The organism is Chlamydia muridarum str. Nigg (assembly GCF_000006685.1).
GTDB lineage: Bacteria > Chlamydiota > Chlamydiia > Chlamydiales > Chlamydiaceae > Chlamydia > Chlamydia muridarum.
Genome location: NC_002620.2, coordinates 749,730 through 807,400 on the forward strand (window position 1 = coordinate 749,730; position 57,671 = coordinate 807,400).

The following is a 57,671-nucleotide window of genomic DNA, read 5'->3' on the forward strand; positions in this document are numbered from 1 at the left end:
TTGTAGAGCATCCGATCAGCAGCGAAGGAATCGTGGAAGATTTCGGCAATTTTCGAATAGAAGCTCGCCAACTTGACCATCTTGTTGATACCTTAGGCTGGCGAATTACCGAGCCTGACACCACTAAATTTATCTCTGAAAAAATTAAAGCAGCTGGCCTAAAAGGGCCAATTATGCAAGAACTCATTAACAAAGGGATAATAAAAGTTAATAACAATATCATCCGTTTAGAAGACGTCAGCTACACGCGTAAGGGAGACAGCATTGCGGTCGTTGCAGACTCCCTTCCTTGCCAAGCTATTGTGGATTTAGCAAAAAATGCTCGTATCTTGTTATGCGAAAGCACCTATTTGGAAGAACACGCCCATCTCGCTAAAAATCATTATCATATGACTGCAAAACAAGCTGCAGAACAAGCAAAACGTGCAGAGGCTCAACAACTAATTCTAACCCATTTCTCTGCGCGGTATAATACAACTGAGCAGTTCGTCCAAGAAGCGGGAGAAATCTTCCCTAATGTATTTGCAGCGGAAGAATTTTGCAGCTACGAGTTTCCTAAAAACGCGAATTAACGCATATACTACAGAAACAACCCAAAAGCTTTCCTAGCTTGTGTGAATATAGTAGGTCTGGAATGATCGCATCCTTTTATGCATTTTTAGATTATCTAAAAAACATGAAAGCAGCTTCTCCTCATACACTAAGAAATTATAGCATAGATCTTAGCTCTCTAAAATGTTTTTTAGAAAAAAAAGGGGAGCTAACCCCAACCCCTCCACTATCTCTTCAGGAAGATTCCCGCTCCTCTAGCCAACTTTCTTTTTCCCTATTTACCAAAGAAAACATCCGTCTTTATCTCTTAGAACAAATCCAAACTACTCATTCAAAGCGCACCGTGCGTCGTCGATTATCTGCGATTAAAAGCTTTGCGAAATTTTGTGTAAAAAACCAATGGATACCAGAGAATCCTGCAGAAATGATTCGCGGCCCTCGCCTCCCTAAAGAACTCCCTTCTCCACTCACCTATGAGCAAGTTCTGGCCCTAATGTCTGCTCCAGATTTAGATAAAGTTACTGGATTTCGAGACCGTTGCTTACTCGAACTTTTTTATAGTTCTGGCCTAAGAATTAGCGAGATTACAGCTCTAAATCGTTCTGATATTGATTTTCAATCCAACCTTTTACGCATCTGCGGGAAAGGCAAAAAGGAACGCATAGTCCCTATGACGAAAGTAGCAGTCCAATGGTTACAAGCCTATCTAGATCACCCAGACAGAGCTGCTGTTGAACAAGATCATCAAGCTTGTTTTTTAAATCGATTTGGGAAGCGCCTATCTACTCGCTCTATAGACCGAAAATTTCAACAATATCTTCTCAAAACAGGCCTATCCGGAACGATTACCCCTCATACCATCCGCCACACCATTGCAACGCATTGGTTGGAACGAGGAATGGATTTAAAAACCATTCAACTATTATTAGGCCATACTTCATTAGAAACTACAACTATTTATACCCATGTTTCTATGAAGTTGAAAAAACAAATCCATGATGAGGCCCATCCTCATAACTTAGAGGATTAATTATACAGGCAAACTTCTTGTACTCTAAGAAGTTCTTTGTTATCCTCTCAGCCATGAGTATTGTTCTTGATAAAATCGGCAAAACATTAGGGACACGAGTCTTATTCGATGATGTCTCTGTAGTATTTAACCCAGGAAATCGTTACGGGTTGACAGGCCCCAACGGAGCTGGAAAATCCACCCTATTGAAGATTATTACTGGAGTAATAGAACCTTCTCGGGGAACTATCTCTCTTCCTAAAAAAATTGGGATTCTGCGTCAAAATATTGATAGCTTCAGTGATGTCGTCGTATTGGATTGCGTTATCATGGGGAATTCCCGTTTGTGGGAAGCTATGCAACGTCGCGATGCTCTTTATGCAGAGGAGTTCACGGATGCTGTAGGGATGGAGCTCGGAGAAATTGAGGAAATTATCGGTGAAGAGGATGGCTATCGCGCAGAGTCTGAAGCCGAAGAATTGCTTTTAGGTATTGGTATTCCAGAGGAGTTCTTTTCTCAAAAAATGGCTACCATTCCGTTGGATTTGCAATTCCGCGTCCTCTTGTGTCAAGCTTTGTTTGGACATCCTGAAGCACTGCTTTTGGATGAGCCTACTAACCACTTAGATCTACACTCTATCAATTGGCTTGGGAACTTCCTTAAAGACTATAATGGCACGGTCATTGTAGTCAGCCACGACCGGCATTTTTTGAATACGATCACAACACATATCGCCGATATCGATTACGATACGATTATTATCTACCCAGGCAATTACGATGCCATGGTTGAAATGAAGACTGCTTCTCGAGAGCAAGAAAAGGCAGACATCAAGTCTAAAGAGAAAAAAATTGCTCAATTAAGAGAGTTTGTAGCTAAATTCGGCGCCGGATCACGAGCAAGCCAAGTGCAGTCTCGCTTAAGAGAAATCAAGAAATTACAACCTCAAGAGCTGAAAAAATCTAACATTCAGAGACCTTATATTCGGTTCCCTGTATCAGACAAAGCTTCTGGAAAAGTAGTTTTTTCTATAGAAGGTATCAGCAAAACTTATGATGCTGATCCTTTATTCAACCCCTTCTCTTTAGAGATTTATCAGGGCGATAAGATCGGTGTGATCGGGAATAATGGTCTGGGGAAAACTACGTTAATGAAGTTATTAGCGGGAGTGGAGCAGCCTTCAGCTGGCCAAATCAAGCTAGGTCACAACGTAGCCTTTTCATACTTCCCTCAGAATCACGCTGATGTCTTGAGGGACTGTGGAGAAGAAACTCTTTTTGAATGGTTGCGTAGACGTAAAACAGGAATTACAGATCAAGAAATTCGAAGTGTTTTAGGGAAGATGCTTTTTGGAGGAGATGATGCCTTCAAACAAGTCAAAGCTTTATCTGGAGGAGAAACAGCCCGATTGCTTATGGCGGGAATGATGCTGGAAAATCATAACATGCTTGTTCTTGATGAAGCCAATAACCATTTAGATCTGGAGTCTGTTTCTGCTTTAGCTTGGGCTATTAATGATTACCCTGGAACGGCTATTTTTGTTTCTCACGATAGAACATTGATAGAAGAGTGTGCAACAAAACTACTGATCTTTGATAAAGGAGTGATTTCTTTCTTTGATGGGCCAATGTCTGAGTATTTGGCAAGCAAGAAGAAATAAGTCTCTATTAAAACAAGAAATAGAGGGATCACATGGGAACTCAGTTAGTCTTGGGGTCTTCTTCTAAAATAAGGAAAGCTGTTTTAGAAGCTTTTCGCATTCCGTTTATTTGTGTCTCTTCAGACTTTGATGAACGCAGCATTACGTATTCTGGAGATCCCTTTGAGTATACGAGAGAGTTAGCTTGGAACAAAGCAAACGCTGTCCGTTCTCAAGGATTTTCTGATTCCCTAATTATCACTGCGGATACCGTTGTTGTTTACGAAGGAGAGGTTTTCAACAAACCTGAATCTGAAGAACATGCGGTAGAAATGTTGCGAACCTTGAGCGGTACTTCTCATTCTGTTATCACCTCTCTTGTTCTCATGCAAAATGAAAAGGTTGCATCCGCATCGGAGACAACTCAGGTTTCCTTTATTGATATCCCTCCCCAACACCTTAAAACTTATGTGCAAGCCTTTTCTTCATTAAAACGATGCGGAGGATATTGTGTGCAAGATGGAGGTGGGTTAATCATCAAACAAATAGAAGGTTGTGTATATAATATACAGGGATTGCCTATAAAGACGCTGAACCAGTTGCTCATGGAGTTTAACATCAGCTTATGGGATTATCTCGCCTAATTTTATTTGGCTTACTTTCTTTACCGCTCTCAGCAAGCTGCGACTTCCCCCCCAGTGTTTCCCAGAAGATATTATTCTTGTGTCAAAAATCTATTCCTCAAGCTCTGGAGTCCTATCTTGAGGCATCTACAACCTATCAACAACATAACTTTTCTATATTGCGCTTAATAGCTAAGTCATACTTACAACAAAGTCTCTTTTCTGAAGATGCTTACGTACGCAAAAGCGCAATTATTGGAGCGGGGCTTTCTGGCTCATCTGAGACTCTAGATCTACTGTCTGAATCCATAGAAACACAGGATCTTTATGAGCAGCTACTTATTTTAAATGCTGCAGGCAATCAATTAGGCAAAACTTCCGATCGTCTTTTATTCAAAGGATTAACAGCACCTCATCCTATTATTCGCTTGGAAGCTGCTTACCGTCTGGCCTGTATGAAAAACAGTAAAGTAAGTGACTACCTCTATTCTTTTATCCACCAGCTTCCAGAAGAAATCCAAAACTTAGCAGCAACGATTTTTTTGCAGCTCGAAACGGAAGAAGCAGATGCTTATGTTCATAGACTCCTGTCTTCTCCTAATAGTCTAACAAGAAACTATATGGCTTATCTAATTGGAGAATATCAACAGAGGAGATTTCTTCCAACGCTCCGCTCGTTGCTTACCAGCGCAGCTCCTTTAGACCAAGAAGGATCTTTGTATGCTATAGGAAAATTAGAAGATGCCAGCAGCTATCCTAAAATCAAAGCATTAAGCTCCAAATCTAACCCTGAAGTGGCTCTTGCTGCTGCTCAGACATTATTATTCTTGGGTAAAGAAGATGAGGCTCTTCCTATCCTAACTACTTTTTGCCAGCAAGAGCTTCCTCGAGCTATTTATACCTCTCGTTTCCTTTCATTAGAAAAAGGAGAAGAGCTTCTTTTACCCATCTTTTGTAAAGCTATTAAAGAAGAAATTAAACTGAATGCTGCTTTGGCTCTTGTCCACTTGGGAAGCGTTAATCACCTAGTGCTTAGTTATTTAACAGAATTTTTAGAAAATAAAATTCTCCACCGCATATTTTTACCCACCCATTCGATAGGAAAAGCCACGCAGTTTTGGAAAGAGTGTACGGCACTCCCTCTTCTAAGCCCAGAAGAAAAAGCAAGAGCTTTGGCAATGTATCGCGCAGCAGAAGATACGATCCTCTCTAGTTTATTAAAATTACCTAACAATGCCTATCTGCCTTATTTGGAACGTATTCTAACTTCACAAAAAACCCCTCTAGCAGCTAAAGCTATTGCTTTTTTATCAGTAACAGCTCATCCTCAGGCACTTTCTTTAGTCTCGAAAGCAGCACTAACTCCAGGAGACCCTATCATTCGCGCTTATGCGAATTTAGCTTTATATACAATGACGCAAGATCCTGAAAAGAAAGCCTTATTATATCAATATGCCGAACAGTTAATAGGAGACACGATTTTGTTTACAGATGAGGAGAATCCCCTGCCTTCTCCCCATTCTTCCTACCTGCGATATCAAGTGTCCCCAGAAACTCGTTCTCAACTCATGCTAACTATTTTAGAAACCCTAGTTTCTTCTAAAACTGATGAAGACATCCGAGTTTTTCTTTCGCTAATGAAAAAAACCCATTACAAAAATATCCCCATCTTATCTGGATTATTAATGAGAATAGTGGAGTGATCTGTAGTGAAACGATTTTTCCTACTTTGTGTCGGAGTGATTCTCGCTCATACTTCCCCCTCGGAAGGGCTTTCTCATCAACAAGCTATCCAGAAAAAAATTTCTTATCTGAGCCATTTTAAAGGCATCACAGGAATTATGGATGTTGAGGATGGCGTATTGCATATCCACGACGATCTCCGCCTTCAAGCTAATAAAGCTTATGTTGAAAACCGTACCGACTGCGGAATCAAAATTGTTGCGCACGGGAACGTCATGGTGAATTATCGCGGGAAAATTTTAATCTGCGATTATTTAGAATATTACGAAGACACAGATTCCTGTTTATTAACCAATGGCCGATGCTCTCTATACCCGTGGTTTATTGGTGGATCCACAATGACCATCTCTCCGTCATCCATTATTATTCATAAAGGGTATATTTCGACTTCTGAAGGTCCACAAAAACATATTTGTCTATCAGGAGATTATTTAGAATATTCTTCTGAAAGCGTGTTATCTATGGGCCCCACGCGTTTGTCCATTTGCAATACTCCCATATTGTTTATTCCTCAATTTTCCATTATGCCCATGGAAATCCCTAAACCTCCTATTACTTTTCGAGGAGGAAGTGGAGGCTTTCTTGGATCCTATTTAGGCATTAGCTATTCCCCTATCTCTAAAAAACATCTCTCTACGACTTTGTTCCTGGATAGCTTTTTTAAACATGGAATTGGCCTAGGATATAACATACGTTTTTCCTCTCAGGAAAATCCCGGTAATGCAGTGAATATCAAAAGCTACTATGCACATAGGTTAGCTATTGATTCATCGGGAGCAAGAGACCGTTATCGATTGCACGGAGATTTTGCTTTTTCCAAAAAGAAAACTCGTCTTTCTGGAGAGTTCCACTTAAGTGATAGCTGGGAAACCGTTGCAGATATCTTCCCGAATAACTTTTCTTTAAAAAATACTGGCCCTACAGAAATCCATCTAGGATGGCATGATGACAACTTTTTTGGAAAAGTCACTTCCTCCGTCAAGGTAAACTCCTTTCAAAATGTTAAGCAGGAGCTACCTCAAGTCATTCTTCACCATCGGCCAGTGAACATTGGTCGCTCCCGTATCTTTTTAGAAAATCGTATAGAAGCAGGCTTTTTAGATTTTCATTTCAGTGACAATATTTTAGGGTCGAACTTTTCATCTTGGAGGTTGTCATCCTCTCATAAAATCTTCCGTAGCCTAGCCCTCCCTATAGGGACATTAACCCCTACATTGTCAGGAACGGCTATTTACTACAGCAGCATGCTCTCTCAAAATGCAGGGCATTTGCAAGCATCAGGATCTTTATCTCTTGATTATCGTGTGCCTTTACAAAAAGAGTATCGGCATGCTCGTCATATTGTGGAGCCTTTTTGTTCCTTCTTAAAAACAACACACCCTTTGTTGTCTCCTGACGAAACCCATATTTTCTCCATCAAAGATGCCTTCCACTCAATGAACCTTCTTCAAATTGGCTTTGAATCTAAGGTTTTGAATAAGCATTCGACTCCGATAGCTCCTTCTCACCTAAAACTATGGACAACTTGTATCTTTGATGAGCCCTATGCTAAAACCACTTTCCCTAAAACGGCTTGTTGGGTCTCTCTGCCTTTAACCCTTCAAAATACCCTATCCATAGATGCTGAATGGATTTGGAAAAAAAGACGCTGGGACCATCTGAATATTATTTGGGACTGGATTCTGAATGATAACATCGGGCTAACTTTAGAGTTTTTACACAGAAGCAAATACGGTTTCATTAAATGTGCCAAAGATAACTATGTACTTGATGTGAGCCGGCCTTTAAAAACTTTACTCGCCTCACCTCTTTCTGATCGAAGAAATTTAATTACCGGTAAATTTTTTGTTCGGCCCCACCCCCACTGGAATTATAACCTAAATCTCCGTTACGGATGGCATCGCCCGAACTCCCCATCTTACTTAGAATACCAAATGATTTTAGGACATAAAATCTTTGAACACTGGCAGCTGTTCTCTGTTTATGAAAAACGAGAAGCGGATAAACGGTGCTTCTTCTATCTAAAATTAGATAAACGCAAACACAAGCACTGCCATCCTTTTGGATAACAAAAAACCCAACTAGTTAACCTAGTTGGGTTTTTTAACGTAACCTTCTACTGCTTAGAAAACTTATTCCTCAACATCTTGAACAAAGTCTTCAACATGCTGCTGAGGAAGAGGATCTTGCTCTCCTCCTTTACCCAAATAGCTTGTCGCAAACGATAAGATTAAGCATCCTAAACAAAAGGCTCCAGCTAACCAACCCGTGACCTTTTTCAAAATTTCTGGGGTGGATACTCCAAATACAGAATCTCCAGAATCAACACCGAAAGAAGATCCTAATCCCATACTCTTACTCTCTTGAACAAGAACGAGTCCGCATAGAATTAAACATAGCAAAAGGAATAAGAATAAAAAAATGTAAAACAGAGCAACCACTCTCTATCCTCCTAAAAAATTACTGGAGCGTATACGCAAAAACTAGCGACCTCGAACACGCTCTTCTTATGCTGTAGCGTGGCATAAGTATAAGCAAAGAGAAAAAAACTTTAAAGTCGCCAGCTTAGAAGGTGCTTACAGCAAGAAACACCAAAAACTATAAGCCTCGCAAAATACTATATTTTCGGCGAATTTTCTCTAGGTTATTCTTAAACTGTTTCGTCTTGTCTTTATCAGACATTCTATCGATATAGAGGACTCCATGCAGGTGATCGGTTTCATGCATGACGATTCTCGCCAAAAAACCCTCTAGAGTCATAGAAAATGGTTGGCCATCCAAATTTTTTGCTGTTACCGTAATTTTATCGGGCCTAGCCACTTCTCCTCTCAATCCTGGAATAGACAAACACCCTTCATTTCCATAAACTAACTGCTCAGATTTTTGAGTAATCACAGGATTAATGAATACTTTTGGGAAATCACAGAAAATGAGCTCTCCATCGTCCAGCTCTTTTTCTACGCCCATAATGAATAAAGCAACACTATGTCCTACCTGAGGAGCTGCGAGTCCCACTCCTTTATAAAAAGTCATAGTCTCACTCATATCTAGTACAAGTTGTCGTAGCTCATCCGTGATTTCATCTATAGGAGCCGCAACTTTACGCAAAATCGGGCTATCATAATACTCAAGATCTCTAATCATAATCCCAAAGCTTCCCACACAAAAACTTAAAAAGATAGGCCGTTTGTAAACCTATGATCTAAAAACAATTAAACAGCATCTTCCAACATTATCCTTTAGCCTGTTCAAAGTTCATGTGAAAAACATTGGCTAACGAAAACACCACAAAAAGAATGCTATAAGCATCCAAGACACCTAGAGCGAATATTGTGATCGAAAGGAAGATATTTGGAAAGAGAAGCCTTATTTTCTGTAGAGATGAGCAAAACTACTAAAAATCTTTTAACAAACGAAAAATTTTTAAATATTCCTCTAGAGAAATAGTCTCTGGTCTAGTTTTCTCAGAAAACCCTAGATGCTCCAACACTTGAAAGACCTTATCTTTTGGATACAGATTTTTCAAAGAGTTTGCTAGTAGTTTTCGTCTTTGTCCAAATGCTGCCCGAGTTAACGCAAAAAACTCGTCTATCTCAGAACCACTTAAAGGAAAATCCTCATGCACACGCATATGAACGACAGCCGAACTCACACTCGGCTTAGGATAGAAACAGTTTGGGCTCACTTTAAAGGCATATTGCACATCAGCGAAAAATCGCAAAAAAACCGTCAACGAACTGTAATCCTTGTCCCCAGGATTGGCGGTAATCCGACGAGCCACTTCATCTTGAATCATTACAGTGACCGTCTTCCAACGATTAGGGCATTCTAAAAAGAACTTTGTTAATAAAGGAGTGGTAATATGGTATGGAAGGTTCGCTACTATACGTCCTTTCCCTTTCCACCCCTTATCGTCTAAAGAGGCTAGAGGATACTTACAAGCATCCGTAATCTCAATATCGATAGGCAGTTGAGATAAAGACTCTTCAAACATGGGATCTTTTTCCAGAGCAATGACATTTGCTCCTTGAGAGACCAGAACTTCGGATAACGCTCCAAATCCAGGACCTATTTCAAGAACCCAATCCCCAGGCTGAACATCCGCAGTTGCCAGAATTTTTCGTAAAATGTTCCCGTCCACTAAAAAATTTTGGGAAAGAGCCTTCTTGGCCCGCCCGTTGACCGATTTGAGAAAAGAAGTTAACTGCTCTATAGAACTCCGTGCCACCCTTTCCGCCTTTTTTATAATAAAGAAAATAGCTGGGGAGCATCTTCTGAAAGAAGTTGTGTTATGATAGAAGGATCGAACCCATAGCGAGCGCGCAATTTATTTTTATAGTTAGCCTCTTCTTCCTCCGCCAACTCCATCATGAGGCGTTGTTTTATTTGAGCTTCCATTTTCTCAAGAGGTTCTAAAGTTTTCGTAGAGCAATCAAACAAAACGAAAAGTTTCAGCCCAGAAGCATGTTCTAAAGCTTTTCCACAACGCTCTTCAGGGAAATTGATTTCTTCTAAAGCTTTTTTATGTGCGGCAGACAGTTGTGCATCTTCTCGAATAAATTCATCCGAGCAAATCAACTGTCCTCCTTGAGAAAGAACCATAGCAGCTAATCGTTCTTTATCCCAGGAATCTCCCTCATTTAAACGCTCCTGCACCTTCCCTGCAATTTTATTTGCAAGCAACTCTGAGCCAGCTTTAATCGTTAATACTCGATATGTCCACTGCGAAACCTGAGAAGCATCTTCCACAAGTTTTTGATAACGGTCTCGTACCATACCTGGCGTCACCTTCAACATAACTCGAGAACGCACCATCATCCCTTCTATACGCTGAGCAACTAAGACCCGATGCACAACATTAAAAATATCCCCGGGAGTCATATCAAAAAATTTCGCAAAAGGAGACAAATCGCGACCAAACATCGCTTCTATCTCCTGATTAACTGAGGTAGGATCGATAAAAATTTTCTTCTCCTTAGCATCTGCAGCCATGAGGAATTCATTAATAACACTTTCCAGAACTACTGGCCACATAGCAGAATAATACTGAGATCTTGCAGACACAGAATCTACCAACTGTGGGCAAGTCGAGTAAAAAAGAATATTTAACTTATGAATCACATCTAAAGTTGTGACTACAGTGTCTTCGTCTATCTTGAATAATACCCGATTATGAATAGCCACTCCGGAGGGATTTTGCTCAAGAGAAGAAGACGGGAAAGATCCTTCATAACCAAAAGCAATTCCCGAAAAAATCGTAATTCCTAGATAGCAAGCTACAGCAATACGTTTCACGACTCGCATCCTTGATTTGCAGTTTTTAGGTAGAAAGACCTTATAGGAACTCTGGGGGTTGTTTCCTCCTCTCCCTGTTAAATCAACAGCTCGCGTTTAAAGAGACGCTAGCAATCTCAAAAACAAACCCCCATCTAACGAACCTACCCTTGTCCTGGGCAAAAGCTATAGGGGAAAGAGGCCCAACCGTCAGAACACTTTTAACAAAAAAGCGTTATATCCTCAACTCAAAGGACACAAAAAGATATCTTTTATGAAGAAATCAAAGCTAACAAGCAAAAAAACTCGAATTAACTTTGCTTAGAAAGAAACTCGTAAAAATGTTCTAAGGAAGAAAATAAGCGCCCGCAATCCTTATCTAGTAGATAGATTTTTGTGACTGGATTTTCTCCTGAAGGGATTAATCCTCTTTCCCCTTCTGGAAGGCATGCTGTCAAAATTTCCCGATCTTTAGCCGTTAACCAGACAAAAGATGTATGCGGAAGAAAAATGCCTTTAAAACAATCCAATACTTGCTCCCTATCACGCTCATTCCCCAAAGAAATAAAAATCTTTCTATGATGTTTAGAAAAATACTCTTGAGCAGCAAGCAAACTTCCTAACGAAGAGAATTTATGTTTAGACCACTTCCCTTGAACGCATTGTAGAATATCTTCTGCAAATGTAAGGTAATGCCGTTTACCTGAAATGATATGTAATTTTAATAAACACTGACAAAGCAACGCATTGCTGGATACGGTATCTCCGTCCATAAAACAAGCTTTCTTTATCAATAGAGAAGCATCTCTTCCATCCGTAGAATAAAATCCCCCTGTTTCGGATCGAAAAGACACCAGTACTTCCTTCATTAACTCTTCGGCAAATACTAGCCACTTTGCTCCTGATCCTATTTCAAAAAGAGCCAAAGCCCCCATAATAACCGCGGCATAATCTTCTAATCCTGCAGAATACTTAGCTTCACCCTGTCGCCATCGACGTAATAATCGACCATTTTTGCATAAATTTTTTGCGATAAAATCCCCGCATTTCTCAGCTACTGAAAAACACTCAGGATCTCCTAAGATAAGCCCTGTTTTTATTAAGGAAAAAATTCCCCAACCATTGTGAAATGTTAAAGACTGATCATCTTTAAAAGACTTAATTTTCTCAGACCGATAGATCCGTAATTTTTCTCGTAACCCCTCTAATTTTTCCTGAAGTTCTTCCGGAGAACATCGATAACGCTCCGCTATTTCTTTTCTATTCATATAAGGAGAAATATGGAGGATATTTCTTCCATTATAAATCCCCTCTCTAGATATGTCGTAGTACTCACAAAACATCTCCGCTTGATCTCCCAGCAAAGAGCGAATCTCTTCTCCAGACCATGTGTACTGACTATCGATATCAGCTTTTGACCACTGCTGACCGTACTCGGAGAGATAAAATGCTCCGGTTGTAGGATCTAAAAGCTCTTTGATTAGATAGGTTAACACCCGTTTAGCTGTGATGATAAACTCCGGATTTCTCATATATACACCGGCTTCAGCATAAACAAGCATCATGAGAGCATTATCAAACACCCTTTTTTCAAAACAGGGAATCAACCACCGATCATCAATCGTGTAACAGAAAAACCCTCCAGCTAAATGATCAAAAATTCCTCCATTTGCTATGGATTGTAAAGATCTATTTACAAAGAAAATAGCTCTTCCATCTTGATATTCTGCGCCTACTCTTAGAAGAAATAGGCTAAGCAAACCTGGCAACGTTTTTGGGAACGACTTAACGCCTCCAAATTGGGCATCCACATCTCTGTAAATAGCTTCCGTTACCTGCTTCAAAATCCCCTCTTTTAGAGACTCTTTTTTACAAGAACACCCCTCTAGAAAGGAAGCCACTTCCATTACTTTTTCTGCTTGTTGAACAAATACCTCTCGATCCTCTCGATCCTCCCACATAACATGAAGTTTTTCTAACATTTGAATAAAAGAAATAGCTCCTGTTTTCCCTGAAAAGCCGGAATATCCCAAGCTAAAAAAAGGTAAAAGGTTGGGTGTTAGGAATACATGTAGCGGCCAAGTCGGAGAATCCTGAACTTCCCCGGATACTGACAGCAGCTGAGATAATTCGAAATAAAGATTTGCTAAATGAGGAAGTTCCTCTTTATCTACCTTAATACAAATAAAATACTCATTTAGAATGGCTGCAACTTCTGGATTTTCGTAATTTTCTTTAAGCATGACTTGGCACCATTTAGAATGCGTGCAGCCTATAGACAAAAAGATCGGCTTATCTTCCGCTGATGCTTTCTGAAAAGCTTCTGCAGACCAGGGATACCAATCCACTGGGGTGTGGGCATAGAGAAGGAGGTAAGGAGATTTTTCAGAAATGAGTTTATTCGTAAAAGGGCGGTCCGCAGTCATGATAAAAATAAAAAAAACAAAAGGTATATTTTTAATTTTAAAATCAAAAATTATACTTTCCTAAAAAAATTTGTTTTTATCTAACAAATCCCAATGAAGACTAGTTACAAATCCCTAAGTTCCCTTTTCCTCCGCTCTAAAAGGATCCTTGATCTAAACTGCCGTAAGCGTTACCATACCACCCTTGTTGCCAGATCTTTTTATGGAAGAGTGGCAGAGTGGTCGAATGCATCTGATTCGAAATCAGAAGTCCCTCAACGGGGACCGGGGGTTCAAATCCCTTCTCTTCCGATTTTCTAATTATCTTATGTTGTAATTCTTATTTTTAATTAAGCGAAGTAAATTAGCTTTTTTGGTAGAATAGAACGGTTTAGAGGAAAGAAATTCCTCTATTTCTCTCTTTCGCAAGAATTAAAAATTTAGAATTATGCCTGTAATACAGAAGCCCTTAGTTTCGGAGCAAGCCCCCGTTTCTTACTCACAGTCTTCTGAGCAGAAAATACAAAATAGCAAGTCGAGAATCACTTGTTCCAAGGTCTCTGCTATTTTGGCTCTTTCTCTTTTAGCCATCGGCATTATCGCTACAGTAGCTCTCTTTACTTCTACAGGATGCCTTGCTTACGTTTTAGTGGCTGGTATACTGGCTCTTCATGTTATCATTACCCTCTCTTTATGTCTTTGGATCACCTCATCTGCTTCAACACAACAGTCTTTGCAAAATAAAGAGCCTGGGAAAGAACTAATATAAACACTTAAACAACAAAGAGATTCTTTATGGTCAATTCGGTCTCTACATCAACCTCTCCAACAACACAATCCCCCAGTTCAGATTCTTCTGTTCACAGCTCCTCCCCTAACAATGTACATCCCAAGACAAAACAACGAGTAGTTACAGCTATCCAGTGTTCTCTCCTCATAATCCGAATAGCGTCTATTGTATTGTTAGGATTAGGCATAGCTCTCTTAGCTCCAAGTCCCTTATTAGGATCGGGGCTTCTGGTTGCTGCCCTTGCTTTAGCAATAACTTCTTTAGTGTGTGCTATCGCACTCTCTACCTACCAAACACTCACTATCCGTAAATTACAAAAAGAAGTCTCTTCGTTAGAGAAACGTTCTGACATTATTTTTGTAGAGCCATGCGTAGATGAAGGGTTCTTTATCAGCGAAAATCCTTTCGAGGGATTGGAAAATACGGTCGATATAAATGCCTTGTCCCCACGAGACCTATCTCCTGAAGATCGCGATTATATACAAGAATTAGTCTCTCGAATCGAAACTGAAAACTAGCCGAATGCAAAAAAAGCCTTCTAACATTTTAGGAAGGCTTCTCCTAGAAGAGGAAATACCCTTTCTTAACACAGCCTATCTTCCAATAAAGAATTTTCGTACCGATCTCCCCTGAACAACAAGAGCAATCTTAACAATCTTGCCCACTAAGAATGGTAACACGCCCATTTTGAAAGCCCCAGCCAGATCAAGAGAAGCCGAAACTCCAACACTTTTTAAGAAGCAAGCAAGCCATAATGCTCCTAGACAAAGGCTAACTCCTCCCCCAACAAACAAAATCAATGCCACAACTAGTGACTTGGCTTTTGTTCCTCCGCATTTACCGTATAGCCAAGAAATCAGTGCCACCGCGGGGACAAAGGAAAATAGGTACCCGGCGGTGGGGCCGCAGAATACAGCTACTCCACATGCAGGGTTGCAAAACACTGGGAGAAATAACCCTTCTAACAAATAGGCTCCTACAGTAGCCACAGCCATACGAGGAGTCATAGCAAGCCCCAAACAAAAAATCCCTAACGTCTGAAAAGTAACAGGAACTGGAGTGAAGGGTAAATTTATACTAATCTTAGCTAAACAAGCTAAGAACAAAGATCCAGTGATAACCTTTACGAAAGGATTACTTATAAGAGTTTCAGAATACCCCTTAGCGATGCTCTTAGCAACCATTACTCCCTCCAAATTCACTGAATGGATACCATATATCCGGCTCTTAAATTAACCACAGGCACCTTTACCACACCATAATAGAGAGCACGGTACTGAAAGTCTTTTAACCAACAGCCTCTGTGGAAATTAATCTAAAAAACCATTGTTCAATGCTACAAGAAATACTATTTTGCATACAAAGAAAAGATTTCCTTTAGGTTTAGTCCCTAAACCTATTTCTGTTCTAGCTTCACGAACTCACGGATGTACAATTTCTTTTTCCAAGCCCATTCTTTTTCTGCCATTTCTCGCTCCCAAGATAAACGCTCTTTTCTTAAAGCGAGCTCTCTTTCTCGCAATTCTAAATCTTTTTTTTCTAAACTTTCTTCCTTTTCTTTACGTTGAAAAGATTCTTTACATTGCTGCAAAGCATCGAGAACATCCTTTATCATGCTTTCACTAATAGGGATTGTCCCCGCTCCATGCTCTTCCATGCTATCTATAATGACTGCGTCTGAAATAAGCTGTTCGCCATCTGATAAAGCCTCACGAATAGGAATTGACTGGTCAGAAGTTTGAGCCTTGTTGTTCACCAAGAACTTTCTTAATAATTCACAAAGTTCAAAAGGATCTGATATCCCTTCTAGAAAAAGAGCATCCCTTATGCCTATATCTTCACATATTTCTTTTAAAATCTCGGTAATACGGAGATTTTTATTTCGCTCGAATTCCAACTGATTATCATCCGATTCCACTCCCGAAATAAATGTCATCCTTCCATTGGATCCTCTATAAAGACCTTCTCCCATACCATCCACTGTAGACAGTAAGCAAACGAAACCCACAAAACCAAAAAAGAATGTTTTTTTCATAAAAATAGAAATCGCTCCGTATTGAAAATAGAAAACCCCTCATTACCCCCTACAGGAGGGAAGCAACAAGAGGCATGGTTAAGGTAGGTTCATTTCAATCCCACTCCGCTTGTGATAAAGCACATTATTTAGGGATTACCTTAAATCACTGCACACATACCGATAGCAGTTCTGCCTGCAAAATAGCTCTACAAGCTAGGATATCCGCAAGCTGATCTCTTTCTTGAAAATCTCGTATAGATAGCGGTGGGCGCACCAATTCACATTCGATCATTTTCTGCGCAGCCATTAAAGCCTTAATCCCTAAAGGATTCACAGACAACTCAAGCCAAGAACACGTCTTCTTCCACGCATCTATAGATCGACATTGAGCCACATAATCTCGGGCTAACTCTGGCCAAACGTTAGATAACACAGAAACTAATCCAGAAGCTCCAGACAAACGCATTTCTGGCCACATCCCATCATCACCACAAAATACTCGTACTCCTGATTCTGCAAAAAGCGTGCAAGCTTGTGTTGATCCACCAGAATCCTTAACCCCCATGCATAAAGGATGCGAAGCCAAGGATTTGACTACCTCTGGATGCAAAGCCACTCCAGTACGAGAAGGATTATTATAAAGAATGATCGGCTTCTTACTCACACTCAAAATTTTCTCAAACCAAACCTTCTGTCCATAAAGTCCCGGCTTAGTGTAAAGAGGAGTTGGAACAAAAAAACCATCTATAGGCCATCGTTGAGCAAATTCAATCCAAGAAATCGCTTCTTGAATAGACGTAGCCGTGACTCCTAAGAACAGAGGGACATTCAATTTCAAGGTAGAAACAAATGAAAGAGCTGCAAATTTTTCTTCATACGCTAAAGATAAACTCTCTCCCGTGCTCCCAAATAAAAAGACTCCATTACCAGCATGCTCTTGCGAACGGACCACGCTCTCTAAAGCAGCGAAATCAATAGATAAATCCGCTTTAAAAGGCGTAATACAAGCCGTCACGACGCTCATAAACCACTCCTGTTTAATCCCAATACGTAATCGTGAAGTAACTTCGTTACCACGACTCCAGACTCTTCATTAATAATTAAGTTAATAACTGTATCTGTTTGGCTCCAATACAATACCGGAGTCCCTTGCAAAGCATCAAAAACTCCTGTCATACTCCAAGAAGTCAACTTAGCTCCAACTAATGCAACCAAAGACACAGGACCTTCACAACTCACCGCACCAAATTCTCTAAGAGCTTCTGTCATTGACTGGTTATTTTCTTCCCAATCCACGGTGAAATATACTCCAGAATTTTGAGCCATAACAACTCCAGGAATCGATCCTAGGCCTCGCACACATCTCAAAACATTCTCTAATCTCATCAAAGGAGAATGGTATTCCACAAACCAAAGAGCCTGATTTGCCTTTAACGAAAGAGCTTTTATCTCAGGCCCTTCTACACCCTCATTCAATGAGGCACAAATCCAGGTTCCCTCTTTAGTTAAATCAAACGTTGAAGTCACAAAAATAGGGACTTTTGCTCGAATACAAGGCTTTAACATATCCTGGTGCAACACTTTAGACCCAGAACTTGCTAACTCCTGCATCTCCTCAAATGTTAAAAAATCTATGAGTTGCGTATCTTTTAGAATCTTAGGATCTGCGGTATGTACACCACGAACATCTGTGTAAATACGCAGCTCCCTCGCTTCACATAGTTCTCCTACCAAAGAGGCAGAAAAATCGCTGCCCCCTCTCCCAAGAACTGTAGTTGCCCCAGAAGCTGTTGCTCCCAAGAATCCCTGCATAAGATAAATCGTATTCTCTTTTAATACCAACTCTCCCCACATAGTTTGCATCAAAGCTAAATCTGGTTCCGCTCGCAAAAATTGTGAGTCAGTCAATATCACCTGACGAGCTTCTAGCTGCTCAAGCTGCAGACTATTTGCACGGCAATAACTACAAATTAGGGAAGCAGATAAATCTTCTCCTATAGCTAGAATCTTTGCTTGGTCTTCTTGCTGAAGATGTCCAGCGCCCTCAAATTGCTTTAAAGGCCCTAAAAAAGGTTCGATAGCAACGTCTATCCCCAACTCTTTAGCAATAGATTCATGTTTCTCCCGAATCATGGCCGTGAATTGAGATTTCTGTCCTACAGGTGCCCGACAAAACTCTTCCAATAAATCTGTAACACCAGCCACTGCACTGACAACTACGAAAGAGGGCTTTTCCTTTCGGATAATCTCGCAAACACGTTGGATGCTGGAGGATGTTCCTACACTCGTTCCTCCGAACTTGCAAACAAGAGGCGCTTTTTTCTCTTTAAACATGTGCCAGCCCCTCTTGATAGAAAAGATTCACCCTATCCTGGAGAAAATTCATATTCGATATTAAGGCTCCTGCAGCGCCTCGAACCAAATTATGAAGAAGAACGCACATTTTAATTGTTTTCGCACTTCCACCATGAGAGATAGGACCTATATGTAAGCGCATATCATCGTGAAGGAGATCTTTTTGCACCTGAGGATGCCAAGGAGAATCATAAAGGACATACGTATCAGAATATTTTTCGTAACAACAAAAGATCTTTTCCAAAGAAACTTCTTGGGCAAACATTACATGCATCGAGATGACATGCCCATACATAACGGGAACACGATGAACAGATGCCGTTATGGAAAATTCTGCAGGAGAACTGGGGCTGCCTAAAATTTTTAAAGTCTCCTGATGTATTTTTTCTTCCTCTCCTAGGATATGCGGAATCGTATTCCCAATTAAATCCAAAGAAGAAACTCCTGGATATCCAGCCCCACTAGCAGACTGTAAAGTAACAACATGCACATGTTCGATATCAAATGGAAGCAGTGGCCTAAGAGCTAAAGCAATACCCGAGACACAGCAGTTAGAATTGGTAACGATTTTCCCTAAAAAAGGCTGATCATCTAGAAGGGATATGTGATCACTATTGACCTCAGGAATTAAAATAGGCACCGATTCATGCATTCGATAAGCGCCAGAGTTGGAAAACACGATTTTCCCTGAGGACAGACAAGCGGTTTCTGCAGAAAAAGCAACGGATGTAGGAAGACAAGACACAACAATATCGGATTCAATCTCTTCAATAGAACGAATTGTAAGATCTTGAACAGATTCTGGCATGGCCATTAAAGGCTCTTGCCATAAACACGCAGACTCATAACGCAATGAGTGCTTCTTAGGAGAAGCACTCAATTCGGCAATCTCCCACTGCTTATGCCTTTGTAACAAAGCGATTAGCTTTTGTCCGACAAGGCCTGTAGCACCCAAAATTGCAATGCGCATCGTCACCTTTAGCTCTTAATCAAAAACAACTTCCTGAAATAGACTTTCATACAAAACATCAGAAGTGTAATACCCTGCAGGCAACCTTTCTTCCATAATTTTCCTTAAAATGATCAGCACTCCATCAGAAAAAGTCTGCCGAGAGAAGGCCTCATGACGAATAACAAAACGCTCGTTTTTCCCCACAAAAGATACTTCGTGTTCTCCAAAAATGTTGCCGACACGAGAACCGAACATCTCGATACAAGGTTCCTGCTCATCCCCAAAATGGTCTTTTTTTGCAGAGCAGATAGCCTCTGCTAACGAAAGTGCTGTACCAGAAATGGCATCTACCTTCGTGCGATGATGAGTCTCTAAGATACGTACATCATAAGAAGCATCGAATAACTTAGCCGCACAAGCAGTTAGTCTTCTCTGCACATAGGCGCCCAAACTCATGTTTGGGCTAAAAATGACAGGAACATATTCCGATAACAAAGACAATTTGTCCCTAATAACGCTATTATCGGAAAATCCTGTGGTTCCAATAATTACAGGCTTAGGCGTTACCAATAAAATATCCATAAGCGTTTCTGTAACTTCAGGAGCTGAAAAGTCTATAAGAATATCATTTTCTAAAACGACTTCTTTCAACAAAGTCTGCGATCTTCTTGAAAATCCCTTCCCCAAAAGACAACGAGGGTGAGAACGCAACGCTTCTGTTAACAGCCCCCCCATCCTCCCAGTATTTCCAATAAGACCCACGCTTTTTTTCATAATACTGTCAGCAACTCTAATCTACGTTCTCTGCTAACTAAAGGATCTTCCTTCAATAGCCAATCTTTAAACGAAACGGCCGGAGTATAATATAAGTTAGGAAATAGCTCCAAGATGAAAAGGAACATGAATCAGCTAACTTCATTAGTTAGCTAATAAACATATAGAAATCTTTTCGTGATTTAGATGAATAAAAAAATAGCCCTTATGCTTCTAAGAAAGCATCTCCGTCAATTTCAAAGGAATCTGCCACAAGATCGACTATGATATCTTCTGCGTCAAAATCACATTCTTCTGACCCTTGAACAATGATACTTTGTCTATGTTGAACATGATTGTAGAGTTTAACTAGCTGTTGATGTAACCAATGAATCAATTTCTGAAGATACATCGTAATACTAATTCCTAAAAGCACTCCTCCTATCGCCAAAACTCCTCCAGCTATAGGAGCTAATCCCGGTACTAGAGTCAATGCCAAAATAGCTAACCCAGACAAAAGGATCATCGTAGCAACGATAATAGACTGAAACTTTTCCTCTTTATTCGCCTGATTCACATGCTCGCGAATAGCTTTTTCGGTTTGTACAATTACGGATCTCCCAGCTCGTTCCCATGTCTCATCTTTTTCTTCTTTTGAAAGTAAAATGGTACGACCTTCTTGCTCAAACATTTCATTCATCATACGAGCCTTCAGCCTAGCTTCCCTTCTTCGAGCCAAACTAATTTGCAATCTAGCCCTTAATTGATGCACGGCATGAATAACTCCAGAAGCAACCATAGGAACGGCTGATGACGATATAGCTCCTCCTATGGAAGAGAGCAATAGAACCTGTACAACAGGGAACCCGCCAAAGCCTGCTAATACAGTGCATGTAATTCCTGCCACCAATAATAATCCTGACAAGGCAAGTATTCTTTTCTGTTTTTTTGTTAGAGACAGTGCTTGATTGATCTCTTTATCGGATAAACGTTCAACAGAGGCGGAAGTGAAGGCACTTTCAGAAATATCCACTTCCACCTTTCCTTCTACCTTACGGCTAAAGTCCGCCTGAGCGATGTTTTTTAATTTAGTCTCTGCAAGCAAATCTTGTTCTTGTTGCGCTCTAGCAAAGACTCTCCATTGACCAAGAGTCGTATGCAACATATTAGAGATAACTAAAGAAATGCCTAAGCTAATCAAAGGAGGGGCAAAAACTATAAGAGCTGCGGCTGCGCCCCCTGTTGCCACAAGAGTCCCAACAACAGCTAAAGAAATGCCTAAGCAAGCAAATCCAGCCCCTAATAAGACTAAACATCTCGCGATCTTCCGAATTTTTGCCCCTTCAACAAGCATTTCTTCTGGAGTAAGGTCAACTCCTGATGCAGCCTTTTTGGATTGAAAAAACCGCACATAGAGATAGTGCGCAAACCCTGCGAACAAAGCTCCACTCCCTCTACTATAAGAAATATCCCCAAACTTTCCTATAGTACTTCCATATCCCCCTGGAATATAAGAAGATCCAAATTTCAATACAAGGCCTGCACCTGCTAATCCAGCTCCGAGTAAAGCAGCACTTTTTGCTCGCTGCTTAACAGACATTCGAGGAGCAACTAAATCCTTTATTCCGTTAATAAGACTGCGAAGTGTAGTAACACCTCCCACAGAAATTCCAGCAAAGGCAATTGCTAAAACTATAGCTTGAGGAGCTCCCGGAGCGAGTATCGTTAAAGCAACAGCTACAATAGCTAACGCAACGCCTAACACCACAATACCAGCGATTAGCCCTGCAGAATGTTTTAGTGCTTGCCCTGATTTCGAAACACCTTCTTCAGGAATCGAAACCATTGGTATATAGGTGCTTGATCCCTGATTTTGTATTAAAGAAAGGTCTCCAATAGCATTTACATCAATAGGCTCACTATTTCCGGGAACCCTAGAAACCATAAAAAACAAAATCTTTTTAATTAAGATTAATTATAACAACAAAATAAAATCCCTTTCACAATAAAAAGTAGCACATCTCATTTTTATCATATCAAACAAGTATATCATGAAAAAAAGTCTTCTAAAGATTACATTAGCTCCTCATCTTTAATCTTTTTCAACGTGTGGTCCCTTTGAACCAAGCCTTTCTGATTTCCCCTTCGGCTCCTTATGGAGAATTTTCCATCCCTCCTTCAAAATCTCACTCTCTACGAGCCATCCTTTTTGCCTCGCTATCTAAAGGGACCTCCATCATAAACAATAGTCTTTCCTCTCCCGACACCGACACTATGCTCTCAGCATGCAAAAAATTTGGAGCTCGTATTACGAGAGTTGGAGAAACTCTGCATATACAAGGGAATCCTCCTCCTTATTCCCAATACTCCTCTCACCATTTCCATATGGGAAACTCTGGCATAGCTCTACGATTCCTAACGGCTCTTTCTTCTTTATCCCCATCCCCTATCCTCATTACAGGAGCCCACACACTCAAAAGACGCCCTATCGAACCTCTTCTTTCTAGCTTAGAACAACTTGGATCGGAAATTCGTCAAAAGAAATCTTCTTCCATTCCTTTTGTTATTCGAGGCCCTATATCCTCAGGACATGTTACTATCTCTGGACAAGATTCCCAATATGCATCTGCCTTAGCCATTACCGCAGCAGTAGCGCCCCATCCTCTTTCCTTTTCCATTGAAAATCTGAAAGAACGTCCCTGGTTTGACCTAACCCTAGACTGGCTCCATTCTTTAAACATCTCCTTTTCCAGAGAACAAGATTCTTTATTCTTCCCCGGAGCACAATCCATAAAAAGCTTTTCCTACTCTGTTCCAGGAGATTACAGTTCCGCTGCTTTTCTAGCTGCTCTGGGGTTGCTATCCTCATCCTCAAACCCAACAGTGCTATATAATCTTCCCTCCAAAGACCCTCAGGGAGACAAACAACTCTTCTCTCTTTTAAAAAGCTTAGGAGCAGACATTGTTATTGAAAAAGACCACATTGAAATCCGCCCATCTTCCTTCTCTGGAGGAGTCATTGATATGGATCCTTTTATAGATGCTCTTCCTATACTAGCTGTTCTCTGCTGCTTTGCCAAAAACCCATCGCATTTGTATAATGCGCTAGGAGCAAGAGACAAAGAAAGCAATCGCATTGAAGCTATTGCCCATGAGTTGCGGAAGATGGGTGGCTCAGTTCATCCTACTCAAGATGGTCTGTATATAGAGCCTTCTCGATTGCATGGAGCAGTTGTTCATTCTCACAATGATCATCGCATTGCCATGGCTCTTGCTGTAGCAGGAGTTCATGCCTCTTCCGGACAAACCCTCCTTTGTAACACACAATGTGTAAATAAGAGTTTTCCTCATTTCGTGATTGCTGCACAGACACTACATGCCAACATTCGACACCACCAAGCAGATTTTTCTTTGCGGTCTTCCCTCTGTAGGTAAAACCTCTTTTGGGAGACTTTTAGCTCAGTTTTTATCGCTTCCCTTTTTTGACACGGATCATCTTCTTTCTGCTCGTTTTCATGGGGATTCCCCTAAAGCCATTTACCAACGTTTCGGAGAAGAAGGGTTTTGCCAAGAAGAACTCCTCACTTTAATTAACCTTCCTGTTATCCCTAGTGTAGTTGCATTGGGAGGGAAGACCCTTCTCGATAAACAAATCTATGAACATATTACCCAACGGGAAAACATTCTTTTAGTCTTACTCGACCTCCCCTTTGCTACCTTATATCAACGCTTACAAAAAAAACCGCTTCCAGAAAGCCTTAAAAATACCCCTTCATTAGAAAATGCTTTGTTCCAGCGCTTAGAAAAACTTCGCCTGCTCACCCCCCATATTTTCTCTTTACAAGCAGCTACCTCTCTTCATGAGATAGGAGAAGTTTGTCAAAGTTTTTGCTTGCAATTCTTGACTGCACAAGAGATTCCTTATGCATAATCAATATGGATCCCTATTTTCTATTACTACCTGGGGAGAATCTCACGGTCCCTCTATCGGAGTCGTTATTGATGGTTGTCCCGCTGGACTTCCTTTAGCACCAGAAGATTTTCTTCCCGCTATGAAAAGAAGAAGACCTGGACAACTCCACACCTCTCCTCGCCAAGAAACAGACTCGGTGACCATTTTATCTGGTGTCTACCAACAAAAAACAACGGGAACCCCCATTTCTCTTCTTATTCAAAACGAGGATGCATCCAGTACTTCTTACGAGCAACTAAATGACTGCTACCGCCCAGGACATGCACAATTTGCTTACGAAGGTAAATACGGTTTTGCAGATAACCGCGGAGGAGGACGATCCTCCGCTAGAGAAACAGCTGCTCGAGTAGCAGCAGGCGTGGTTGCTAAAAAAATTCTCTCATCTCAGGGAATCAAAACACTCGCCTTCCTTTCTGGATTCGGTCCCTTAGAAAATAAAACCTACCCAAAACTCACCGATCCTCTAATACGAAAGGTCTATTCATCTCCCTTTTATACCATCCTCTCTCAAGAGGAAATTCAAAATCTTCTTCTCCATGATCCAGAAGATTCCTTCGGAGGGATCGTTTCTTTTATCACTTCTCCCCTACCTATAGGCCTAGGAGAGCCCGTGTTTGGGAAACTCCCAGCTCTTTTAGCGGCTGGTATGATGAGCATCCCCGCAACCAAGGGATTTGAAATAGGAGAAGGGTTTGCTTCAGCACATATGACAGGCTCTACTTATCTAGATTCTTTTATTGCTAAGGAAGGAGAGATATCTTTCCAAACGAATCGATGCGGAGGAACTTTAGGAGGCATTAGCATCGGACAACCTCTTGAAGGCCGAGTAGCCTTTAAACCCACTTCATCTATTCGAAAACCTTGTCCCTCCGTATCAAAGGATGGAGAGCCCATCACATATAAAACCCCTAAACAAGGGCGTCATGATCCCTGCGTGGCAATTCGAGCTGTTACCGTTGTTGAAGCCATGCTTGATCTCACTTTAGTAGACCTTCTCCTTCAACACCGCTGTGCTAAATTATGATAGAACTCATCACAGATAAACCCCACCCTATGCACTTAGTAGATTCCCTGTGCGATCCCCAGCTATTTGCTACCTTAGCAAAAACTTCTCCTTTGATTTTTATCACCAATTCTACGCTAGAAATACTCGTACTCCCGCCTTTATTAGAAACGGCTCGCTCATTAGGATTTTCTGTAGAAATCCTTATCATTCCAGAAGGAGAACAGGCAAAAACAGAAACCACCTTCCTCTATTTGCATAAACAGCTAGCAACTCTTACTATCCCTAGGCAAGCTACTCTTATTGGTGTTGGAGGTGGCGTTGTTTTGGATATTGTAGGATTTGTAGCCTCTACACATTGTCGAGGCATGCCTTTCATTGCCGTACCCACAACCCTAGTTGCTATGATCGATGCCAGTATTGGGGGGAAAAATGGAATCAATTTGGATCATATTAAAAATCGCATTGGCTCTTTTTATTTACCTAAAGATGTATGGATTTGCCCCTCTGTGCTCTCTTCTCTTCCTGAACAAGAATTTTATCATGGAATAGCTGAGTGCATCAAACATGCCTATATAGCGGATGCTTCTATTCTCCCTATCCTTCAAAATCCAGCTTCTTTACGCTCCACGAAACAACTGTCTCTTCTCATCAAACGCAACTGTCTTTGTAAGGCCTCTATAGTGGGAAAAGATATTAGAGATCATGGAATACGTCAGATTTTAAATTTTGGGCATACGTTAGGACATGCTTTGGAAATGCTATTTACAGGGAAAATTTCTCATGGTTTTGCTATAAGCGTGGGAATGGTTCTGGAAACGAAACTTTCTCTAGCCATGGGAGTCGCTCGCAACCCAAATATCTTACATTTTTTAGTTCAGGATCTCCTGAGATACCAACTTCCTACTTCTTTGAAAGATCTGTACGCACAAGCTCAAATTCCTATTCACAGTTGTAGTCAAATTCTTTCTGCTCTCAGCTATGATAAGAAAAAACAAAATGCCTCTTTACCTCCTTTCGTTATGATAGAAGAGATCGGACTCGCAGCCTCTTGTAATGGTAGTTTCTGCCAACCTGCATCTAATCATTTTCTTACACACATTTTAAAGGAAGATCTCCATGCTATGCACGATCATTAGAGGCCCTTCTTTCCTTGAAGCCAGAAATCAGCTATTGCGCTCTTTAAAAAAATGCCGTTGCTTTGAAATGCGTGCAGATCTTCTTACTGTATCCGATGCAGAACTACAAAAACTGATTCTCCTAGCTCCTATTTCTGTCCTTACATGGAAAAAACCCCCATCCTGTACGCCACAAGCCTGGGTAAAAAAAATACAATCACTAGCTAAGCTTCATCCAACCTATTTGGATTTAGATAAAGATTTCCCAGAAGAAGAGATTCTGCACATTCGTCATCTTCATCCTAATATTAAGATCATACGCTCCTTACACACCAGCGAGCATACCGACATTACACAACTATATACACAGATGCTGGCTTCATCTATCGATTACTATAAACTTGCTGTTTCCCCTGCTTCTACTACAGATCTCCTGAATATCTGCCGTCAAAAGCACTCTCTCCCTCAGAATACAACTGTGCTCTGCTTGGGGAAAATCGGCCAGTCTTCGCGTATACTCTCTCCTATTTTACAAAATCCCTTTACCTACACAATCCCTACAGGGGCTGATCCTGTAGCCCCAGGGCAACTCTCCCTTAACCATCACTACTTTTACAATTTCACAAACCTTTCTCCCCAATCCCAGATCTGCGCTCTCATTGGAGACACTTCAAGAAGCATAGGACACCTCACTCATAATCCTTTCTTCTCTCAGCTGAGCATTCCCTGCCCCTATGTTAAGCTTCCTCTAACCCCACAAGAACTTCCCGAATTTTTCTCCTCTATTCGAGCTCTTCCCTTTCTAGGAATAAGCGTAACCTCCCCTCTCAAAACTGCTATCATCCCGTTTCTTGACAAACAAGATTCCTCTGTAAAACTCTCTGGATCTTGTAATACACTTGTTATTCGACAAGGAGAAATTATAGGCTATGATACTGACGGAGAAGGTCTTTTTTCAGTCCTGACTCAACACAACATGGATTTAAGCAACCAACGCGTTGCTATCTTAGGAGCCGGAGGAGCAGCACGATCCATCGCAGCACGATTGAGTAGAACCGGATGCGAGCTTCTCATTTTTAATCGAACCAAAATCCATGCCGAAGCTATTGCTTCTCGTTACCAAGCGCAAGCTTTTGATATAAAAGATCTTCCGCTACATTCTGTTTCTCTTATCATCAACTGCCTTCCCCCTTCCTCTATCATTCCTCAAGCTCTAGCTCCTCTTATCGTAGACATCAATACCCTTCCTAAACACAACTCGTTTACTCAGTATGCTCGGTTGAAAGGATGTTCCATCATCTATGGCCATGAAATGTTCGCGCAACAAGCGCTTTTACAATTCCGCTTATGGTTTCCAACACACTCTTTTAACCATCTAGAAAAAAACTTTTCTCGTAGAGCCGCTGTTCTAGCCTCTCTTTTTTCCATCGCAGCATAAAAAATTTTTTTCTATTCTACTCCTGCGTTTTTAGGAGGCTGTATGCGATTTTTATTTGCCTTTATTCTTCTATGCTCCCCCTGGGTCTCTGAAGCATCGCAAAATATTGTTACCGTAAAAACTATACATGAGGTCGCTTCTGACATCTTGTATGACAACACTAACTATTGGCTAATTTTGGATATTGATGATGTGCTATTCGAAGGGGCTGAAGCTCTTAGTCACTCGTCTTGGTTCGAACGTTCTATCCAGGGCATGCGAGCATTAGGAGCATCAGAAAAAGAGGCTTGGGAAGCCATTTACCCTGAATGGTTAGCTATTCAACATCAAGGCTCTATTAAACAAATAGAAACTGCCATCCCTTTACTCATTACTAAAGTACAGAATCAAGACAAAATTGTCTTTGCGTATTCAGAGCGCCAACTATGCGCGCAAAATGTAACATTTGAACAACTTGCAACCATAAACCTCTCTTTCGACAAGCCAAATCTTCCCTATGCGAGTCTCCCCCCAAGCATTAGTTTCACAAAAGGAGTTCTTTTCGGTGCCGAAATCCATAAAGGGCTAGGGTTGCAACTCTTTCTAGATGCACAACCTGATTTACCAGAAAAAATCATCTACATCGATAATGAGAAGTACAATGTCATGCGTGTTGGCGAAGTTTGTAACCAGAAAAACATCCCTTACTTAGGGATCATTTACACGGCTCCTAAATATCTCTCCCCTACCTATCTTCCTGATATTGCTAAAGTACAGTACTTATTCCGTCAAAAACTCTTAAGCAATGAAGCTGCAGCCCTTTTATTACGTCACCGTCTCGATAAATAGTTCCTACTGAAATAGAAATTAAACCTAGATAAAAAAATTTATTTCTACTACATGAATGGAAAAGTTCTGTGTGAGGTTTCTGTGTCCTTCCGTTCGATTCTGCTGACGGCTCTGCTTTCACTTTCTTTTACAAACACTATGCAGGCTGCACACCATCATTATCACCGTTATGATGATAAACTACGCAGACAATACCATAAAAAGGACTTGCCCACTCAAGAGAATGTTCGGAAAGAGTTTTGTAATCCCTACTCTCATAGTAGTGATCCTATCCCTTTGTCACAACAACGAGGAGTCCTATCTCCTATCTGTGATTTAGTCTCAGAGTGCTCGTTTTTGAACGGGATTTCCGTTAGGAGTCTTAAACAAACACTGAAAAATTCTGCTGGGACTCAAGTTGCTTTAGACTGGTCTATCCTTCCTCAATGGTTCAATCCTAGATCCTCTTGGGCTCCTAAGCTCTCTATTCGAGATCTTGGATATGGTAAACCCCAGTCCCTTATTGAAGCAGATTCCCCTTGTTGTCAAACCTGCTTCAACCCATCTGCTGCTATTACGATTTACGATTCTTCATGTGGGAAGGGTGTTGTCCAAGTGTCATACACCCTTGTTCGTTATTGGAGAGAAACGGCTGCACTTGCAGGGCAAACTATGATGCTTGCAGGAAGTATTAATGATTATCCTGCTCGCCAAAACATATTCTCTCAACTTACATTTTCCCAAACTTTCCCTAATGAGAGAGTAAATCTAACTGTTGGTCAATACTCTCTTTACTCGATAGACGGAACGCTGTACAACAATGATCAGCAGCTAGGATTTATTAGTTATGCGTTGTCGCAAAATCCAACAGCGACTTATTCCTCTGGAAGCCTTGGCGCCTATCTACAAGTCGCTCCAACAGAAAGCACCTGTCTTCAAGTTGGGTTCCAAGATGCCTATAATATTTCAGGTTCCTCGATCAAATGGAATAATCTTACAAAAAATAAGTATAACTTCCATGGCTATGCATCTTGGGCTCCACACTGTTGCTTAGGACCTGGACAATACTCTGTTCTTCTTTATGTAACCAGAAAGGTTCCTGAGCAAATGATGCAGACAATGGGCTGGTCTGTGAATGCAAGTCAATACATCTCTTCTAAACTTTATGTATTTGGAAGATACAGCGGAGTCACAGGCCAATTGTCTCCTATTAACCGAACCTATTCATTTGGCTTAGTCTCTCCTAATTTATTGAACCGTAACCCACAAGACTTATTTGGAGTAGCTTGCGCATTCAATAATATACACGCCTCCGCCTTTCAAAATGCTCAAAGAAAATATGAAACTGTGATCGAGGGATTTGCAACTATTGGTTGCGGACCTTACATCTCCTTTGCTCCAGATTTCCAACTTTACCTCTATCCTGCTCTGCGTCCAAATAAACAAAGCGCCCGAGTCTATAGCGTTCGCGCAAACCTAGCTATTTAGTAGGTTTGCACGAATACCTAGGGGGGCTTTGTAGTTAAATACCTTAATAACCCCAAAAAAGGAGGCATTATGCCTTACGGAACTCGTTATCCAACATTAGCTTTTCATACAGGAGGCGTTGGCGAATCTGATGACGGAATGCCTCCTCAACCTTTTGAAACTTTCTGCTACGATTCGGCCTTACTTCAAGCAAAAATCGAAAATTTCAATATTGTTCCCTACACTTCAGTTTTACCCAAAGAATTATTTGGAAACATCCTTCCTGTTGATCAATGTACAAAATTTTTCAAGCATGGTGCCGTGTTAGAAGTCATTATGGCTGGTAAAGGTGCTGCTGTCGCGGAAGGAACACAGGCAATAGCAACAGGAGTAGGCATCTGTTGGGGGAAAGATAAAAATGGAGACTTGATAGGCGGTTGGGCAGCTGAATATGTCGAATTTTTCCCGACCTGGATCGATGATGAAATCGCTGAATCTCACGCAAAAATGTGGTTAAAAAAATCTCTGCAACATGAACTTGACCTGCGTTCTGTAAGCAAACACAGTGAATTTCAATATTTCCATAACTATATCAATATCAAAAAGAAATTCGGATTTTGCTTAACAGCTCTTGGCTTCTTAAATTTTGAAAATGCAGATCCAGTTGTTATCCAATAAGCAAGGGGGATTTTATGTTCTTGAAAAAACGCTCCTCTTCAGGAATTTTAGGGACATTGTCTCTTACTGGAGTTGTGATCAGCTCCATGGTTGGAGGGGGGATTTTCAGTCTTCCTCAGAATATGGCAGCCTCTGCAAGCGCAGGGGCTATTATCATTGCCTGGCTTCTCTCCGGAATAGGAATATTTTTTATCGCAAATACCTTTAAAACTCTTTCCCTTGTTCGTCCTGACTTAAAGGCCGGTATCTATACCTATAGTAGAGAAGGATTTGGCCCCTACGTAGGATTTACAATAGCATGGGGATACTGGCTTTGCCAAATTTTTGGAAATGTCGGCTATGCCGTAATTACCATGGATGCCCTAAACTATTTCTTTCCCCCCTATTTCGAAGGAGGAAATACTCTCCCTGCTATTCTATTAGGATCTATCCTTATTTGGGTATTCAATTCCATCGTCTTACGAGGCATCCGTCAAGCTGCTTTTATGAATGTGATTGGTGTAATTTTTACTCTAATTCCTCTACTTATTTTCATTCTCATTACAGCTCTATTTTTCAAATTCTCAATATTTAAAACCGATTTTTGGGGAACTGCTCCCCAACACCATCTGGGATCTATCGGCTCTCAGCTTAAAAGCACCATGTTAGTCACCCTCTGGGCCTTTATCGGAATTGAAGGCGCCGTAGTCATGTCTGGAAGAGCCTCAAATCCCTCTTCTGTCGGGAAAGCTACGATCCTAGGGTTTTCCGGATGCTTACTCATTTATGTCCTTCTTTCTTTACTTCCTTTTGGATCTCTATCCCAATATCAACTTGCTAAGATTGCTGACCCCTCCACTGCTGGGGTACTGAAATTTCTAGTTGGGAAATGGGGAGAAGTCCTTATGAATACAGGACTTTTAATTGCTGTTTTAACAAGCTGGTTATCCTGGACTATTCTTACTGCTGAAATTCCTTACGCAGCAGCAAAAAATGGCACTTTCCCAGAATGCTTTGCAATTGAAAATGCTAAACACTCACCTGCATTCTCTTTATTCATTACAAGCGGCTTGATGCAAATTACCATGCTGTTAGTGTATTTTTCCTCTAATGCTTGGCATACCATGTTAGAAATCACCAGTGTTATGGTTCTTCCGGCTTACTTAACTAGCTCTCTTTTCCTTGTTAAGCTCAGCTTAAGTAAAAAATATCCTAAACAGGCACCCATCAAGGCCCGCGTTGCAATATTCACGGGAATATTAGGGACGCTATATTCTCTATGGCTAATCTATGCTGGAGGATTACAGCACCTATTTATGGTCGCTGTTCTCCTTGCTTTAGGAATTCCGTTCTACATAGACTCGGGAATAAGACATGATCAAGAAAAGACATTCTTGAACCGTAAGGAAGTCATGAAAATGACTACCTTAGCTCTTATAGCTTTGCTTGCTGTATTTTTATTCTCTGCAAATAAAATTCATTTATAACCAGAGAGTTAAGCACTTGCTATTCACGCTACTCACTCTTGCATAAAAAAGAACTGATTCTCATTCAGGGGAATCAGTTCTTTCTATTCTTTAAAAGCTTATTCTCTTATCCTCAATAGTAAAGCCGCATTAATTTTCTAAAAAATCTTTTTCAGCTCTTAAGGTATTGTATGCACATAGCTGTTTTGGGAGCAGGATACGCAGGATTATCTGTAACTTGGCATCTTCTCCTTTATACACAAGGGAGAGTTAGCGTAGATCTCTTTGATCCTACGCCAATTGGAACTGGAGCTTCCGGACTATCTTCCGGTCTTCTCCATGGCTTTACAGGTAAGAAGGCTATTAAACCCCCATTAGCAGATCTTGGGATTACTACTACCCACTCTCTGATCACCAAGGCTAGCCTATCCATAGGGGAACCTATCGTTATGTCTAATGGCATTCTTCGCCCTGCAATTTCTCAAGAACAGGCCTCTATTTTCATGCAAAGAGCACAAGAGTTCCCTAATGAAACCGAATGGTGGGATAAAGCTCGGTGCGAAATCTCAGTACCAGGAATGGTTATTCCAGAAGGGCTTGGTGCTCTTTACATCAAACATGGTGTAACCATTAACAATGAAAAGTATATCAATGGCTTATGGAATGCCTGTGCCAGCCTAGGAACACAATATTATGACGAGCTTATCGATGATCTTTCTTCGATTGCAGAGTTTTATGATCATATTATCGTCACCCCAGGAGCTAATGCTGATATCCTTCCGGAGCTCAAACATCTCCCTTTATCTAAAGTAAAAGGCCAACTCGTAGAAATTGCTTGGCCCTCAGAGATCCCGATGCCACCATTCAGCATCAATGGTCCTAAGTATATGGTCGCCGACACAGAAAGAAATACTTGTATATTAGGAGCCACTTTTGAACATAACCAACCAGACGCCACTCCGGATGCTCAGGTTGCTTACCAAGAAATCATGCCCCCTATTTTATCTCTTTTCCCAGGTCTTAAGGACGCCCAAGTCCTTAACTACTATGCTGGAATGCGCTCATCAAGCCCTACTCATTTGCCTATGATTAGCCGAGTCCAAGAAAAATTATGGTATCTTGGAGGGCTAGGATCAAAAGGTCTCTTGTACCATGGACTCTTAGGAGACATGCTTGCCCAGGCCTTACTGCGAGATTCTACGGCATACATAGCTAAAGAATTTCTTTATGCTCCGGAAGCTTCTTAATCCATCCTCCCTTTAGAGAGGGAGGATGGATTAATGCCTTACAAAGAGACACTAGCTTTCTCTTGCAGAATTTCGTCTAAAGAAATCTGCATCTTTCCACGAATAAAGGCATCCCAAGGAAGTCCGGGGACGATCTCATACTCTCCAGTCCCCAGCATTCGACAAGGGAACCCAAAGATTATATCTTCTGGCAAGCCATAGGGATTATTGTCCGAACATACTCCAGAAGAAAACCATTCCCCTTCCTTCGGTTGATATATGGATCGTGCAGCCTCTGCTAAAGCTCGTGCTGCAGAAGCTGCAGAAGACTTCCCTCGCGCTTCTATTACAGCGCTACCACGACTCTGCACAGAAGGAACCATAATATTCTCTAGCCAATCGCGGTCCGCTATAGTTTCTACAATAGGACGACCATGAATTAATGCCTGTGTAAAATCTGGAACTTGTTTTGCAGAATGATTCCCCCAGACAACAACCTGCGATACAGCAGATAAAGGGACTTCAGCCCTATGGGCTAGCATACTGTGCATACGATTCTGATCTAAGCGCAACATTGCATGAAAATTTTTTCTCAGCAATCTAGGAGCGTGATTCATGGCTATCCAGCAATTTGTATTCACAGGATTTCCAACGACAAAAATTTTGGCCTCTCGTTTAGCTGCTGTGTTCAAGACCTTACCTTGAGTAGCAAAAATCTCGCCATTTTTCTTCAAAAGATCTCTTCTTTCCATTCCTGGGCCTCTGGGGACAGATCCTATGAGAAAGGCAGCATCGATGTCATCAAAAGCATCATGCAAGGATGTCGTTACCTGCACGCGTTGCAACAAAGGGAAAGCTCCATCATCCAATTCCATGCGTACTCCAGATAGAGATCTTTCTGTCCCTGGGATATCATAAATACGCAGATCTATTCCGGTATCAGGCCCAAAAATATCCCCATGGGCCAAGGCAAATAAAAAGCAGTAGGCGATTTGCCCCGTTCCTCCTGTTACTGCTACACTCACTGTTTGAGAAAACATAAACCACCCTCTCTTGCTTTTACAAAACGCATATATTCTTCATGATACGCTTGTAATCAATTTTGAACCCAACATACGTTTGGAGAATAAAAGAATCAAGTCCCTAGCTCATATAAAATCTTAAGCAAAAAAAACCATCTATCGTTCAATAGATGGTTTTTTTTTGCTCGGACAAATGGAATCTAAAAAACTTTATAAAAGATAGGTCCCTGGGATCCTACCCACATGCTTGATCCTGACCGCATGACTTGCTGTCCTTTTTTAGCGGCCAGATAACCATGAACATCTAAGAAACCAATGAACCGTGCGCGAATAAAGAACATACGGGCACCTTAAACACTTTCAAAAAAGAAGAAGGCTCCCATTATAACATATTTAAAATAAAAATTCTGCAGAACAAATAGGAAGCCCTACTTAAAACATCATTGCAAAACATTAAAAAGTCTTAACAATTCTCTTGCCTCAGGAAATTCTATCGGAGCAGCCCCAGACATCAAGCCTATAATTTGAGTGGCTAATTCTTTCCCTAATGAAACTCCCTCCTGATCGAAGGAATTGATTCCCCAACAAAAACCTTGAAAAGCAAACTTATGCTCATAAAATGCCAGTAATCCTCCAGCAATACGAGGAGAGAGTTGCTGCGCAACCAATATCGAAGAGGGTCTATTCCCTTTAAATCGTTTGTTAGGATTATCGTTGTCTCTCCCCTGAGCTAAAGCTAGCGATTGTGCAACAAGATTAGCAAACAACTTCTGAGAAGAAGAGCTCCCCGATAATACACAGTCAATACCTCGTTGATTCTGTAGAAATCCAATAAATTCCACAGGAACAATATCTGTTCCTTGATGAAGACTCTGGAAAAAGGAATGCTGACAATTAGTCCCAACGTCTCCCCAAATAATAGGAGATGTCGCAAAATGCACCTCTTTCCCTTGTCTAGAAATGCTTTTCCCATTGGATTCCATTCCGCACTGTTGTAAATGCGCAGTAAAATATTTCAATCCTGTTGCATAGGGGATCACAGCTGTCGTGGGATATTTTAATACATTGCGGTTCCAAATACCGAGCATAGCAGATAAAAGAGGCAAATTCTTTTCCATAATTGGAGTCAATGCATGAGCATCCATAGAAGCTGCTCCCTGCAAGAACTCAAAAAAGACTTCGTAGCCAAAAGCAAACCCAAGTACAACCCCTCCCACCATAGAGGTAGCCGAGAACCTTCCACCAACACTATCCCAAAGATGGAAAACTTCCAAATAATGGGTTTTATCATCCATGGGACTACCCTCAGCAGTTACCGCTACAAAATGATCTGCTACAGACAATCCTTTGTCTTGATAAGCTCGCTTAAATAATTCCTCATTCACTGAAGGTTCTAAAGTTGTCCCTGATTTAGACACGACAACAATTAGGGTTTGCTTGAGATCTACTTCTTTTAAGACCTCTGCAGCATTATCTGGATCAATATTGGAAACAAAAAAGATACGTTTATCAGATGGACAAATCCCCTGCATAGCAAAATACATAGCTTTAGGGCCCAATTCTGATCCGCCAATACCTATCTGCACAAGCGTAGAAAATTTAGAACGGGCTGCATACAAAAACTCTGCAAGACGATGAGCCTCTCGTTCAGAATGATTGGCTATAGATGCCGCCTCATCCTTAAGATCATGGTCTCGAACCCAAGCTCTCGTTGCTGTATGTAACACAGAACGGGACTCGCTCTGAAACCCCTCTATATAATTCATGACAGCGCCTTGTTGCATACTCTCCATCTGCTTTATTAGCTCCCTTTCCTCGGCAAGCATTCTTAAAGCATTAAGGCTACGATCATCCACGCGCTCCGTAGCATAACTATAAGTAAACCCTTCCGCAGACAAAGCATACTGCTGTATCCGATCTTGGGACAAAGTTCCTGGTAAAGTCAAATCAACTGGATTCGTAGCTATCTCTTGCAAAGCAATTAATGACTCACAATCTAAGAAACTTTTACCCATTATGATTCTCCTTTTAAGGAAATTTGATACGAGAGACTTTTCTGTTTACTATCTTTTTTGATCTTTCACGATTTCATTTTTTCAGGACAGAACATATTTCAATAAATCATTCTACCAAGTACTCTGCATATCTTTTTTGTAAGTTATTTGGCAAAAATGTTTTAACGATAAGTATATCATTTTCATAGTAATGAGAAATTACTAACCCCGCATCGCATAATTCTGTAAATAATCCATATTCTTTATAAGGAAGATGCAAAGTTACCTGAGGATACTCCTCTTGTACCATGTCTGCCATAGCTTGCAACAAGTCTCGAATTCCTTCTCCTGTTTTTGCAGACACACATACAGGAGAGGGAGACAATAGCCGCAACTTAGCGGCAACACTCCCATTAGTAACCTTATCTATTTTATTCAATACAGTGATGACTTGAGGATGTTCAATCCCAAGCTCTAATAAAATAGCCTTGGTAGTTTCAACATGCTCCAATGCAAGTGGATGGGAAGCATCAACTACATGCAGCAAAATGTCTTCATGTAATGCAGCTTCTAGGGTACTTTTAAATGCAGCCACTAAAGTATGGGGAAGTTTACGAATAAACCCTACAGTATCTGTAAGCAACACTCGCTGCCCACATGGCAAAACGCAACGTCGCGTTTTAGGATCCAACGTAGCAAACAGCTTATTCTCTGCATAGGTCTCTGCTGATGTCAGTAGATTTAAAAGGGTGCTTTTACCAGAGTTTGTATACCCAATTAATGCGAAAGTCGGAATCTGATTGCGTTTTTTTGCTTTACGCCGCTCTTTCCTCTGGCGTTCAACATTTTTTAACTCCTTGGACAGTTTATGAATCCTTTCTCGAACTATCCTTCGGTCTAATTCAATCTGTTTCTCTCCCTCTCCTTTGACAAATCCTCCACCACTTCCTCCAGACTTCTGTCTAGAAAGATGTCCCCACATACGTTTCAATCGAGGCAATAAATAACGCGCTTGTGCAAGTTCTACCTGTAATCCTGCTTCAGCTGTGAGAGCTCGGCTAGCAAAGATCTCTAAAATTAACTCTGTGCGATCTAATACAACGACTTGCAATCGCTTTTCTAAGTTTCTTTGTTGAGAAGGAGAGATCTCTTCATCAATTAATAAGGTACCAATTGTTGGGAATTCTTCTAAAATCCGTTCGATTTCCTCCAGTCTCCCCTCATTCAAATACAAAGAGGAAGAGGGGGATCGCAAAAGCCATGTACAAGTCTCTAACACACTAAGATCACAAGAATTCGCAAGAGAAACGAGTTCTTCAATGTATTCAGAAACTTTCTCTTGCTCTGCACGATTGGCATAACAGCAAACAGCCAAAGCTTGCGAAGGATCTTGTTCCTCTCTAGGAAGAGAAAACCTCCAACCTATCGCACTTTGTCGTTCTTTTTTCTCTATCCGATTATTTTTTTTCATTGTTCCTTATCTCCATAAAAGCTCCATACCATCATAAGCACACTCCCTCGTAGGATCTTGCTCTAAAACCTTATGTAGATAATGGCTTACATGTGTAATCACTAAACGTGATGCCCCTATCTTATCCATTAAAAGATCCGCTTGTTCTAAAGTTAAATGGGAGGGGGAGCGTCTTCCAAAAGCCTTAGGAAGGCTACCTAATGAAGCTGAAATAACAACAGTGTTTACCCCTTTTAGATAATCTAAAATCCGATCATCATAATGAGACATATCTGTCAAATAAGCTAAATCTCCAAAACGATATCCGGTCACTTGGCAGTTCCTTTGAAAATAGGAAACATACATAAAAGGAACGCCTAAAAACTCATATTCCCCACATTGTTCATTTAAAATCGTGTAACGTAAGGAAGCTGCTAAACTATTATCAAGTGATGGATCCTGAATGAGATGCTTCTTAGTTTTACACAGATAGTCATATGTGAATGAAGAAAGCACAACGGGAACGGGTTCCAATCGTGTGATATACCAAGAACGAAGATCATCGATACCCCCAATATGATCATAATGAGGATGTGTAAGAAATACTCCATCCAATCGATGAATCTTGTATCTCAATAATTGAGTTCGAAGATCTGGCCCCGTATCAATAATAAAACTTTTCCCCTGACTTTGAACCCACACAGAGGATCGTAGACGACAGATTCTTCCTTGTGAACATACCTCACAAGAACAAAATGGCACAGGAGTTCCTTCCGGATCCCCTGTGCCCAAAAAAATGACCTTCCCAGAAGAAGATATTTCCTCCATATAAGGGCCTCTTAGTATCGTTTTGAGTTTAGCCGTTCAAACCCCATTTTTGCTCTAACTCTGCTAACACTCCTTCTTTCTTGATCTCTTGTACAGCAGCTTCTATATCAGAAGCTAGAGATGGTCGATCAGAAGCAACTCCAATTCCATACCCTAAAACCCATTTATCTTCAGGAAGATCTATCGTTTCAGTAGTGAGCGTCGGAAAATCTTTTAAAACGACCTGCGCAATAGACGGTTCTAAAACAGCTATAGGAGACTTGCTATGCAAAACTTCCATAAGCACTTCTAAAGTACTATCAAAAGAGCGAATACGCACCCCTGGAAGAGACTGTAAATATTCCTCTTGGTACGTGCCAGTTTGAACAGCAACAGAATTATACTGATCTAGTGGTAAAGACTTTGAGTCTCCATCCTTAAACACTAAAACCAAACTCTTTATTTCTTCGCCATAGTAGGGAATCATCAAAATTTCTTTCAATCGAGAAGACGTAATGGACACCCCTGCCATAATTGCATCAATACGATGCTGTTTTAAATTGAGAACGAGTGCATCAAAAGCAAATTCTCGGACTTCTAATTTTTTCCCTAGCTTTTTACTAATCTCCCTAGCTAAATCAATATCAAAGCCAACCGTCTCACCTCTTTCATCAACAAACTCAAAAGGAGGATACGTTGCGTTAGTTCCTACAATAAATTTTTCACTAACAGAGTCTTTGCTCTCTTTTGAACAGCCCGCCAAACAGAAACTACAGACAATTGCTAAGAAAGTCATCCAAGCTTTCTTTCTTTTTATATACATACTCACTCCGGCTCAAAGGTCTAACGACAGGGACTATACCCAGCATAATTCTTAAAAAAAATAAGAATCTATACGAAAACTTCTTCTTTCGATAATGCGCTTGTTTTTTGCATCCAAAATGCAAATTCCTCTAATTCGCTAGGGAGGATATGTTGAGCTCCATCACATAAAGCTAACTCTGGGTGCTCATGCACTTCTATCATCACTCCATCTGCTCCAAGAGCTACTGCAGCACGAGCTAGCGGCAGAACTAAATCTCGGATTCCTGCCGCATGAGAAGGATCCACAATAACAGGTAAGGACGTCTCTTTCTTAACCCATGCTACGGAATTCAAATCAAGAGTGTACCGAGTTGACGTTTCGAAAGAGCGAATCCCTCTTTCACAAAGAATCACACCAGGACAACTCGCACTACGCAACAAATATTCTGCCGCACCAAGCCACTCTTTAACTGTAGCAGCAGGATTCCTCTTTAAAATGACCGGACGATGACTCCGGCTCACTTCATCAAGCAGAACAAAATTCTGCATATTACGAGCCCCTATTCGCAAAAGATCCACATGCTCTGCTGTAATTTCAACATCACGAACATCTAAAACCTCTGTTTCTGTGAGTAATCCATGAACGGCCTTTGCTCGACTATGCCAAACTACACAATCCGGAGACCAGCCTTGAAAGGAATAAGGATTGGTTCGGGGCTTGCGAATAGAACCTCGAAAAATATGTGCCCCAGATTTCTTAACTTTTAACCCTAAGGAAATTGCATGTTCTTGACTTTCTAAAGTACAAGGCCCAGCAATAATAATAGGAGCCCTCCCCCTACCAATAGATAGAATGTCAGACAAACAAACAGCTGAGCTCCGATTTGGATCAAACACATTGGGAAGAGGAACCCGTTCTTTTTCCATGGGATCTTTTTCCTTTTCTTACTTATTTTCCTAGCGAGAGCAAATCATACACACTGAGAAGAGAAAAGAAATAGAAAGATTTTTATGAAAAAGAAAAATGCCCTCTTTAAAGAAGAGGGCACAAAAAATTTTTATTATTCTGATCCATTCGGCAATTGCTTAATATCAGAAATTACATCTACCAGCGTCGTAAGAAAGGCTTGAAATAATGCCTCATCAGCATATGCAACTCTTCCTTTGAGAAGCTTCCTACAATAACAAAGCAAGCTACAGGTCAAACACATAACGCCTTGTATAAAAAACAATCTACATTTTTGTTTTAGCATATTTTCTCACAAATACAATAGTTTCTTTATAAGAACTAAAACAAATAAATCTTAAAAAATAAAATTAAATTCAAATAAAAACGATTAAAAGTAAAATCGTTAAATTTATTGAAAGCAAAAAAAATCATTTGTTAAAATTCTCCGAGCAGCGAAGCAAAAGTATTTGCAAGAGGGTAAAGGAATGCTCGGATCTATTCCCTGTTATCCTGGATATAAACAAATTCCTGGGTACAACAATAATTACTTCTACTGCGATTTGTGCAATAGCATTGTTTCTCCTACTAACGTGGACATTGCCATTGTTTCGCCTGATCAACCGACTGCTAATCCAAAAACTAAGCTCTCTGTTTTACGCTGCAAAAACCACCCAACGAAAGGATTGAAATCCGGAGGGCCCATTACTTCTTTACAAGGCCTGATTCCTTCTTCATCAGTCTTTTCATCGGGAACGCATCAAAAGATGCTCCAACTCTGTGCTCGAGTTCGTTGCTTAGACATAGTCACTTTATGCAGTATGCTGATTGCAACCCTCTTGGCAGTTGCTGGAGCTATTATACAGTTCGTGATTGCTGCTCCTATCGCTTCTTTCATCCCTTTTGTTCTATTAGGTGTTTCCGTATCCTTATGTTTAGCTTCTTTCTTATGCGCTCGACTTTCCAAGAAAAATACTTTGCGTTGGCAAGAACTTTCTAAGGAAATTGTTCTATCGTCCTTAAGCGTCCCCGTCCAATCTGGAACCGAATGCTACACTTTATTAACAGAATTTCCTCCTACCTGTTACGAAACCCCAAAACGAATTGACGATCTTCCTTATTCTGTACGCACATGCCCACGTCGGGCTCCACGTGTAATCGTGAAAAAGACCGCGTGCAAACTTTCGACACACACACACAAAATCTTAAAAAAGCTACGTAGGGTTTAGCGCGCTATAATTACTTAAATAAAGCGAATAAAGCTCCCGCTGCTGCAGACTGTAAAGAGGCTGCTTCGTGTAGACAACGCTCTCTTAAAAACCGCGTGGCTATTCTATTTTCTGAGCAAGCAATCGCTTCCAAAATAGTCAACTTGTCTTGCCAACGACTACAGGGATACAGACTCATAACCGCATTCAGCCCAGCCTCTTCTCCCTCCCGTTGCAAAGAAAAGAGCGCTTTCTCTAGAGCAGCGGCAAAGCTCTCTTCTTGTGAAGGTTCCATAGGGGATTCGCCATCCCCTTCTTCCCAAAATAATCCGGAACAAAAACTCCAGCCTACCTGTTGCCCCGCTAAATACTGAGCAACAACCATTTTTACCTTACTGTATTGAGCTGCGACTAATAAATGGATGATCTTCTTTGCTAGATCCCTTTTCATAATTTCTCTCTGCAAAGGAGATGCTGGAGCAAGAATTTTCTGATCTTCACATAAAAACTGTTCAATCGCCCGACAGGGCTCAATCCTATGCATAAATGTTGCTATAACATCCCCAGCTTCCTCTATCTTTTCCCTACTCACTAAAAGCACAAATGCAAGATTTGCCCGAGCACGCATCCCCTGTACCGTTGACAAAAACTGTCCAGCTAATTGAGCCCCCTTGATGCCTAATGAGCAAATAGCTTCCGAAGCTGTTTCACAAATGACACTAGAAGACGAGGATAATGCCTCAATTAACTTATGCTCTCCATAAGAGTCTCCTTGTAAATAAAGAATCGCTGCAGCTTGCATCTGAACACGCGCAGAAGGGGAATCACAAGCTAATTTTCGGACAGATTCCATTATGGACGACGATCGAATCTCTTTACCCCCTCTTAAAATCACTTGCAAAGCAGCTACCTGAACCTCGGGATGGTCTACAGAAAATAATTCCAGAATGTCTTCCTCTACATACTTTTCTGGATATTCTTTTAACATCTCACAAGTCATTAAAGCTTGATCAATGCCTGTTAATACATCATCGAATGAATGTGTAAGCGAACACAAGGCCTTCCAAGCCTCTCTTCTCTCTGTTCCATCTAATTGCGTATTTTGAATAACACTTCTTAGATAAGGTGTTAAATCCTTAATTTCTAACAAAACAGCCGCACGATACGCAGCAACTCGAACTTGTATAGAGGGATCATTTTTTGCTAGATTGCTTACGGCGCGAAGTAAACTACCAGAACCATACATAGTAGCCACCTGTAAGGCAATCTCTCGCACAACATCACTATCATCAGACAAAGCTTGTAAAACTATAGGGACTAATCGATAATCGCGAGCCAGCCCCACCGATAAAATAGTGACCACTCGCACTGTAAGCGAAGAATGCCGAATATTTTCTTGAAGGAATGTTGCCGCCAGATCCTCATGAACATCACGATCAAAGGCCAATGAGGGAAAGCGCTTTTGGGAACGAAGAAAAGCTTCCTCCCAACTCACGTATTCATGATGCTTGGCCAAAGCCTGCAAAATCACGCGGACTTCTTGCAAAGAACAATCCGCACCTAGAAGATTTTTTGCCTCTTGAGCGGCTGTACGGTACTCATGAAAAAGCAAATGCCTTCTAATAGAGTCAGAAGAATCCGCACAACACGTTACAAAGAAGTAAATTATGCTATGGAGCCTAACAAGCCTCCACCAAGAAGATGGATATGTAGATGGAATACGCTCTGCCCTCCTTCTAAGCCATTGTTGATAACAACACGATATCCATTTTCTATACCGAAATCACGGGCCATCAACTGAATAATCTTCCCAGCTTCCGAAAGCAAGGAAAAATCGTCGCTTTGCATATCTTGTAATTTTTCAATATGCTTCTTTGGAATAATGAGCAAATGCACTGGTGCTTGAGGAAATTTATCCTTAATCACGATAAAATTTTCATCCTCAAAAACCTTATCACACTCTACAGCTCCCTCTATAATTCGTTCAAAAATTGTAGTCATACTACCCCCTGCTGTTTTAACACCAAATTCAGTGCTTCTTCGCAACTTTCCCGACTATCCCAAACAGAGAGGAATAACCCTTTATGGCAAAAAATCGCTCCAGGAATCCCTGTAGCCTTAACCAATTGATCCCCAAGCAACCCTGCCCAATCCTCTGGAAAAGGAATCCGCACCTCCATTCGACGATCCAAAGTAGGAGGAATTCCTCTCAAAATCCATTGATCTGAACAGGGGAAACTAACAAAAGCCGCCGGATGATTTTCTCCTCCTAAGGAGAAAAAATTTTCTTGCCAAGCTAATGGACGATCAAAGCGCAAACAGACATCTTCTTTTTCCATTACTTGCTTAACAACGTCACGACAAATACGATCATAACGAAACTTTTCCCGTAAACGAGTAAGCAGATCTATCGCAAAATGCAAAGCAAAGAAAAATTCCTTATCAGTGTTCCCTCCCTCTTCCAGGGGATTATAAATTTTAATAATATCAGAGAAAGAGCAAAATCCTTCCTTAGAGAAAAAACGGCCGTTATCCTGTTCATCTACACCATGCACTAATGTGCTATTGAGATATTCGTACTCTTCATGCGGAAGGGATCCTAGATGATGCAAATAATCAAGAACCATCCCTGCACTACTCCATGAACCAGTATAAGACACCTGATGATGATCAAAACGCTTATCCGCTATAGAGTACCGCCCCCCTACATCACAAACATACTCGCATTGCGCTAATTTTTCAGAATCTCTGGTGCGAATAATTTTGTCCTTGTCAACAAGGTCAAACATAATCAACAAAGCGCAAGCCGTCACTTCATCTGCGTGAAAAGAACCGTCATGTGTGCCAACACTTCTTGGAATTTGCATTCTCATTATCCTCCGTGATCCCCTCGACAATAGAACAACAAACAAACCTCGGCCGGTAGTACCCTATCCAAAAGCTGAAAATCCTCCATCCTACTTGCAGTTTAGGATTAATATCAAGCGTTCCGCTGAAGGTATTTCCCTCCTTTTGAAGTTCTAAATTTTCTTTACCTACCTCGCATTTAAAAATAAATCCTTTACACACCTATCATTAAGCATCATATAACATTCTTTAAGCTCTCTTAAAAAAATTTTTTCCGGTAAGCTGGGTTTCTTCACATATGAGGATTCCAATGACACTCTTTCACACTCATCACGATGCCGTCTCTCCGGACGGCTACTTATGTTCTTCCCTTCAGTTAGTTGGCTCTGGCACATATGAAGGAGAAATCGAAATCCAAAATATTCCTTCTTATTTCCTTGGATTCCGATTACCCACCCATTGCGTTCATCTTAATTTGAAGAGTTCTCTAGCCCAGTTAGGAGTAGATGCATCTCTTCTTCACTGCGAACTAAGCAAAAATCAACAACGTGCACATATGCACGTGCAGTTCACCGGCTATGGCCCTATCGCTGAGTCCATGCTATCTCTTCTCAAACCCGGAGATCGAGTAGCCAAACTGTTTGCTGCAGATGATCGTAGACTAGTCCGCTCCCCTGATTATCTTGAAAGCATGCTAAAAAATACTGATAAGACAGGACATCCTCTGCTCCGATTTGGAAAAAAACTCGAGCATCTTATCTCTTTTGATGTGGTGGACGATCGCCTCGTTGTATCACTCCCCACCTTGCCAGGCATAGTCAATTATGACCCAGACATCTATGGACTTCTTCCCTTAATTCAAAAATCACTAAGCAATCCTAAATTGAGTATTCGCCACTTCTTGTCTCTCTATCAGAAGATCGTAGAAGGACCACACATCCCTTATGAAGGAAACATTTTGTTAATCAAAACAGAGCCTCTTCATATCCGCACAGTATTTGCTCGCGTGGTCGATCAAATGCTCCCTCAAGGTCTATTTCACACTTCTGCCAACATTTTAGAACCCACAACGCGAGAGTCTGGAGATATTTTTGAATTTTTTGGAAATCCCTCCACTCTTGTAGAAAGAATCCCTCTAGAATTCTTCACTATCGAACCCTACAAAGAACACTCTTACTTCTGTAATCGAGATCTATTGCAAACTACCTTGCAATCGGAAAGTGAAATCAAAAAAATATTCGATACAGCTCCTCAAGAGCCTGTAAAAGCCGCCACTTATTTATCAAAAGGAAGTGAAATTTCTTCTCTTGATGCAGATTCTTGGCTTACGGGATCCGCAGCTGCATACCAATGTAGCGAAAAACAGGCAGCTAAAGACGAATACATCCACGCTCAACCCTGTTATCCATTTTTGGAAGCAATGGAAACGGGACTCATCAATAGCGAAGGAGCTTTACTCACTCGGTTTTTCCCCTCTTCCAGCTTAAAAGGGATGTTGATCTCCTATCATGTACGCCACTATCTTAAGCAAATTTACTTTCAAGTTCCTTCTTATACATATGGAGACTACTTCTCTCATAATGACCGAGGATTACTGTTAGATCTATATCAGGCGAACATTGATGTGTTCTGGGCTGATGAAGAGAGCGGCCGTGTATTGCAATATACAAAACGGCGCGACAAAAATAGTGGAATGTTCGTCGTTAAAAATCGAGTAGAAGAGTTCCAATCAGCATATTTCGTAGCGATTTATGGATCACGTCTCCTGGAAAATAATTTCTCGGCCCAACTAAACACGCTTCTTGCAGGGTTACAAAAAGCTGCACACACTCTAGGCATTCCAGGCTTCTCAAAACCCACTCCTCTTGCCGTAATCACAGGAGGAGGGACTGGCGTTATGGCTACAGGAAATCGTGTTGCAAAAGAGTTGGGAATTCTTTCTTGCGGGACCGTTCTCGATTTGGAAGCTTCACCTGCACAAATAGATCAGCCTGCAAACGAATTTTTAGATGCCAAAATGACATACCGTCTACCGCAACTTATAGAAAGACAAGAACATTTTTATTCAGACCTTGCCATTTTAGTTGTTGGTGGTGTTGGAACAGATTTCGAACTTTACCTAGAACTCGTCTACTTGAAAACAGGCGCCAAACCTCCTACTCCAATTTTCCTTATTGGGCCTGTTGAATACTGGAAAGAGAAAGTTGCTCATGCCTATGAGATTAATCTTAAAGCAGGAACTATTCGTGGTTCTGAGTGGATCAGCAACTGCTTATTCTGCATTACATCTCCTGAAGCAGGAATTGCTGTATTCGAACAGTTCCTCGCTGGAGAACTTCCCATAGGATATGATTATCCTCCAGCTCCAGACGGATTAGTTATCGTCTAACAAAAGAATTTCCCCTAACATTTTTTCCCTGCATCAGGGGAAGATGTTTGGGGAAATTGCTCAAATAAAAAGGCTTTAATAGCTCTAGGTAATAATACCTTCTTCCTACGAGAAGCCTCTCCCGCTATCAAAGTGACATCGTTCTTAGGAATAGACAAAAATTTTGCAAGCAATGCTACAACGGCATCATTAGCCTTGCCCCTTTCTGGCGCCTCGGTCACCCGGACCCTTAGTATACCATCTTCCAAGCTTACGACCTTATTTTCTCGCGCCTTTGTAGTAACTCTAATCTCTAAAACCCAAAAGCCTTCTAACAAAATTCTCTCCTTCTCCTTTCTAAGGAATTGAGGGAAAGCACATGATCCTACGTTTCCCTATACAATATACTAGCACACAAGAATACCTATTCCGGATTTCATTGCCTTCTAAAATACGTTTTTATTCCCATTCAAAAGTAAACCTCGTTAAAACTTATCCTTTCCTCTCCTAAAAACCTTGTTTTTTCTCTGCTTCCAAGTTATAACGAGGCAAGCTCTAACCTATACTCAGATGATGGAACCTTTACGTTTCGGTTATTTCTTTTGCATTCTCTTTATTGGCTTATTACAAACAGTTTTTGCCAAAGAACCAGATTCTTGTCCCGACTGCAAAAACAATTGGAAAGAGGTAACTCACACAGATCAACTCCCCGAAAATATTATTCATGCTGACGATGCTTGCTATCATTCGGGCTATGTGCAAGCTCTAATTGACATGCATTTTTTAGACAGCTGTTGCCAAGTTATTGTTGAAGATCAAACTGCTTACCTATTTTCTCTTCCTCAAGATGACGTTACACGTAATGCCATCATTAATCTAATTAAAGATCTCCCATTTATACAGTCCGTTGAAATCTGCCAAGCTTCCTATCAAACCTGTCATCATCAGGGACCTTATGGCAAATCATCTCTTCCGGAACAGCGTTCCTTTTGTACAAAAGTATGTGGGAAAGAAGCCATTTGGCTACCACAAAACACCATTCTTTTCACACCTCTCGTAGCTGATCCTAGACAAGCAACCAACAGTGCAGGAATTCGATTCAATGATGAAGTTATAGGGAAACGTGTAGGATCCGCAGTGTTTGGAGGAGATTTCATCTTCTTACGATTATTTGATGTCTCCAGATTCCATGGAGACATGGATATTGGTCTCCAAGGAGCTGTATTTTCTGTGTTTGACCTGGATAACCCAGACGCTTGCATGGTGAACTCAGACTTCTTTGTTTCGGCTCTGTTGAGCTTTGCTGTGAATAAATGGAGCTACCGTTTACGACTATGGCATCTCTCTTCTCATCTTGGAGACGAATTTATTCTTGCTAATCAATTGCCTCCTGGGAAGCGTTACAATCGTAGCGATGAAGCCGTTGATTTTTTCGCATCGTTCCGATACACCCCACAAATTCGTGTCTATGGAGGGATTGGTTACATTATCAGCCGAGATTTAACTTTCCCCGAAGATCCTCTTTACTTTGAAGGAGGATTGGAACTTCGTCCCTTTGGATTGCGCGAAGATAATCTCCATGCACAACCGATCTTTGCTATGCATTTTCGTTTCTGGGGAGAGCATGACTTTTCTATAGACCAAACTTATATATTAGGTATGGAGTGGTCTAAATTCCAAGATGTTGGTAGAAAAATTCGCGCCGTATTGGAATATCACCAAGGGTTTTCTCATGAAGGACAATTCGTCCGGGAAGAATGTGATTACTATGGTTTTAGATTAAGTTATGGCTTTTAGCTTTTTCTCTAAAAATTACTCTGGACAGATGAGAGCCCCCTCTTTATATTACCGTCCACTATTTTGACTCCTTCGCGTTTCATGCGATGTAGATGGTTTATGAAGAGAAATCCCAATTTCACATCTTTAACACAGAATTACTTGTTTTCAGATTTACGCAATCGAATTGCTCAGTTTCATTCAGAAAATCCCCAGCATCAAGTAATCAATTTATCTATTGGAGATACCACTCAACCTTTGGATACTAGTGTCGCAGAAGCTTTTTCCCAGGCTATTGCACGCTTTAGTTCTCCATCAACTTATTGTGGATATGGACCGGATTTTGGATTGCCTTCCCTAAGACAAAAATTATCTGAAAAGCTTTATCATGGCTGTGTTAATGCAGAAGAAATCTTCATTTCTGATGGAGCAAAAGTCGATCTTTTTCGCTTACTGTCTTTTTTCGGCCCGAATCAAATAGTTGCTGTTCAGGATCCCTCTTATCCCGCTTATATCGATATTGCTCGCTTAACAGGTGCAAAAGAGATTGTTTCTCTCCCTTGCTTACAAGAGAATGATTTTCTCCCTGTATTTCCGGAAAACACCCACATTGACATTCTATGTCTATGCTCCCCGAATAATCCAACGGGAACGGCTTTAAACAAGAATCAACTGCGGGCGATTGTACGCTATGCAATAGAGCATAATATTCTTATTTTGTTCGATGCTGCTTACAGTGCTTTTATTTCGGCCCCTTCTCTTCCTAAAAGCATCTTTGAAATCCCTGATGCACGGTTCTGCGCCATAGAAATCAATTCTTTCTCTAAATCACTCGGATTTGCTGGCATTCGATTAGGCTGGACAGTCATTCCTAAAGAGTTGACTTACGAAGATGGACAGCCCATTATCCGTGATTGGAAACGTTTTCTATCAACAACTTTTAATGGTGCTTCCATCCCAGCACAAGAAGCTGCGACTGCTGGACTCTCTACTCTTTCTAAACTTGAAGCAGTCCATTATTACAAAGAAAATAGCCATTTGCTGAAAACCTCTCTATTGAAAGCCGGATTTCAAGTATTCGGCGGAGAACATGCCCCCTATTTATGGGTCAAACCTACGATAGAAACTGTTCCTTATAGAGATCTTTTTGACTTTTTCTTACAAGAATACCATATCGCAATTACACCTGGGATTGGGTTTGGTCTTTGTGGTTCTGGGTTTGTTCGCTTTTCCTCTCTTGGAAAGCGAGAAGACGTATTAGTAGCCTGTGAACGTTTACAAATGACTCCTGCTCTACAATAAATAGGAGTTCTATGCTTTTGCGAAAAATTTGCAGCTATCTTTTTTGTAGTTCCTTAGCCTGCTCCTTTATTTCCGTGATCGCAGTTTCCTTTCGTGCGGAACCAACAGCCCCTAGCATAGCTATATTTGCTTCATTCTCACATAACTCCCTTAGTGAATGTATCGATAGCTGTCAACAGGAGCTTGCTAGTTTTGGGAACATGCCCTCCATCTCATTATTCAATGCTGAAGATAATGTAGTCAAAGCAAGGAAAATTGCTCGAAACCTTCATAAAGATCCTAATATTGTCTCAATCATTACTCTAGGGCCTATCGCCACTAAAGTAATGAGCCAAATTGAAACACAAAAGCCTATTATTTACGCAGTAGTCCCAGATGGAGAAGCCCTTCGCTTTCCTAAAGAGCAGTCCAATATATATGGGGTTAATGACAGTGTGGATACTAACCAATGCTGCTTTGCTATTCACGCAGTAACCAATAACGCTACTTCATTGGTTTATTTGCAACCCCATGAACCTTTCCCCTCTTCCCTACAAGAAGAAATTACTACAAAGCTCCGAGCCTCAGGCATTAAAGTTACAGGCCTGCCGATCTCTGCTTCAAATGTTTCTTCCCGCATTCAATTTATTTCGGAAAACCGGCCTTCTGCAGTCTTCTTTCCGCTATCTGCCTTATCAGAAAAAATGGGGACCTCGTTCATTCAAAGTATCTTAAAAGAAAATATCCCGCTCATCACAAACGACTCTTCTCTTGTTACGAGGGGTGCCTGCGCAGCATGCAGCGTTGACTATAAATTATCTGGAAAGCAAATAGCCTATATCGTTCGTTACTTACTTAGTAAAAAAAATAAAGAGGAGAACCTCAGCCAAATTAGTGCGGAGCCGATTCTTTCAAAAATCACTTTTAATGAAGAAATCATTCGATCTTTAGGTCTGCCTTTTAATATAGCTCCTGTCCACCAATTTGTATCATTCCACTCATCAGATAATACAGGATTTCCTGCTATACAAACTCCCTAAAACTTTCTACCGGGACCCCCTATCATCATCAGAAACAGATTCTGAATCCACGCTGTCATCTTGAGGCATAGAAAAAAGAGTATCTTCTCCTGATAACGCTCCACCTCCCCGTAGGCGCTCGCGTAAAGAACGCGGATCGTTTATAGGAGGGTTAGCCCCTAAGTAAGATGCATACGGATTAGTGAATACCCCAGGACGCGTATAGTAATCGTCCGTTCGTTTAGAACCAACTCCAATCTTTCTTGAAATCCAATTAAGGAAACGCAAGATCTGTTGGTAAATGGCACGCAAAGCACTCATTAAGTGCTCCTGCAAAAATTGACATGCTTTACTTCCTGAAGAGCAGCATGCATTTACTTCTTCTTCAGAAGCTTCTTTATTGAGACTCAGAATCCCTTCATCATTTACATTCTCTACTAAAAGGGACAGATCATGGATGGATTGATTTAAGCGCCCGATATCTCCGTTTGTCCGAAGTCTCCATTCCCCTTTTTTATTTACATCCAACCCCAACTTTCTTAAGCGAGAAAGAACGGCCTCACTATCCTTCCCTAAAGCAGCCTTCAGGTCTTCTTGAGAAATCGAACGCAATTGCTTTTGTAAATCTGCTAAAGATGAGGAGACCAATCCTGCATGATGACGCATTCTACTTGCCGTACTTCTTAATGAAGTTCGAATATTGGCTAACCTAGTACGCTCAGGTGACAAACTGGAAGACTTGTTTCTGTCCATTCCATGACGACCACTAGAATACCGTACCCCTTTTAATGAACTTTTATTTTTTACCTCAAGAGACTCTAATTGCTCCTCACCAGCATCTATCGCTTGAAAAATAGCTTCTAGGTCCTCATCTAATTGCTGAACATTCGCTTCATTATTCTCTACAACCTCAGCAACCATATCGGCTACCTCGATTTCACCGATAGCGCCCCCTAAAATTGGAGACGATGCTAAGGAATCTGATTGAATGATTGGAAGAGCAACTTGTTGAATATCATCAGCGGATGCGCTCTTACTTACAGATGTAAAAGAAACCGTCTGACCAGAGATCGTGACTCCCTCAGGATTCATTTCTCCGTCTTCCCTAGAGTTGGGAATCCCTTCGGGAGAAGGCCCCGCTGTTCCTTTTCCTTGTATAGAAGACATAAAGATTTAAAAAATAAATTATAAAATGGAATAAAAATTAATTTTAATTAGACAACAAAGAAATATCAATCGATTAAAAAGCTAAAATCTAAAACAATTAAATCCAGCATGAACGCAAATTACAGAGATTGATCCAGAAACAATCCTGTGCTAAAATTCCCTTCCTTGCGAAAAAATACAAAGCGCTTACTTCCTTATGAAAACATCCCTCTTGTTTTATAGAACCTCTAAAAACGCTAATAAAGAAGCCTCTGTTCTTTCTTACGAACTTCTTGAAAAGGCCGGCTATCTTTTTAAAACATCTAAAGGGATTTACTCATATACTCCTCTTTTCCAAAGAGTTATCTTGAAAATGACGGAGATTATTCGAGAGGAACTCAATGCGATTGGCGGACAAGAAGTCTGTCTTCCCCTTCTGCAATCTGCAGAATTATGGCAAAAAACAGGTCGCTGGGAAGCCTTTCTATCAGAAAAACTCCTCTATGTTCTTAAAGACAGAGAAAACAAGGAGATGTGCTTAGCTCCCACCCATGAAGAAGTGGTCTCAGAGTTCGTGTCACAATGGCTGACAGGAAGAAAGCAACTCCCTGTCCACCTATATCAAATTGGCACCAAATTCCGGGATGAAATTCGACCTCGTTTTGGGCTCATGCGAGCAAAAGAATTTCTAATGGAGGATAGCTATACTTTCTCAGACTCTCCAGAACAGATGGAAGAGCAGTATGCAAAACTTCGTTTGGCATATCAACGCATCTTTGATCGATTGAACCTCAAGTATGTCATTGTTACTGCTGATGGAGGAAAAATCGGCAAAGGTAAATCTGAAGAATTTCATGTCCTCTGCTCGCTAGGAGAGGACACGATCTGTGTTAGTGGCTCTTACGGAGCTAATATAGAAGCTGCCCAGGCTATCCCCCCATCCTACACTTACTCCTCTGAACTCCTTCCTATGAAAGAGGTCGCCACACCCAATGTTCGTACTATTGAAGACTTAGAGACCTTTTTCAACACCCCTAGACAGCAAATCATTAAAACCTTAGTTGTAAAAGTTCACAAAAAAGGCAGCGAACAGTTCTTTGCTATTTGCATTCGCGGGGATCGTCAGGTTAACTTAACTAAAGTGTCCTCTTTCCTACAAGCTGACGACTGCGAACTCGCTTCCGATGAAGAGATTATTAAACATCTTCATGTTGAAAAGGGATTCATTGGACCGCTACACTGTCCCGTTCCCTGCTACGCTGATGAAACCACTCGCCCTATGACGAACTTTATCTGCGCAAATAATCAAAAAGATATTCACTGTAGATACGTAAACTGGGAAAGAGACATTCCTCTTCCTATTTTTGGAGATTTTCTTCTAGCCGAATCAGGAGACCTTTGCCCTCAAAATAATGAAGCTCCCTATGAAATTTTCCAGGGTGTCGAAGTGGCTCATATTTTTAATCTTGGGACACGATATACGGAATGTTTCTCTGTAGGATTCCAAGATGAGAATGGGGAGAAGCAGCTCTGTTGGATGGGCACATATGGAATCGGAGTAGGAAGGACTCTTGCTGCTTGCATAGAACAACTTGCCGATAGCAAGGGGATCGTTTGGCCATTAGCCGTTGCTCCATTCTCTATTACAATCCTCTATAACGGGGGCGATACCGAAGGAGAGGCTGTTGCTTCACAATTTTATCAAAGCCTAAACACTGCGGGATTCGAGCCATTACTTGACGATCGTAATGAGCGCCTTGGCTTTAAATTGAAAGATAGCGATCTACTTGGAATTCCCTATAAATTGATCATTGGGAAGTCTTTCCAAAAGACTGGCATGTTAGAGATCGAATCTCGATCTGGAGAAAAATATAACATCTCTCCTGAAAATCTGTTAGATTGGTGCTCTAAAAATCTTCCTTGTCATACAAGAAAAATCCCTCCTATTCGAGAGTAAACTAGCACTCTTTGCTCGCGAGCGCTAAAATTCTTGACCAGAGGCTCCGGTTTTCCTATAATGACACCGACTTATGGAAAATAGAACAGAAATGTCCCAATTGCGAGCATCGAAAAAAGATTCTAAGATTTCGCATGTCCTACTCATGGCCATTAAGCTTTATTTGGAAAGCGGTCAGCCCGTAGGATCGAAACTTCTTAAAGAAACTTATTGTTCCGATCTAAGTTCGGCAACGATACGGAATTACTTTGCTCAACTGGAAACAGACGGTTTTTTACGAAAAAACCATATCTCTGGAGGAAGAATTCCTACAGATCTGGCTTTCCGCTACTATGCAGATCATTGTTCTCCTGTTCTTGAACAAGAAGAAATCTCAATCATTCAACAAAAACTGAAAGAGCTTCCAGAATACAGCAAAAATATTGTGAAAGATCTACAGAAAGCTTCGGAAATCCTTTCTGAGATTTTACAACTACCTGTTTGTTTCTCCTCTCCTCGTTTTGAAAGCGATTCTGTAACCAATATTCAACTAGTGTCTATAGATGACCTACGAGTCGTTTTTGTACTCTCAACAGAGTTTGGGCAACTTTTCACGGATGTTCTTTGGCTCCCAGAACAACTTCCCGAAAACTCTTTGAAAAGAATCGAAAGCTTTCTACAAAATTATTTACGAAAGCATCCCTCCAGTGTCCCTCTTTCTCAAAAAGAGGAAGATTTAGGTATGACCCTATATAACGAAGTTGTAGTCCGATACCTCACTCGTTATTGCCATTTCAGTGAAGAAGATCTTTACCAAACAGGACTATCTAGATTACTCAAATACGAGGTCTTTAAAGATCCTGAAACACTCGCTCAGGGGCTTTCTTTCTTTGAAAACCGTAAACACATGTGTCAGCTTTTAAATTCTCATTTACATAAAAAAGCTCCCACTACGTTTATTGGCCGAGAACTCTCTGATATTGTTGGGAATGCAGACCCTTCATGTGCAGTAATTACCGTGCCTTACTACATGGACCGCACTCCTTTGGGAGCATTCGGTGTACTAGGTCCTATGAACCTCCCTTATCAACAGGTGTTTGGCACACTTTCTTTATTCACAGAACGACTAAAAACGATTTTAACTCAAAGTTTTTACAAATTTAAATTATCTTTCAGGAGACCTTGTCCGACCGACCCTAGATGTTCACAAAAACCAGCAGAGTTGACTCGACGTTCTTCTATAAAATTATTACCAGCTAAGGAATTAACATGACAGAAACCCCCAATACCTCGTCAGAAGAAATTCAGACTAGCGAGCCTTCGTCTGATAACGAACTCCAAACGCTTCAACAAGAGAACGCTAATTTAAAAGCCGAACTGAAAGAAAAAAATGACCGTTATCTTATGGCCCTTGCTGAAGCGGAAAATTCAAGAAAACGTCTACAGAAAGAACGTACAGAAATGATGCAATATGCTGTAGAAAATGCTCTTTTGGATTTCCTCCCTCCAATGGAAAGTATGGAAAAAGCCTTGGGGTTCGCTTCTCAAACCTCTGATGAAGTGAAAAATTGGGCCATAGGGTTCCAAATGATCTTACAACAATTTAAACAAGTATTCGAAGATAAGGGTGTTGTCGAATACTCTTCAAAAGGAGAATTATTCAACCCTTATCTGCATGAAGCTGTAGAAATCGAAGAAACCACAGATATTCCGGAAGGGACTATCTTGGAGGAATTTACAAAAGGTTATAAGATAGGAGACCGTCCTATTCGTGTAGCTAAAGTGAAAGTAGCTAAATTTCCTACTAAAGGAAATAACGACAGTAACGAAGAAAAAGAATAATTATCCTAGAAATTAGGTGTTCAATATGAGCGAAAAAAGAAAGTCTAACAAAATCATTGGTATCGACCTAGGGACGACTAACTCTTGCGTCTCTGTAATGGAAGGTGGCCAACCTAAAGTTATTGCCTCCTCTGAGGGGACTCGCACTACTCCTTCTATCGTTGCTTTTAAAGGTAGCGAAACTCTCGTGGGGATCCCTGCAAAACGTCAAGCAGTAACGAACCCAGAAAAAACATTAGCTTCTACTAAACGATTCATTGGCAGAAAATTCTCTGAAGTCGAATCTGAAATCAAAACAGTTCCCTATAAAGTAGCTCCTAACTCCAAAGGAGACGCTGTTTTTGAAGTAGAAAACAAGCTGTACACTCCAGAAGAAATTGGAGCTCAAATCCTCATGAAAATGAAGGAAACAGCAGAAGCTTATCTTGGAGAGACTGTAACTGAAGCTGTCATCACTGTACCTGCTTATTTTAACGACTCTCAAAGAGCCTCTACAAAAGATGCTGGACGCATTGCAGGACTCGATGTTAAACGCATTATTCCTGAGCCAACAGCTGCTGCTCTTGCTTATGGTATTGACAAAGAGGGAGATAAAAAAATTGCCGTCTTTGACTTGGGAGGAGGAACTTTCGATATCTCTATCTTAGAAATTGGTGATGGAGTCTTTGAAGTTCTCTCAACAAATGGTGACACTCACTTGGGTGGAGATGATTTCGATGAAGTAATCATCAACTGGATGTTAGGTGAATTCAAAAAACAAGAAGGCATTGATCTAAGCAAAGACAACATGGCTTTGCAAAGATTAAAAGATGCTGCTGAAAAAGCAAAAATCGAATTATCCGGTGTATCTTCTACAGAAATCAATCAGCCATTCATCACAATTGATGCTAATGGTCCTAAACACTTAGCTTTGACTCTAACTCGTGCTCAATTCGAGCATCTAGCTTCTTCTCTCATTGAGCGAACAAAACAGCCTTGTGCTCAAGCTTTGAAAGATGCTAAGTTGTCCGCATCTGATATCGATGATGTTCTTCTTGTTGGAGGAATGTCTAGAATGCCTGCAGTACAAGCAGTTGTAAAAGAGATTTTTGGTAAGGAGCCTAATAAAGGCGTCAATCCAGATGAAGTAGTGGCAATTGGAGCAGCCATTCAAGGAGGAGTTCTTGGTGGAGAAGTGAAAGATGTTCTTCTGCTTGATGTCATTCCCCTCTCCTTAGGAATTGAAACTCTAGGAGGAGTCATGACTCCCCTCGTAGAGAGAAACACAACGATCCCTACGCAGAAAAAACAAATTTTCTCTACAGCAGCTGACAACCAGCCAGCAGTAACTATTGTTGTGCTTCAAGGTGAGCGGCCTATGGCTAAAGACAATAAGGAAATTGGACGTTTTGATCTAACAGACATTCCTCCAGCTCCTCGTGGCCATCCTCAAATTGAAGTAACCTTCGATATTGATGCTAACGGAATCTTACATGTATCTGCTAAGGATGCTGCTAGTGGACGTGAACAGAAAATCCGTATTGAAGCAAGCTCCGGATTAAAAGAAGAAGAAATTCAACAAATGATCCGAGATGCTGAACTCAATAAGGAAGAAGATAAGAAACGCAGAGAAGCTTCGGATATCAAAAATGAAGCCGATGGAATGATCTTTAGAGCAGAAAAAGCGATTAAAGACTACCAAGATAAAATTCCTGCAGATCTTGTTAAAGAAATTGAAGAGCAAATTGAGAAAGTACGTCAAGCTGTAAAAGAAGATGCTTCAACAACAGCTATTAAAGCAGCTTCTGATGAACTAAGTGCTCGCATGCAAAAAATCGGGGAAGCTATGCAGGCTCAATCAGCCTCTGCTGCAAATGCTCAGGGAGGGCCAAATATTAACTCCGAGGATCTGAAAAAACATAGTTTCAGCACGCGACCTCCTGCAGGAGACAACTCGTCTTCTACAGATAACATTGAA

General features: G+C 40.9%; 52 protein-coding genes and 1 tRNA gene (2 of these 53 cut by a window edge). 28 read left to right on the plus strand and 25 right to left on the minus strand.

All coding sequences use genetic code 11. From position 1 onward, the window contains the following. The 6 genes from TC_RS03165 to TC_RS03190 form a co-directional block, all read left to right on the plus strand. On the plus strand, nt 1–572 hold the 3' portion of the coding sequence (locus tag TC_RS03165) for a ribonuclease Z (RefSeq protein WP_010231046.1). It extends 343 nt beyond the left edge of the window; the window shows 572 of its 915 coding nt (coding positions 344–915); its start codon lies beyond the left edge, outside the window; its stop codon occupies nt 570–572. Between the two features lie 62 nt (nt 573–634). Then, on the plus strand, nt 635–1,582 hold the full coding sequence (gene xerC / locus TC_RS03170; RefSeq protein ID WP_010231047.1) for a tyrosine recombinase XerC: 948 nt from the start codon (nt 635–637) through the stop codon (nt 1,580–1,582). A gap of 53 nt (nt 1,583–1,635) precedes the next feature. Next, on the plus strand, nt 1,636–3,222 hold the full coding sequence (locus tag TC_RS03175) for an ABC-F family ATP-binding cassette domain-containing protein (RefSeq protein ID WP_010231049.1): 1,587 nt from the start codon (nt 1,636–1,638) through the stop codon (nt 3,220–3,222). Between the two features lie 32 nt (nt 3,223–3,254). Further along, nucleotides 3,255–3,845 (plus strand): Maf-like protein, encoded by a 591-nt coding sequence (locus TC_RS03180; protein WP_010231054.1) that lies wholly within the window; start codon nt 3,255–3,257, stop codon nt 3,843–3,845. Next, complete coding sequence (locus TC_RS03185; protein WP_010231057.1) at nt 3,827–5,527, plus strand: HEAT repeat domain-containing protein; 1,701 nt, start codon at nt 3,827–3,829, stop codon at nt 5,525–5,527. Before TC_RS03180 ends, TC_RS03185 begins: the two co-directional genes overlap by 19 nt. A gap of 6 nt (nt 5,528–5,533) precedes the next feature. After that, nucleotides 5,534–7,636 carry a hypothetical protein gene (locus TC_RS03190; protein WP_010231060.1) on the plus strand — a complete coding sequence of 701 codons (2,103 nt, stop codon included), beginning with the start codon at nt 5,534–5,536 and terminating at the stop codon, nt 7,634–7,636. A 63-nt stretch (nt 7,637–7,699) separates the two neighbouring features. On the opposite strand, the gene secG is transcribed toward TC_RS03190, so the two are convergent. The 5 genes from secG to TC_RS03215 form a co-directional block, all read right to left on the minus strand. Further along, entirely contained in the window at nt 7,700–8,008 is a 309-nt protein-coding gene (gene secG, locus TC_RS03195) for a preprotein translocase subunit SecG (protein ID WP_010231064.1), read from the minus strand. A 157-nt stretch (nt 8,009–8,165) separates the two neighbouring features. Beyond that, on the minus strand, nt 8,166–8,711 hold the full coding sequence (gene def, locus TC_RS03200) for a peptide deformylase (RefSeq protein ID WP_010231067.1): 546 nt from the start codon (nt 8,709–8,711) through the stop codon (nt 8,166–8,168). A gap of 250 nt (nt 8,712–8,961) precedes the next feature. Beyond that, a complete protein-coding gene (gene rsmA / locus TC_RS03205) occupies nt 8,962–9,795 on the minus strand; it encodes a 16S rRNA (adenine(1518)-N(6)/adenine(1519)-N(6))-dimethyltransferase RsmA (protein WP_010231074.1) in 834 nt (277 codons plus the stop codon). Between the two features lie 14 nt (nt 9,796–9,809). Continuing rightward, entirely contained in the window at nt 9,810–10,871 is a 1,062-nt protein-coding gene (locus TC_RS03210; RefSeq protein ID WP_010231076.1) for a hypothetical protein, read from the minus strand. 281 nt (nt 10,872–11,152) lie between these two features. Further along, the gene (locus TC_RS03215) at nt 11,153–13,267 is read right to left on the minus strand and encodes a thioredoxin domain-containing protein (RefSeq protein ID WP_010231077.1); all 2,115 of its coding nucleotides are present in this window, start codon (nt 13,265–13,267) and stop codon (nt 11,153–11,155) included. Nucleotides 13,268–13,471: 204 nt separating this feature from the next. On the opposite strand from TC_RS03215, the gene TC_RS03220 reads away from it, so the two are divergent. The 3 genes from TC_RS03220 to TC_RS03230 all read left to right on the plus strand — a co-directional run bounded on the left by TC_RS03220 (nt 13,472) and on the right by TC_RS03230 (nt 14,554). After that, nucleotides 13,472–13,558 (plus strand) — tRNA-Ser (locus TC_RS03220). Nucleotides 13,559–13,694: 136 nt separating this feature from the next. After that, nucleotides 13,695–14,015 (plus strand): hypothetical protein, encoded by a 321-nt coding sequence (locus TC_RS03225; RefSeq protein WP_010231078.1) that lies wholly within the window; start codon nt 13,695–13,697, stop codon nt 14,013–14,015. 26 nt (nt 14,016–14,041) lie between these two features. Then, nucleotides 14,042–14,554: a hypothetical protein gene (locus TC_RS03230; RefSeq protein WP_010231079.1), complete on the plus strand. Its 513-nt coding sequence runs from the start codon at nt 14,042–14,044 to the stop codon at nt 14,552–14,554. Between the two features lie 75 nt (nt 14,555–14,629). Here TC_RS03230 and TC_RS03235 read toward each other — a convergent pair whose 3' ends face one another. The 7 genes from TC_RS03235 to TC_RS03265 all read right to left on the minus strand — a co-directional run bounded on the left by TC_RS03235 (nt 14,630) and on the right by TC_RS03265 (nt 22,058). Further along, nucleotides 14,630–15,220, minus strand: coding sequence for a biotin transporter BioY (locus TC_RS03235; RefSeq protein ID WP_010231080.1), 591 nt, complete (start codon nt 15,218–15,220; stop codon nt 14,630–14,632). Between the two features lie 212 nt (nt 15,221–15,432). After that, nucleotides 15,433–16,071, minus strand: a complete 639-nt coding sequence (locus TC_RS03240) for a hypothetical protein (protein ID WP_010231081.1) — start codon at nt 16,069–16,071, stop codon at nt 15,433–15,435. A 145-nt stretch (nt 16,072–16,216) separates the two neighbouring features. Continuing rightward, complete coding sequence (dapA, locus tag TC_RS03245) at nt 16,217–17,077, minus strand: 4-hydroxy-tetrahydrodipicolinate synthase (RefSeq protein WP_010231083.1); 861 nt, start codon at nt 17,075–17,077, stop codon at nt 16,217–16,219. Beyond that, nucleotides 17,074–18,387, minus strand: a complete 1,314-nt coding sequence (locus TC_RS03250) for an aspartate kinase (RefSeq protein WP_010231084.1) — start codon at nt 18,385–18,387, stop codon at nt 17,074–17,076. Before TC_RS03250 ends, dapA begins: the two co-directional genes overlap by 4 nt. Then, nucleotides 18,380–19,384 (minus strand): aspartate-semialdehyde dehydrogenase, encoded by a 1,005-nt coding sequence (gene asd / locus TC_RS03255; RefSeq protein WP_010231086.1) that lies wholly within the window; start codon nt 19,382–19,384, stop codon nt 18,380–18,382. Before asd ends, TC_RS03250 begins: the two co-directional genes overlap by 8 nt. A gap of 9 nt (nt 19,385–19,393) precedes the next feature. Next, the gene (gene dapB / locus TC_RS03260) at nt 19,394–20,134 is read right to left on the minus strand and encodes a 4-hydroxy-tetrahydrodipicolinate reductase (RefSeq protein ID WP_010231088.1); all 741 of its coding nucleotides are present in this window, start codon (nt 20,132–20,134) and stop codon (nt 19,394–19,396) included. 205 nt (nt 20,135–20,339) lie between these two features. Next, complete coding sequence (locus TC_RS03265; RefSeq protein ID WP_010231093.1) at nt 20,340–22,058, minus strand: hypothetical protein; 1,719 nt, start codon at nt 22,056–22,058, stop codon at nt 20,340–20,342. A gap of 164 nt (nt 22,059–22,222) precedes the next feature. Between TC_RS03265 and aroA the strand changes: the two genes are divergently transcribed. The 10 genes from aroA to TC_RS03315 all read left to right on the plus strand — a co-directional run bounded on the left by aroA (nt 22,223) and on the right by TC_RS03315 (nt 33,289). After that, entirely contained in the window at nt 22,223–23,548 is a 1,326-nt protein-coding gene (gene aroA, locus TC_RS03270; RefSeq protein ID WP_010232860.1) for a 3-phosphoshikimate 1-carboxyvinyltransferase, read from the plus strand. After that, complete coding sequence (locus TC_RS03275) at nt 23,490–24,044, plus strand: shikimate kinase (protein ID WP_010231096.1); 555 nt, start codon at nt 23,490–23,492, stop codon at nt 24,042–24,044. Before aroA ends, TC_RS03275 begins: the two co-directional genes overlap by 59 nt. After that, nucleotides 24,037–25,110: a chorismate synthase gene (gene aroC / locus TC_RS03280; protein ID WP_010231100.1), complete on the plus strand. Its 1,074-nt coding sequence runs from the start codon at nt 24,037–24,039 to the stop codon at nt 25,108–25,110. Before TC_RS03275 ends, aroC begins: the two co-directional genes overlap by 8 nt. After that, nucleotides 25,107–26,228, plus strand: coding sequence for a 3-dehydroquinate synthase (gene aroB, locus TC_RS03285; RefSeq protein ID WP_010231103.1), 1,122 nt, complete (start codon nt 25,107–25,109; stop codon nt 26,226–26,228). Before aroC ends, aroB begins: the two co-directional genes overlap by 4 nt. After that, nucleotides 26,209–27,645, plus strand: a complete 1,437-nt coding sequence (locus TC_RS03290) for a bifunctional 3-dehydroquinate dehydratase/shikimate dehydrogenase (protein WP_010231110.1) — start codon at nt 26,209–26,211, stop codon at nt 27,643–27,645. Before aroB ends, TC_RS03290 begins: the two co-directional genes overlap by 20 nt. Before the next feature lie 42 nt (nt 27,646–27,687). After that, nucleotides 27,688–28,473, plus strand: coding sequence for a DUF2608 domain-containing protein (locus TC_RS03295; RefSeq protein WP_010231115.1), 786 nt, complete (start codon nt 27,688–27,690; stop codon nt 28,471–28,473). Between the two features lie 138 nt (nt 28,474–28,611). Continuing rightward, the gene (locus tag TC_RS03300) at nt 28,612–29,940 is read left to right on the plus strand and encodes a carbohydrate porin (protein ID WP_010231119.1); all 1,329 of its coding nucleotides are present in this window, start codon (nt 28,612–28,614) and stop codon (nt 29,938–29,940) included. Nucleotides 29,941–30,009: 69 nt separating this feature from the next. Next, entirely contained in the window at nt 30,010–30,597 is a 588-nt protein-coding gene (locus TC_RS03305; RefSeq protein WP_010231121.1) for a pyruvoyl-dependent arginine decarboxylase, read from the plus strand. A 14-nt stretch (nt 30,598–30,611) separates the two neighbouring features. Then, nucleotides 30,612–32,063 carry an amino acid permease gene (locus tag TC_RS03310; RefSeq protein WP_010231123.1) on the plus strand — a complete coding sequence of 484 codons (1,452 nt, stop codon included), beginning with the start codon at nt 30,612–30,614 and terminating at the stop codon, nt 32,061–32,063. A gap of 170 nt (nt 32,064–32,233) precedes the next feature. Then, nucleotides 32,234–33,289: an NAD(P)/FAD-dependent oxidoreductase gene (locus tag TC_RS03315; RefSeq protein ID WP_010231125.1), complete on the plus strand. Its 1,056-nt coding sequence runs from the start codon at nt 32,234–32,236 to the stop codon at nt 33,287–33,289. 38 nt (nt 33,290–33,327) lie between these two features. Here the strand turns inward: TC_RS03315 and TC_RS03320 are convergent, their stop codons facing one another. From TC_RS03320 to TC_RS03355, 8 genes are all read right to left on the minus strand, one after another. Then, nucleotides 33,328–34,308, minus strand: a complete 981-nt coding sequence (locus tag TC_RS03320; protein ID WP_010231127.1) for a malate dehydrogenase — start codon at nt 34,306–34,308, stop codon at nt 33,328–33,330. A gap of 182 nt (nt 34,309–34,490) precedes the next feature. Continuing rightward, nucleotides 34,491–34,631 (minus strand): late transcription unit protein LtuA, encoded by a 141-nt coding sequence (ltuA, locus tag TC_RS03325; protein ID WP_010231129.1) that lies wholly within the window; start codon nt 34,629–34,631, stop codon nt 34,491–34,493. A 99-nt stretch (nt 34,632–34,730) separates the two neighbouring features. Continuing rightward, nucleotides 34,731–36,308, minus strand: a complete 1,578-nt coding sequence (locus TC_RS03330) for a glucose-6-phosphate isomerase (RefSeq protein ID WP_029589523.1) — start codon at nt 36,306–36,308, stop codon at nt 34,731–34,733. A gap of 103 nt (nt 36,309–36,411) precedes the next feature. Continuing rightward, on the minus strand, nt 36,412–37,755 hold the full coding sequence (hflX, locus tag TC_RS03335) for a GTPase HflX (protein WP_010231133.1): 1,344 nt from the start codon (nt 37,753–37,755) through the stop codon (nt 36,412–36,414). Nucleotides 37,756–37,761: 6 nt separating this feature from the next. Beyond that, on the minus strand, nt 37,762–38,562 hold the full coding sequence (locus tag TC_RS03340; RefSeq protein WP_010231135.1) for an MBL fold metallo-hydrolase: 801 nt from the start codon (nt 38,560–38,562) through the stop codon (nt 37,762–37,764). Between the two features lie 28 nt (nt 38,563–38,590). After that, nucleotides 38,591–39,364, minus strand: coding sequence for a transporter substrate-binding domain-containing protein (locus tag TC_RS03345; protein ID WP_010231138.1), 774 nt, complete (start codon nt 39,362–39,364; stop codon nt 38,591–38,593). 68 nt (nt 39,365–39,432) lie between these two features. Continuing rightward, nucleotides 39,433–40,272 carry a 3-deoxy-7-phosphoheptulonate synthase gene (gene aroF, locus TC_RS03350; RefSeq protein WP_010231141.1) on the minus strand — a complete coding sequence of 280 codons (840 nt, stop codon included), beginning with the start codon at nt 40,270–40,272 and terminating at the stop codon, nt 39,433–39,435. A gap of 134 nt (nt 40,273–40,406) precedes the next feature. Then, nucleotides 40,407–40,598, minus strand: coding sequence for a hypothetical protein (locus TC_RS03355; RefSeq protein WP_010231145.1), 192 nt, complete (start codon nt 40,596–40,598; stop codon nt 40,407–40,409). A 181-nt stretch (nt 40,599–40,779) separates the two neighbouring features. Here TC_RS03355 and TC_RS03360 point away from each other — a divergent pair, with 181 nt between their 5' ends. Next, a complete protein-coding gene (locus TC_RS03360; protein WP_010231148.1) occupies nt 40,780–41,520 on the plus strand; it encodes a hypothetical protein in 741 nt (246 codons plus the stop codon). Nucleotides 41,521–41,530: 10 nt separating this feature from the next. On the opposite strand, the gene TC_RS03365 is transcribed toward TC_RS03360, so the two are convergent. From TC_RS03365 to TC_RS03375, 3 genes are read right to left on the minus strand one after another with little or no spacing between them, the layout of a single operon-like run. Then, nucleotides 41,531–43,165 (minus strand): HEAT repeat domain-containing protein, encoded by a 1,635-nt coding sequence (locus TC_RS03365; RefSeq protein ID WP_179943809.1) that lies wholly within the window; start codon nt 43,163–43,165, stop codon nt 41,531–41,533. After that, nucleotides 43,165–43,500 carry an HIT domain-containing protein gene (locus TC_RS03370; protein ID WP_010231153.1) on the minus strand — a complete coding sequence of 112 codons (336 nt, stop codon included), beginning with the start codon at nt 43,498–43,500 and terminating at the stop codon, nt 43,165–43,167. Before TC_RS03370 ends, TC_RS03365 begins: the two co-directional genes overlap by 1 nt. Then, nucleotides 43,497–44,366 (minus strand): MYG1 family protein, encoded by an 870-nt coding sequence (locus TC_RS03375; protein WP_010231156.1) that lies wholly within the window; start codon nt 44,364–44,366, stop codon nt 43,497–43,499. Before TC_RS03375 ends, TC_RS03370 begins: the two co-directional genes overlap by 4 nt. A gap of 290 nt (nt 44,367–44,656) precedes the next feature. Here TC_RS03375 and TC_RS03385 point away from each other — a divergent pair, with 290 nt between their 5' ends. Further along, nucleotides 44,657–46,735, plus strand: coding sequence for an LOG family protein (locus TC_RS03385; protein ID WP_010231159.1), 2,079 nt, complete (start codon nt 44,657–44,659; stop codon nt 46,733–46,735). 14 nt (nt 46,736–46,749) lie between these two features. On the opposite strand, the gene TC_RS03390 is transcribed toward TC_RS03385, so the two are convergent. Next, the gene (locus TC_RS03390) at nt 46,750–47,052 is read right to left on the minus strand and encodes a DUF167 domain-containing protein (protein ID WP_010231164.1); all 303 of its coding nucleotides are present in this window, start codon (nt 47,050–47,052) and stop codon (nt 46,750–46,752) included. Nucleotides 47,053–47,284: 232 nt separating this feature from the next. On the opposite strand from TC_RS03390, the gene TC_RS03395 reads away from it, so the two are divergent. From TC_RS03395 to TC_RS03405, 3 genes are all read left to right on the plus strand, one after another. Continuing rightward, complete coding sequence (locus TC_RS03395; RefSeq protein ID WP_010231168.1) at nt 47,285–48,511, plus strand: DUF1207 domain-containing protein; 1,227 nt, start codon at nt 47,285–47,287, stop codon at nt 48,509–48,511. 99 nt (nt 48,512–48,610) lie between these two features. Next, nucleotides 48,611–49,792, plus strand: a complete 1,182-nt coding sequence (locus tag TC_RS03400; protein WP_010231171.1) for an LL-diaminopimelate aminotransferase — start codon at nt 48,611–48,613, stop codon at nt 49,790–49,792. An 11-nt stretch (nt 49,793–49,803) separates the two neighbouring features. Next, on the plus strand, nt 49,804–50,811 hold the full coding sequence (locus TC_RS03405; RefSeq protein ID WP_010231174.1) for an ABC transporter substrate-binding protein: 1,008 nt from the start codon (nt 49,804–49,806) through the stop codon (nt 50,809–50,811). A 6-nt stretch (nt 50,812–50,817) separates the two neighbouring features. Here TC_RS03405 and TC_RS03410 read toward each other — a convergent pair whose 3' ends face one another. Further along, entirely contained in the window at nt 50,818–51,957 is a 1,140-nt protein-coding gene (locus tag TC_RS03410; RefSeq protein ID WP_010231177.1) for a CT392 family protein, read from the minus strand. Between the two features lie 196 nt (nt 51,958–52,153). Here TC_RS03410 and TC_RS03415 point away from each other — a divergent pair, with 196 nt between their 5' ends. The 4 genes from TC_RS03415 to dnaK form a co-directional block, all read left to right on the plus strand. Next, a complete protein-coding gene (locus tag TC_RS03415) occupies nt 52,154–53,893 on the plus strand; it encodes a proline--tRNA ligase (protein WP_010231178.1) in 1,740 nt (579 codons plus the stop codon). Nucleotides 53,894–53,966: 73 nt separating this feature from the next. Next, on the plus strand, nt 53,967–55,145 hold the full coding sequence (gene hrcA, locus TC_RS03420) for a heat-inducible transcriptional repressor HrcA (RefSeq protein WP_010904379.1): 1,179 nt from the start codon (nt 53,967–53,969) through the stop codon (nt 55,143–55,145). Then, the gene (locus TC_RS03425; protein WP_010231190.1) at nt 55,142–55,714 is read left to right on the plus strand and encodes a nucleotide exchange factor GrpE; all 573 of its coding nucleotides are present in this window, start codon (nt 55,142–55,144) and stop codon (nt 55,712–55,714) included. Before hrcA ends, TC_RS03425 begins: the two co-directional genes overlap by 4 nt. Nucleotides 55,715–55,739: 25 nt before the next feature. Then, on the plus strand, nt 55,740–57,671 hold the 5' portion of the coding sequence (dnaK, locus tag TC_RS03430; RefSeq protein WP_010231193.1) for a molecular chaperone DnaK. 36 nt of this gene lie beyond the right edge of the window; 1,932 of the gene's 1,968 nt are visible here — the first part of the coding sequence; its start codon is at nt 55,740–55,742; its stop codon lies beyond the right edge, outside the window.

Excerpts from the sequence above, each read along its gene's own strand:
- xerC (WP_010231047.1), top strand. The coding sequence starts at position 635 with ATGATCGCATCCTTTTATGCATTTTTAGATTATCTAAAAAACATGAAA.
- TC_RS03175 (WP_010231049.1), top strand. The coding sequence starts at position 1,636 with ATGAGTATTGTTCTTGATAAAATCGGCAAAACATTAGGGACACGAGTC.
- TC_RS03180 (WP_010231054.1), top strand. The coding sequence starts at position 3,255 with ATGGGAACTCAGTTAGTCTTGGGGTCTTCTTCTAAAATAAGGAAAGCT.
- TC_RS03185 (WP_010231057.1), top strand. The coding sequence starts at position 3,827 with ATGGGATTATCTCGCCTAATTTTATTTGGCTTACTTTCTTTACCGCTC.
- def (WP_010231067.1), bottom strand. The coding sequence starts at position 8,711 with ATGATTAGAGATCTTGAGTATTATGATAGCCCGATTTTGCGTAAAGTT.
- TC_RS03210 (WP_010231076.1), bottom strand. The coding sequence starts at position 10,871 with ATGCGAGTCGTGAAACGTATTGCTGTAGCTTGCTATCTAGGAATTACG.
- TC_RS03215 (WP_010231077.1), bottom strand. The coding sequence starts at position 13,267 with ATGACTGCGGACCGCCCTTTTACGAATAAACTCATTTCTGAAAAATCT.
- TC_RS03225 (WP_010231078.1), top strand. The coding sequence starts at position 13,695 with ATGCCTGTAATACAGAAGCCCTTAGTTTCGGAGCAAGCCCCCGTTTCT.
- TC_RS03230 (WP_010231079.1), top strand. The coding sequence starts at position 14,042 with ATGGTCAATTCGGTCTCTACATCAACCTCTCCAACAACACAATCCCCC.
- TC_RS03235 (WP_010231080.1), bottom strand. The coding sequence starts at position 15,220 with ATGGTTGCTAAGAGCATCGCTAAGGGGTATTCTGAAACTCTTATAAGT.
- TC_RS03240 (WP_010231081.1), bottom strand. The coding sequence starts at position 16,071 with ATGAAAAAAACATTCTTTTTTGGTTTTGTGGGTTTCGTTTGCTTACTG.
- dapA (WP_010231083.1), bottom strand. The coding sequence starts at position 17,077 with ATGAGCGTCGTGACGGCTTGTATTACGCCTTTTAAAGCGGATTTATCT.
- TC_RS03250 (WP_010231084.1), bottom strand. The coding sequence starts at position 18,387 with ATGTTTAAAGAGAAAAAAGCGCCTCTTGTTTGCAAGTTCGGAGGAACG.
- dapB (WP_010231088.1), bottom strand. The coding sequence starts at position 20,134 with ATGAAAAAAAGCGTGGGTCTTATTGGAAATACTGGGAGGATGGGGGGG.
- TC_RS03265 (WP_010231093.1), bottom strand. The coding sequence starts at position 22,058 with ATGGTTTCTAGGGTTCCCGGAAATAGTGAGCCTATTGATGTAAATGCT.
- TC_RS03275 (WP_010231096.1), top strand. The coding sequence starts at position 23,490 with ATGCCAACATTCGACACCACCAAGCAGATTTTTCTTTGCGGTCTTCCC.
- aroC (WP_010231100.1), top strand. The coding sequence starts at position 24,037 with ATGCATAATCAATATGGATCCCTATTTTCTATTACTACCTGGGGAGAA.
- aroB (WP_010231103.1), top strand. The coding sequence starts at position 25,107 with ATGATAGAACTCATCACAGATAAACCCCACCCTATGCACTTAGTAGAT.
- TC_RS03290 (WP_010231110.1), top strand. The coding sequence starts at position 26,209 with ATGCTATGCACGATCATTAGAGGCCCTTCTTTCCTTGAAGCCAGAAAT.
- TC_RS03295 (WP_010231115.1), top strand. The coding sequence starts at position 27,688 with ATGCGATTTTTATTTGCCTTTATTCTTCTATGCTCCCCCTGGGTCTCT.
- TC_RS03300 (WP_010231119.1), top strand. The coding sequence starts at position 28,612 with ATGCAGGCTGCACACCATCATTATCACCGTTATGATGATAAACTACGC.
- TC_RS03305 (WP_010231121.1), top strand. The coding sequence starts at position 30,010 with ATGCCTTACGGAACTCGTTATCCAACATTAGCTTTTCATACAGGAGGC.
- TC_RS03310 (WP_010231123.1), top strand. The coding sequence starts at position 30,612 with ATGTTCTTGAAAAAACGCTCCTCTTCAGGAATTTTAGGGACATTGTCT.
- TC_RS03315 (WP_010231125.1), top strand. The coding sequence starts at position 32,234 with ATGCACATAGCTGTTTTGGGAGCAGGATACGCAGGATTATCTGTAACT.
- TC_RS03320 (WP_010231127.1), bottom strand. The coding sequence starts at position 34,308 with ATGTTTTCTCAAACAGTGAGTGTAGCAGTAACAGGAGGAACGGGGCAA.
- ltuA (WP_010231129.1), bottom strand. The coding sequence starts at position 34,631 with ATGTTCTTTATTCGCGCACGGTTCATTGGTTTCTTAGATGTTCATGGT.
- hflX (WP_010231133.1), bottom strand. The coding sequence starts at position 37,755 with ATGAAAAAAAATAATCGGATAGAGAAAAAAGAACGACAAAGTGCGATA.
- TC_RS03340 (WP_010231135.1), bottom strand. The coding sequence starts at position 38,562 with ATGGAGGAAATATCTTCTTCTGGGAAGGTCATTTTTTTGGGCACAGGG.
- TC_RS03345 (WP_010231138.1), bottom strand. The coding sequence starts at position 39,364 with ATGTATATAAAAAGAAAGAAAGCTTGGATGACTTTCTTAGCAATTGTC.
- aroF (WP_010231141.1), bottom strand. The coding sequence starts at position 40,272 with ATGGAAAAAGAACGGGTTCCTCTTCCCAATGTGTTTGATCCAAATCGG.
- TC_RS03355 (WP_010231145.1), bottom strand. The coding sequence starts at position 40,598 with ATGCTAAAACAAAAATGTAGATTGTTTTTTATACAAGGCGTTATGTGT.
- TC_RS03360 (WP_010231148.1), top strand. The coding sequence starts at position 40,780 with ATGCTCGGATCTATTCCCTGTTATCCTGGATATAAACAAATTCCTGGG.
- TC_RS03370 (WP_010231153.1), bottom strand. The coding sequence starts at position 43,500 with ATGACTACAATTTTTGAACGAATTATAGAGGGAGCTGTAGAGTGTGAT.
- TC_RS03375 (WP_010231156.1), bottom strand. The coding sequence starts at position 44,366 with ATGCAAATTCCAAGAAGTGTTGGCACACATGACGGTTCTTTTCACGCA.
- TC_RS03385 (WP_010231159.1), top strand. The coding sequence starts at position 44,657 with ATGACACTCTTTCACACTCATCACGATGCCGTCTCTCCGGACGGCTAC.
- TC_RS03395 (WP_010231168.1), top strand. The coding sequence starts at position 47,285 with ATGATGGAACCTTTACGTTTCGGTTATTTCTTTTGCATTCTCTTTATT.
- TC_RS03400 (WP_010231171.1), top strand. The coding sequence starts at position 48,611 with ATGAAGAGAAATCCCAATTTCACATCTTTAACACAGAATTACTTGTTT.
- TC_RS03405 (WP_010231174.1), top strand. The coding sequence starts at position 49,804 with ATGCTTTTGCGAAAAATTTGCAGCTATCTTTTTTGTAGTTCCTTAGCC.
- TC_RS03410 (WP_010231177.1), bottom strand. The coding sequence starts at position 51,957 with ATGTCTTCTATACAAGGAAAAGGAACAGCGGGGCCTTCTCCCGAAGGG.
- TC_RS03415 (WP_010231178.1), top strand. The coding sequence starts at position 52,154 with ATGAAAACATCCCTCTTGTTTTATAGAACCTCTAAAAACGCTAATAAA.
- hrcA (WP_010904379.1), top strand. The coding sequence starts at position 53,967 with ATGGAAAATAGAACAGAAATGTCCCAATTGCGAGCATCGAAAAAAGAT.
- TC_RS03425 (WP_010231190.1), top strand. The coding sequence starts at position 55,142 with ATGACAGAAACCCCCAATACCTCGTCAGAAGAAATTCAGACTAGCGAG.